This is a genomic window from Streptomyces sp. NPDC044061, assembly GCF_056434305.1.
This window is the reverse complement of record NZ_JBWKFL010000010.1, coordinates 267,319-312,782: the sequence shown is the minus strand read 5'-3', so window position 1 is coordinate 312,782 and position 45,464 is coordinate 267,319. Positions and strand designations below refer to the sequence as shown.

Sequence of the window (45,464 nt, the reverse complement as noted above, 5' to 3'; positions counted from 1 at the left end):
CGAACACCATGCCTGGCCCCAACCGACCCGCACCGGCGTGCAAGCCATCCTCATCACAAGACCTCAACTCGCGGGCCCGTAATGCAACGGCATTGGGCCTAGGACGTCTTCCCTGCCGCACAGCGTGCGCCCGCTTCCTGCTCGCGGGCGCACGCTGTGTCTTTGTGTGGTTGTCCGTCACAGCGTGGTCAGCCACTCCTTCATGACGGTCGCCGTGACGTGGGAGTCCCGCTGCGCCAACGAGAAGTGGTCGGCGTCGATGGTGCGGACCGTCTCCGCGGGGACGAGCAGCTCCTGCTGCCCGTGCTCCACCCGCGTGTCGGGATCACCGAGCAGGGGCACGCTGCACCGCACCAGCAGCGTCGGCGCGGTGGTCGGCGGAACTTCCAGAGCGGACATGCGGTTGAGGTAGTGTGCCATGGCCGACAGCCGGTTGCTGTCCACCGTCACGGTGGCCGAGTCCGTCTCGCCCATGAACCTCCTGGCCAGCTGCCGGTAGTCAACGCTGTCCCCGTGCTCGTGCCGCAGGCTGAGCGTGTCGAGCATGATCACGCCGTCGGCGCGCACCCCCCACATGCTCTCCAGCAGCCCGGCCACCGCCAGGGCCAGCGCACCGCCCGACGAGTGGCCGACCAGCACGAACGGGGCCCCGTCGCTGGCGTGCAGCACACTTTCCGCGGCGGCCCGTGTGATGGCCCGGGCCGAGCGGGGCAGGCTCTCTCCGGCCGCGAACCCGACCAGCGGCAATGCCTGCACACCACGGTCGCCGCGGAAGTGGGCGGCGAGACGGGCGTACTGGTGCGCGCCGCCGACGGACACGGGTGAGCTGATGCAGATCAGCCGTGGCTCGGTCGGGCCGTCCGCGAGGGTGACGGGCTGGGGCAGCTCCTCCAGTTCGGCCGGCGCCTCGAACAGCGGGCGGGTGAGGGCGATGGCCTTGAGCAACTCCCAGCCCTCGTCGACCTTGCCCGCCCGGACCGCGTCGAAGTACAGCGTGCCGACGGTGTCGCCGGACCGCCCCGACGCGGCCGTCGGGACCGGCTCGATGTGATCGGCGAGCCGGCCACGCAGCCACCGGGCCAGTTCGGCGGGTGTCTTGTGGTCGAGTACGACCGTGCTGGGCAGCCGGAGACCGACCGTGCCGGCGAGCCGGTTGCGCAGCTCCACCGACATCAGCGAGTCGAAGCCGGCCTCCAGGAAGTCACGCTCCGGGTCCATGTCGCTCGCGTCGACGTGGCCGAGCACGGCCGCCGCGTAGTCGACGATCAGCTCACACAGCACCGTGTGCTGGTCGGCGGCGGAGAGGCCGCTCAGCCGCTCGCGCAGCGTCGCCGTGGACACCTCGGACGCGTCCGCGGCAGCCCGGCGGCGCGGTGCCCTCAGCAGGCCGCGCAGGATCGGGTGCGTGGCCGGTCCGCCCCGCACACCCGGCTTCACGGCCAGCGGCACGAGGAGCGCCTCGTCGGTGGCGGACGCGGCGTCGAACAGGGCCATGCCCTGTGCCACGGTGAGCGGCATCGAACCCGAGTTCGCCATCCGCCGCATCTCGGCCTGCGACAGCGCTCCCGTCATGCCGGCGTCCTGCGCCCACGCGCCCCACGCCAACGACAGCGCGGGACGCCCGGCGGCTCGGCGCCGGGCCGCGACGGCGTCCAAAGCGGCGTTGGCGGCCGCGTAGTTGCCCTGGCCGGCGCCACCCATCACGCCCGAGAGGGAGGAGTACAACACGAACACGTCAACGTCACCGACGAGTTCGTCGAGGTGCTGCGCCGCGTCCACCTTCGGCCGCAGCACGGCCGCCAGCCGGTCCGGCGTCAGCGTGCCGATCACGCCGTCGTCCAGCACGCCCGCCGTGTGCACGACCGCCCGGACCGGGTGCTCGGCCAGGAGGGCGGCCACCGCGTCACGGTCGGTCATGTCACACGCCACCAGCGTGACGTCAGCGCCCTGTTCGGTGAGCTCGGCCGCCAACTCCCGTGCACCCGGGGCCTCCGGGCCGCGCCGACTGACCAACAGCAGCTTGCGCACGTCCCGTTCCGCGACGAGGTGCCGGGCCAGCGCGCTCCCGAGGCCGCCGGTGCCGCCGGTGATGAGGACCGTGCCGTCCGGGTCCCACGTCCGGGGCTCCGGCGCGCTGCCGAACCTCGCCAGCCGGGCGACGGCGGCCACCCCGTCCGTGAGGACGGCCTGTGTCTCCTCCTCGTCCAGCAGGCCGGGCGCCGCGGCGACGAGCAGCCGGGACGCTTCCGTGTCGTCGACGTCGAGCAGCAGGAACCGACCCGGGTTCTCCGCCTGGGCCGCCCGCACGAGACCCCACACCCCGGCCGCGGGCACGTCCGCACCGGTCACCGCACCGGAGGTGACCAGCACGAGCGGCACATCGTCGGCACGCTCGTCGGCCAGCCAGGACGTGAGCAGGTCGAGCGCCGAGGCGGTGGCGTCCTGCACCGAATCGCCCCTGACGGGCGCGACCACGAGGTCGGGCCGCGTGGCCAGCACCGCGTCGGCGGTGTCGCCGCGGCCGAGGACGTCGCAGCCCGCGCGCGCCAGCGCGGCACCGAGGCCGCGGGTGTCGGCGCCGAGCACCGCCCATCGCCTGCCCGGCACCGGGGCGACGTCGACCGGCGTCCAGTCGAGGCGGAACAGCCAGTCGGACTCCGGCCGCACCGGCCCGGCGGCGACGAGCTCACGCAGCGCCAGCGACGCCACCGACACCACGGGACGGCCGGTCGGGTCGACCGCCCTGATGGAGACGGCGTCGCCGCCGAGCGAGCTGATCGCCACGCGCAGCAGCGCCGGCCCGGAGGCGTGCAGCGAGGCGCCCTCCCACGAGAACGGCGCCAGCACACGGCCGGCGGCTTGCGGCAGGAACGCCACCGCCTGCACCACCGAGTCGAGCAGTGCCGGGTGCACGCCGAAGTCCGCGGCGTCCCCGATCGAATGCGGCAGCGCCACCTCGGCGTACACGGTGTCGCCGGCCCGCCGGACCTCGCGCAGGCACTGGAACGCCGGGCCGTAGCCGGAGCCGTCGTAGTGCGCGCCGATGTCGACGGATTCGGCGTCACGCGGCGGCCACGCCAGGGTCGCGCCGGTCACGCCGCGGGTCGTGAGGGTGCCGGTGGCATGGGGCAGCCAGGCGGCACCGATGGTGTCCTGGCGGGAGAAGACGCCTACGCGGTGGCGTCCCCGCTCGTCGGCGGCGGCGACCCGCACCTGCACCGCGACCGAGCCGGTCTCGGGCAGGCCGAGCGGGGCCGCGATGGTCAGTTCCTCGACGGTGTCGCAGCCGGCCTCGTCGGCCGCGCGGAACGCCAACTCCGCGAAAGCGGTGGCCGGGAGCGCGACGGCGCCGGCCACGACGTGGTCCGCGAGCCACGGATGCGTGCGCAGCGACAGCCGTCCGGTCAGCACGGTGTCGCCGTCGGCGAGTTCGACGGCCGCGCCGAGCAGCGGGTGGGTCACCGAGCCGAGACCGGCGCCGGTGACGTCGGCAGCGGCCGAGCGGGCCTGTGGCCAGTAGCGGACGTTCTGGAAGGGGTAGGTCGGCAGATCCACCGGCCGCGCCGACGGCAGCACCGTACGCAGATCGACGGCGACGCCGCGGGTGTGCAGGGTGGCGAGCGCGGTGACGGCCGACTCCTCCTCCGGACGGTCCGGCCGCAGCATCGGCACCGTGGCCGCGGTATCGACCGTCGCTGCGATCATCGCGGACAGTGTGCCGTCGGGCCCCAGTTCCATGAACGTGGTCACACCGCCCTCGGCCATGGTGGTGACGGTCTCCAGGAACCGGACCGGCTCGCGGACGTGCCGCACCCAGTAGCCGGGGTCGGTCGGGGCGTCGGAGACCAGGCCGACCGTCGGCCGCGCGAACGAGATGTCGGCGATGGCGGCGGCGAAGCCGTCGAGCATCGGGTCCATCAGCGCCGAGTGGAATGCATGCGACACCGACAGCCGCTTGTGCTTCCAGCCTCTCTCGGCCGCCACGGCGGCGACCCGCTCCACCGCTGCCGTCTCGCCCGCGACGACGGTCGCCGACGGCCCGTTCACCGCCGCGACGGCCGCCCCCTCGCCGAGCACGGCGACCACGTCGGCCTCCGCCGCCGAGACGGCGAGCATCGCACCGCCCTCCGGCAGCGCATCCATCAGTTCCGCCCGCGCGGTCACGAGGCGGCAGGCGTCGGACAGCGACAACACGCCCGCGACGTGCGCGGCGGTGATCTCCCCCAGCGAGTGCCCGCCCACGGCGTCCGGTCGCACGCCCCACGACTCCACCAGCCGGTAGAGCGCCACCTCCAGCGCGAACAAGGCCGGCTGCGACCAGCGGGTGCGGTCGATCGCCTCGGCGTCCGAGCCCCACATCACGTCGCGGACCTCGGTGCCCAGCTCCGTGACGACGGCGTCGAACGCCTCGGCGAAGACCGGGAAACGCTCGTACAACTCGCGGCCCATGCCCAGGCGCTGCGAGCCCTGGCCGGTGAAGACGATCCCGAGCCGCCCGCGCTGCACCGTGCCGGCCACGACGCTCTGCGCCGCGCCGCCGGCGGCCCACGCGGAGAGCGCGTCGGCCAGGTCGCGCCGCGTGCGGCCGGTCGCCACCACACGGTGCTCGAACCGAGTTCGGGCGGCAAGCGCCGCGGCGACGTCCGCGGCGCACCAGTCCGGCTCGCGCCGGGCGCGCTCCACCAACGCGGTCACCTGATCGCGGAGCGCCGCGGCGGTCTTCGCCGACAGCGCCCACGGAATCACCGAGGTCTCCGGCGCACTCTCCGCGGGGTCCGCGGGGTCCTGCGTGGGCGCCTGCTCCAGGATCGTGTGCGCGTTGGTGCCGCTCACGCCGAACGACGACACACCGGCCCGGCGCGGGCGTCCGGTCTCCGGCCACGGCATGGCGACCGTCGCCAGCCGGACCGCGCCCTGCGTCCAGTCCACGTGGGACGAGGGCGCGTCCACGTGCAGCGTCTGCGGGACGACGCCGTGCCGCATCGCCATGACCATCTTGATGACGCCGGCCGCGCCGGCCGCGGCCTGCGTGTGGCCGATGTTGGACTTCACGGAGCCGAGCAGCACCGGCCGCTCGCGGTCCTGGCCGTAGGTGGCGAGCAGGCTCTGCGCCTCGATCGGGTCGCCGAGCCTGGTACCGGTCCCGTGCGCCTCGACCACGTCGACATCGCCCGCGGTCAGGCCGGCGCCGGCCAGCGCCTGCTGGACGACCCGCTGCTGGGACGGCCCGTTGGGGGCGGTGAAGCCATTGGAAGCGCCGTCCTGGTTGACGGCGGAGCCGCGCACCACCGCCCAGACGGGGTGGCCCAGCCGCTGAGCGTCGGACAGCTTCTCCACCACGAACATGCCGACGCCCTCGGACCAGCCGGTGCCGTCCGCGGCGTCCGCGAACGCCTTGCACCGCCCGTCCGACGCGAGCGCTCCCTGGCGGGTGAAGCCGGCGAACCGGAGCGCGGTCGACATCACCGTGACGCCGCCGGCCAGTGCGAGGTCGCACTCCCCGGCCCGTAGCGCCTGCGCCGCCAGGTGCAGTGCCACCAGCGACGACGAGCAGGCGGTGTCCACGGTGACCGCGGGGCCCTCGAGGCCGAACGTGTAGGAGAGGCGGCCGGCGATCGCGCTCGCCGCGATGCCCGTGCCGGCGTGCCCCTCCGCGTCCTCGACGGAGTCCAGCACCAGCGAGGCGTAGTCCTGCCCGTCGGTGCCGGCGAACACCGCGGTGCGGCTGCCGCGCAGCGACGCCGGGTCGATGCCGGCCCGCTCGAACGCCTCCCACGACGTCTGCAGCAGCAGCCGCTGCTGCGGGTCGAGCACCACGGCCTCACGCGGCGAGATGCCGAAGAAGGCAGCGTCGAATCCGGCGACGTCGTGCAGGAAGCCGCCGCGCAGCGTGGCGCTGTGGCCGGGGCCCTCGCCCGAGAGCAGGTCCAGGTCCCAGCCGCGGTCGGTCGGGAAGGGCACGATCCCCTCGCGACCGTCGGCGACCAGCTCCCACAGCTGCTCGGGGGTGGTGACGCCGCCGGGTAACCGACAGGCCATGCCCACGATCGCGACGGGCTCGTGGTGGCCGGACTCGGCCTCTTCCAGTCGGCGCCGGGTCCGGTGCAGATCGGCCGTCACCCATTTCAGGTACTCGACCAGCTTGGTGTCGTCCGCCATCGCAAATGGCTACCTTTCGGTGCGGAATGTAGGGAGTTCAGCGGTCGTTGATCCGGCCGAGCTCGTGGTCGATGAAGGCGAGGATCTCGTCGGTGCTGGCCGAGGAGATCTGTTCCGTGACGGCCTCGGCGTCGGGCGTCGGGTCGACGCCGGCCCACTGCGCCGCGAGGCCTCGCAGCCGGGCCGTGATGCCGGCGCGTGTGATCGGGTCGGGGTCGGCGCCCGCGAGCGCGGACTCCAGCCGGTCCAGCTCCGCCAGTGGGTTCGGGGCCGGGGCCTTGGCGGTCGTCGCGCCGCTGAGCCGGGACAGCAGGTGGTCCGCGAGCGCGGCGGGCGTCGGGTAGTCGAACACCAGGGTCGCGGACATCCGCAGCCCGGTGGCCGTCGTGAGCCGGTTGCGCAGCTCCACGGCGGTCAGCGAGTCCATGCCGAGGTCGCGGAACTCGCGGTCATCGGCGACGCCGTCCGTGGAGTCGTGCGCCAGCACCGCCGCCACCTCGGCACGCACCAGGTCCAGGACGAACCGCGTGCGCGCCTGCTCGTCCAGGCCTGCGAGCCGGTCCGTGACCGGCGCCGTCGGGGCCGCATGGGCCGACGGGCGTCGGCGTCGCGTGCGCACGAGGCCGCGCAGCAGCGGATGGGGGGTGCCGCTGCGGGCGCCGGGGCGTACGGCCAGCGGCACCAGCACCGGCTCGTCGGTGGCGACGGCCGCGTCGAAGAGCGCCAGGCCCTGCGGCACCGTGAGCGGCGCGGAGCCGGAATCCGCCATGCGCTTGAGGTCGGCCTCGGTCAGCGCACCGGTCATGCCGGCGTCCTGCGTCCACGGGCCCCACGCCAGCGACAGCGCGGTCCGACCGTCCGCACGGCGCTCGCGGGCGAGCGCGTCGAGGGCGGCGTTCGCGGCGGAGTAGTTGCCCTGGCCGGGGCTGCCGAGCGTACCCGCGACGGAGGAGAACAGGACGAACGCGTCCAGGTCCTCCGTCAGCTCGTGCAGGTGCCGTGCGGCGTCCACCTTGGGCCGTAGCACCCCGTCGAGCCGCTCCGGGGTGAGCGTGGTGACGACGCCGTCGTCCAGCAGACCCGCGGCATGCACCACGGCGGTGACCCTGCGCCCCTCGAGCACGGCGGCCAGGGCGTCGCGGTCCGCGACATCGCAGGCGACGATGTCGACGTGCGCGCCGTGACCGGTGAGCTCGGCCGCCAGCTCGCTCGCGCCGGGCGCCCGGAGGCCGCGCCTGCTGAGGAGCAGCAGCTTGCGCACGCCGTGCTCCGCGACGAGGTGCCGGGCCAGCTGCGCGCCGAGGCCGCCGGTGCCGCCGGTGACGAGCACCGTGCCGTCGGGGTGCCACTCGGACGGCCGCTCCGCGCCCGCGAACCGGGCCAGCCGGCCGACCTTCACGGTGCCGCCCTCGATGACGGCTTGGGTCTCCCCCGCCGCCACCAGTTCCGGTGCCACCGCGAGCAGCGGCCACTCATCGGCAGCGGCGTCGAGCAGCAGGAAGCGTCCCAGGTGCTCGGCCTGTGCGGTCCGCACCAGACCCCCCACGGCGGCGGCCGGAACGTCCGCGCCGGACACCGCGCCGTCGGTCACGAACACCAGCGGCACGTCCTCGGCGCGCCGGTCGGCGAGCCACTCCTGGACCAGGCCGAGCGCCCGCGTCGTCGCATCGAGCACGTCGGCGCCCGTGACCGGCGCGAAGACCACGTCCGGTCCGGCGGCGAGCGCGGCGTCGACGGTGTCGTACCGCACCGCGCCGGCGAGTCCGCCCGGGTCCGCGCCGAGCACCACGAAAGCACCGGTCACCGGCCGTACGGCGAACGGTGTCCAGTCGACGCGGAACAGCCAGTCGGGGCGTCGCGCGGTGTCCTCCTCCGACGGCGCACGCAGCACCAGCCTGCCCACGGTCACCACCGGCCGGCCCGCGCCGTCCACGGCCTCGATGCCGACGGCCCCCTGGCCGCCGCGGGTGAGCCGAACGCGCAGCGTGGTCGCGCCCGTGCGATGCAGGGCCACGTCCTCCCACGAGAACGGCAGTACGCCACGGCCGCCGTCCGGGGACTCGACCCAGCCGACGGCATGCAGCACGGCGTCCAGCAGCGCCGGGTGCATGCCCATCCGGTCCGCACCACGGCCCGTGGCCGGCAGTGCCACCTCCGCGAACGCCTCGCCGTCCCGCCGCCACACCGCGCGCAGGCCCTGGAAGGCCGGCCCGTAGTCACCACGGTCGTAGAAGCCGGCCAGGTCGACCTGATCGGTGCCCGGCGGCGGCCACGCCGACGCGAAGTCGGTGCCGGCGTCAGGGCTTCCGGTCCCGAGCGTGCCCGCGGCGTGCTGGAGCCATTCGCCGGCGTGTTCGGCGTCGCGGGAGTAGATGCCCACCGACCGGCGGCCGTCCTCGTCACCCGCGCCCACCCGCACCTGGACGGCGACGGCGCCGTGCCGGGACAGCTCCAACGGCACCGACAGCGTCAGCTCTTCGACGAGATCCGCGCCGACCTCGTCGGCGGCGCGCAGCGCCAGCTCCGCGAAGCCTGTGCCGGGGAACAGGATCCGGCCCAGGATGACGTGGTCCGCGAGCCACGGCTGGGTGGCCGGCGAGAGCCGGCCGGTGAGCACCACACCGCCGTCGCCGGCCAGTTCCACGGACGAACCGAGCAGCGCGTGGCCGAGCGCCGACTGGCCGACAGACGCGACGTCGCCGCCCACACCGCCGTCCGGCCAGAACCGGGAGCGCTGGAACGCATACGTGGGCAGCTCCACCGGACGTGTCCCGAGCGGCGCGAAGAACGCGTCCCACGCGACGTGCTCGCCGCGTGCGGACAGTCTCGCGAGCGCGCTCACCACGGTGGTCTCCTCGTCGCGGCCCGCACGCAGCACGGGGATGGCGGTGACGGGATCCGGCGCGGTGTCCTGCACCATCGCGCACAGCGTTGCGTCGGGTCCCAGCTCCAGGAAGGTCGTCGCCCCGGCGGCGAGCAACGCGCGCACGCCGTCGGCGAACCGGACCGGTCGTCGCACGTGCGCCACCCAGTAGGCGGCGTCCCGGATCTGCGCCGCCTCCGCGACGCCGCCGGTCACGGACGACACCAGCGGGATCCGCGCGTCGCCGAACTCGATGTCCGCGATGGCGTCGGCGAAGTCGCTCAGCATCGGGTCCATGAGTGCCGAGTGGAAGGCATGCGACACCGTGAGCCGCTTGTGCTTCCAGCCGCGCTCGTCGGCCGCGCCGGCGACCCGCTCGACCGCGTCCTCGGCGCCGGCGACGATCACCGCCGTCGGGCCGTTGACCGCCGCCACCGACACCGCTGCGTCCAGCAGCGACGCGACCTCCTCCTCGGTCGCCGCCACGGCGAGCATCGCGCCGCCGTCCGGCAGCGCACCCATCAGCACGGCGCGGGCGGCGACCAGTCGGCACGCGTCGGCGAGGCTCAGCACCCCGGACACGTGCGCGGCGGTGATCTCACCGAGCGAGTGGCCGGCGACGAGGTCGGCCTGCACGCCCCAGGACTCGACGAGCCGGTGGAGCGCCACCTCTACGGCGAACAGGGCGGGCTGCGACCAGTTCGTGCTGTTCAGGGTGTCGGCGTCGGTACCCCAGAGGACGTCACGGACCGAGCCGGGCAGATGGTGGTCCAGCTCGGCGGCGACCTCGTCGAAGGCCCTGGCGAACGCCGGGAACCGGGCGTGCAGTTCGCGGCCCATGCCGAGCCGCTGCGCGCCCTGGCCGGTGAACAGCACGGCCAGCTTCCCCGTCCGCGCGGCTGTGTCCGACACCACGCCCGGCGCGGGGTCGCCCGACGCCCACGCCGACAGCGCCGCCGCGAGGTCCGTGGTGTCCCGGCCGACGGCGGCGACACGGTGTTCGTGGGCGGTACGGCCGGTGGCCAGCACTGCGGCCACGTCGGCGGCGCTCGTCGTCACCGCGACGTTCGCGACCAGCCGCGCGACCTGGTCCCGCAGTGCGGGCAGTGTCCGACCGGACACGACCCACGGCACCACCGCGTCGCGCACCGGGCCCTGCTCGGCCGGCGCCGGCTCGGGCGCCTGCTCCAGGACGGTGTGCGCGTTGGTGCCGGAGATGCCGAACGACGACACGGCGGCATGGCGGGGCCGTCCCGTATCCGGCCAGGGCACTTCCTCGGTCAGCAGCTCGACCGAGCCCGCCGACCAGTCCACGTGCGATGACGGATTGCGCGCGTGCAGGGTGCGCGGGAGCACGCCGTGCCGCATCGCCTGAACCATCTTGATCACGCCTGCGACGCCCGCGGCGGCCTGTGTGTGCCCGATGTTCGACTTCACGGAACCCAGCAGCAGCGGGCGTTCCCGGTCGCGGCCGTACGTCGCCAGCAGCGCCTGCGCCTCGATCGGGTCGCCGAGCGCGGTGCCCGTGCCGTGCGCCTCCACGGCGTCGACGTCGTTCTCGGTGAGCCGGGCGTCGGCCAGCGCCGCGCGGATCACTCGCTGCTGCGACGGCCCGCTCGGCGCGGTGAAGCCGTTGGACGCGCCGTCCTGGTTGACGGCCGAGCCGCGCACCACCGCGAGCACCGGGTGGTTGTTGCGGCGGGCGTCGGACAGCCGCTCCAGCAGAAGCATGCCGGCGCCCTCGGCCCAGCCGGTGCCGTCGGCCTCGTCGGCGAACGCCTTGCAGCGCCCGTCCGGGGCGAGGCCGCCCTGCTTGGAGAACTCCACCAGCGCGCCCGGCGTGCTCATCACGTTCACACCGCCGGCCAGCGCCAGCGTGCACTCGCCGGCGCGCAGCGCCCGCGCCGCCCAGTGCAGTGCCACCAGCGACGACGAACACGCCGTGTCCACCGTGATCGCCGGCCCCTCGAGGCCCAGCGTGTAGGAGAGCCGGCCGGACATCGCGCTCGCCGCTATGCCGGTGCCCACCTCACCCGTGCTCTGCGCGGCAGAGCGCACCATCAGGTAGGCGTAGTCCTGGCCGTTGGTGCCGACGAACACGCCGGTCCGGCTGCCGCGCAGCGACGCCGGGTCGACGCCGGCTCGTTCCAGCGCCTCCCACGAGGTCTCCAGCAGCAGCCGCTGCTGCGGATCCATCGCCAGCGCCTCGCGCGGCGATATGCCGAAGAAGGCGGCGTCGAAGTCGGCGGCATCCGGCAGGAACCCGCCGAGCAGCGTGGTGTCGCCGACCGCCAGTTCCCCGATGTCCCAGCCACGGTCGGCGGGGATCGGCGTGATGGCGTCGTCGCCGGCGGCGACGAGCCGCCACAGGTCCTCGGGCGAGGTGACGCCGCCCGGGAACCGGCACGCCATACCGACGATCGCGATCGGCTCGGTGGTGGCGGAGACCAGCCGCTGGTTCTGCCTGCGCAGCCGCTCGGTCTCCTTCACGGCCGCCCGCAACGCCTCGACGACCTTGTCGGTGCTGTCCTTGGGTGTAGACACCGGATCTTCCCTCCCTCAGTCGACCGTCAGATCGGACGAGCCGTCCAGCGCGGCTCGGACCAGGTCGTCCACGGTCATCTCGTCGACGTCCACCTGCTCGGCGGCGTCGTCCGGTTCGCCGCTGTCAGCCGGCTGGGTGCCGCGGCCGGTCAGTTGCAGCAGGGGTTCCAGCACGCCGATCTCGCGGAGCCGGGCGAGCGACACGGAGGCGAGCAGCGAACGGACGGCCACCTCGTCGCCGTCGGCCACGGCGCCGTCGGTCTCCTCGTCCAGCCCGAGTTCGTCGAGCAGGTACACGGTCATCGCCGAGGGCGTCGGCTGGTCGAACACCAGCGTGGACGGCAGGGTCAGCCCGGTCGCGGCGGTGAGCCGGTTGCGCAACTCGACGCCGCTCAGCGAGTCGAAGCCCATGTCACGGAACGCCCTGTCGGGTCCGACCAGCTCGGCGTCGGCGTGGCCGAGCACCGCGGACGCGCTGTCCTGCACCAGCCGCAGCACCTGCTCACGGCGCCGCACCGGCGTCAGGCCGGCGAGCCGCGTCAGCAGCCGCGGCGCCTCCTCCTGCCGCCGCGCCGGGGTGCCGTGGCCCTCGCCGCCGGGCAGTTCCTGGAGCAACGTCCGCAGGCGGGACCCCGTGGCGCCGCGCAGGAACGCCGCGGCGCTCACTCGGGCCACCACCGCGGCCGCCACCGGCTCCGCGACGAGTTGCCGCAGCGCCGTCACGGCCAGCGCCGGGTCCATCGCGCCGACGCCGGTGCGCTGCGCGCCCTCCTCGGCACGTGCGGTGGCGGCCATGCCGCCGCCGTCCCAGGCGCCCCACGCGATCGACGTGGCCGGGAGTCCCTTCGACCGGCGCTGCTCGGCCAGCGCGTCCAGCACGGCGTTCGCGGCGGCGTAGTTGGCCTGGCCGGGGTTGCCCACCGCGCCCGATGCCGACGAGAACAGCACGAATCCGGTCAGGTCGAGATCACGCGTCAGCTCGTCGAGCAGTAGCGCCGAGGTCACCTTGGCGCGGAACACGTCCTGGAAGCGGTCCGGCGTCAGGGCGTCGACGACGCCGTCGTCCAGCACGCCCGCCGTGTGCACGACCGCGGTCAGCGGGTGTTCGGCCGGGATACCGTCCAGCAGCGCGGCCAGGCCGGCCCGGTCGGCCACATCGCACGCCGCGACGGTGACCTGCGTGCCGAGGCCCTCCAGTTCCGCCCGCAGTTCGGCGGCACCCGGCGCGGCCTCGCCGCGACGGCCGGCGAGCAGCACGTGCGGCACGCCCGCCGCGGCGAGCGACCTGGCGACGTGCGCGGCCAGCGCTCCGGTGCCGCCGGTCACCAGGACCGTGCCGTCCGGCGTCCACAGGCGGCCCGGGTCGGCCGCCGCCGCCGGCACGAGCCGGCGGCCGAACACCGCGCCCGGCCGCACCGCGACCTGGTTTTCACCGCCCTCACCGGACAGCGCACCCGGCAGCCGGGTCGCCGTGGCCCCGTCCAGAAGGGACGGCAGGTCCACGAGACCGCCCCAGCGATCGGGGTGTTCGAGAGCCACGACGCGCCCGAGGCCCCACACCGCCGCCTGCACCGGGTGCGTCAACGGCTCGTCGGCGTCCACCGACACCGCGCCACGGGTCGCGCACCACAGCGGCGCGGTGATGCCGGCGTCGCCGAGGGCCTGCACGAGCGCGGTGGTCAGCAGCGCGCCGTTCGGTACGGCGCCGACGATCGTCTCGTCCAGCGCCAGCAGCGACAGGACGCCCGCGACCCGCGTGCCGTCCACGGCCTCACGCAGCCGTACGGCCACCCGCTCGCGATCGGTGTCGCCGATCTCGACCCGGACCGTGTCCGGGCCGAGCGCGCCGACCACGGTGTCCGCCCAGGCGTCGCCGACCCGGTCGGCCGGCAGCACCGCGAGCCACGTGCCCGTGACGGCGGTACGGCGTCCGGCGACGGGGCGCCAGGCGATCCGGTGCCGCCAGCTGTCCACCGTGGACTGCTCGTCCCTCGCGCGCCGCCAGTCGAGCAGCTTCGGCATGACCTTCGCCAGCGCCTCGCCGTCGACGTCGAGCATGGACTCCAGCGCTTCGAGGTCGGTGTCCTGAACGGCAGCCCAGAACCCGTCGTCGTCCGGTCGGCCGACTGGCGACGTCGTGGTCGGCGTGGTCTCCGGCCAGAACCTCTCGTGCTGGAAGGGGTAGGTGGGCAGCCCGATCCTCCGGGCGCCGGCGTGCACGGCGGCCCAGTCGACGCGCACGCCCCGCGTGAACAGCGTGCCGACTGCCGCGGCCAGCGCCGCGTCCTCGTCCCGGTCGCGGCGCAGCGAGGCCACCGCGACCGGTCCCGCGCCGTTCATCGCGATGGTGTCCTGCGCCATCGCGGTGAGCACACCGTCGGGGCCGATCTCCAGGAACGTCGTGACGCCGCGGGCCAGCAAGGTCCGCACGCCGTCGGCGAACCGGACCGCGTCGCGGACGTGCCGTACCCAGTACGCCGGGTCGGTGACGAGGTTCCCCGGCTCGACGACCACGCCGGTGAGCGTGGAGACCAGCCGGATCGTCGGAACGTGGTAGGTCACCTGGTGGGCGAGGCGCTCGAAGTCGGCGAGCATCGCGTCCATGTGCGGGGAGTGGAACGCGTGGCTGACGTTGAGCCGCCTGGTCCTGCGTCCCCGGCGCGCGAAGTGCGCGGCGACCGCGTCGGCCGCGTCGGCGTCACCGGCGATCACCACCGCCTCGGGGCCGTTCACGGCCGCGATGGACACGGCATCGGTGAGCAGCGGGATCACCTCGTCCTCGGACGCCTGCACGGAGACCATCGCGCCGCCGGTCGGCAGCGCCTCCATCAGCCGCCCGCGGGCAGCGACCAGCGCCGCCGCATCGGCCAGCGAGAACACACCGGCCACGTGGGCCGCAGCCAGCTCGCCGACGGAGTGCCCGGCCAGGAAGTCGGGCTTGATGCCCCACGACTCCACCAGCCGGTACAGGGCCACCTCCAGCGCGAACAGCGCGGTCTGGGTGAACTCCGTGCGGTCGAGCGCGCCGTCCGTGCCGTCCCACATCACCTGCCGCAGCGGCTGTGCCAGATGCGGGTCCAGCTCCGCGACGACCGCGTCGAACGCTTCGGCGAACACCGGGTACAGCTCGTACAGGCGACGGCCCATGCCGGCGCGCTGCGCGCCCTGTCCGGTGAACAGGAACGCCACTGCGCCGCTGCCGGCGCGATCCGTGAGCACGGCCGCCGACGGCGTGCCCTCGGCGAGGGCGGTGAGCCCGGCCCGCAGGGTGTCGACGTCTGCCGCGAGCACGGCGGCGCGCCGGTCGAACATGCTGCGGGTGGTACCGAGGGAGAGCCCCAGGTCCGGCAGCGAAGTGACGTCCGTGTCGAGCAGCCGGCGGGCCTGATCGCGCAGTGCCGCACCGGTCACCGCGGAGAGGGGCAACGCCAGTACCCCGTGCGGTCGTTCGGAGACGGTCTCGGTCGCCGCCGGCGGCGCCTGTTCCAGGATCAGGTGCGCGTTGGTGCCGCTGGCGCCGAAGGACGACACCGCCGCGCGGCGAGCCCGATCGGTCTCCGGCCAGGCCGCCGCCTCGGTGACGAGCCGCACCGCACCGGACGACCAGTCCACGTGCGAGGACGGCTCGCCGACGTGCAGGGTCCGTGGCAGCATGCCGTGCCGCATGGCCAGCACCATCTTGATGACACCGGCGACACCGGACGCGGCCTGGGTGTGGCCGATGTTCGACTTCACGGAACCGAGCAGCAGCGGGCGTTCCCGGTCGCGGCCGTACGTCGCCAGCAGCGCCTGCGCCTCGATCGGGTCACCCAGCTTGGTGCCGGTGCCGTGCGCCTCCACGGCGTCCACGTCGGACGGTGCCAGGCCGGCAGCGGCCAGCGCCCGGCGGACGACCCGTTGCTGCGCGGGGCCGCTCGGCGCGGTCAGGCCGTTGGAAGCGCCGTCCTGGTTGATGGCGGAGCCGCGCAGGATCGCCAGCACCTCGTGGCCGCTGCGCCGCGCGTCGGACAGCCGCTCGAGAACGACCATGCCCACGCCCTCGGCCCAGCCGGTGCCGTCCGCCGCGTCGGAGAACGCCTTGCAGCGGCCGTCCGGCGACAGCGCGCCGAGGTCGGTGAACTCCACGAAGTTGACCGGCGTGGACATCACCGCCACGCCACCGGCCAGTGCCAGGTCCGTCTCGCCGGACCGCAGCGCCTGGGCCGCCAGGTGCATCGCGACCAGGGACGACGAGCACGCCGTGTCCACCGAGACGGTCGGTCCCTCGAGGCCGAAGGTGTAGGCGAGGCGGCCGGACAGCAGGCTCGCCGACTGCGCGGTCTGCCAGTCACGCCCCTCCGCGACGGGCCGGTAGTCGCCGCTGATGCCGCCGACGTACACGCCGGTGTCCGAGCCCCGCAGCCCGGCCGGGTCGACGCCGGCTCGCTCCAGCGCTTCCCACGCCGACTCCAGCACCAACCGCTGCTGCGGGTCCATGATGACCGCCTCGCGCGGTGAGATACCGAAGACCGCCGGGTCGAAGTCGGCCGCTTCGGCGAGGAATCCGCCGGCGCGTGCCACCGTGCGCGGGCGGCCCTCCGCTCCCGGTTCGAACAGCCCGGCCAGGTCCCAGCCGCGGTCCGTGGGCATGGGGCCGATGGCGTCGGTGCCCGCGACGATCAGTTCCCACAGCTCTTCCGGCGACCCCACACCACCCGGGTAGCGGCAGGCCATGCCGACGATGACCACCGGGTCGTCGTCGGCGGCCACGGCGCGCACCGGCGCGAGGTCCTCGGTCCGCTCGCCGAGCAGTTCGGCGAGCAGGTGGTCGGCCAGCACGGCCGGCGTCGGGTGGTCGAAGGCCAGGGTGGCCGGCAGCGGCAGCCCGCTCAGCTCGCTGAGCTGGTCGCGGAGGTCCACCGCGGTCAGCGAGTCGATGCCGAGGTCCTTGAACGGCAGGTCCGGGTCGATCGCCGTGCCGCCCGCATGGCCGAGCACCGCGGCCACCCGGTCGCGGACCAGGGTGCGCACCTCAGGGGCGCGATCCTGTTCGGGCAGGGTGAGCAGGCGGTCGCGCAGACCGTGCCCCGCCGGTTCGGCGACGGCGGCCTCCGGCAGCTCGGTGAACAGCCTGCTGGGCCGGGTTCGCGCGAAGGCGGGGGCGAAGGTCTCCCATGCCACGTCGGCGACCGTCACGTCGACGGCGCCGCCGAGCACGCCGTCCAGGGCGGCGAGCGCCCGGCCGGGCTCCATGGCCGGCAGGCCGTTGAGGTGCAGGTGCCGGGCCATCCCGTCGCCCTCGCTGCCGGCCCAGGCGCCCCACGCCACCGCGACTCCGGCCAGTCCACGGGCCCGTCGCGCGGCGGCGACGGCCTCGCGCCGCGCGTCGGCGGCGGCCTGCCCGGCCCGGTCCCGCACGCCCCAGGTACCGGCGACCGACCCGAACAGCACGAACGCGTCGAGCGGGGTGTCGTCCAGCAGTGCGGCCAGGTTGTCGGCTCCGGCGTCGCCGGTGACGAAAACCGTCGAGACCGTGTGCTCGGCGAGCAGCGCGGCCAGCGCGTCCCGGTCCTCGGGGTCCACATCGGACGCCGTGACCGGCACGCCCAGGTCGCCGGGGTCGCTGCCGAGCAGCAGCAGGCCCGGCACCCGACGGTCGGCCAACCAGCGCGCCGTGCGCGCACCTTCGGGGGTGTCCGCGCCGGTGACGAGCACCGTGCCGGTGGCGATCCATTCCGCGGCGAGACCCGCGGCACGGACCAGCCGGCGGCCCAGCACGCCGTGCTCGCGCACGGCGACGTTGTCCTCCGCTCCGCCGAGCGCCGACCTGACGTGCTCGACGGTGGTCGTCGTCACCGGGCCGGACAAGTCGAGCAGGCCACCCCAGCGGTCGGCGTGGTCGAGGGCCGCGACCCGGCCGGCGCCCCACAGCGCGGCGCGAGCGGGCACCGGTTGCTCACCGTCGACGACGGCGACGGCCCCGCGCGTCACGAGCCAGACCGGGAGCCCGGTTCCCTCGAACGCTGCCAGCAGCGCCTCGGGCCACGCCTCGTCGGGGACGTCGTCGCTGTCGGTGGCGGCGAGCAGGGAAAGGATCCCGGCGAAACCGTCGGTGTCGGGGAGGTCCGCGCCCGGCACCACGGGCACCACGTCCAGCGCCGCCACGACGGAGGCCACGGTCTCGTCCGCCTGCCAGCCGGCCGGCACAAGTGCCAGCCACCGCCCGTCGCCGGGTTCGTGCCGGACGGGACGCCATGCGACGCGGTAGCGCAGGCCGGCCGTGGCCGCACGGTCGCGGCGACGGCGACGCCACTGCGACAGCGCCGGCACCACCGCGGAGAGCTCGGTGCCTTGGAGTTCCAGGGCCGATGCCAGGGTGTCGAGGTCGGCACGCTCGACCGCCGCCCAGAACTCCGCGTCCACGGGATCGGCCGCGGTGACGGGCGCCGCCGTCGGCCAGAACCGCTCGCGTTGGAACGCGTAGGTGGGCAGGTCGATGGTGCGTGCGCCGCTGCCGGCGAAGTACGCCGTCCAGTCGATGTCGACACCCTGCGCGTACAGGCGCGCCAGCGCCGTGACGACAGCGCGTTCCTCGCCCCGGTCGCGACGCAGCGCCGCCACAAGGGTGGCCTCGGCGCCACGCTCCAGCACGGTCTCGGCCGCCATCGCGGAGAGCACGCCGTCCGGGCCGAGTTCGAGCAGGGCCGTCACGCCCGCGTCGAGCAGCGTCGCCACGCCGTCGCCGAACCGCACCGCCTCGCGGACGTGCCGGACCCAGTACTCCGGCGTGGCCAGCTCGTCGCCGGCGATACCGCCGGACACGTTGGACACCACCGGAATCTGCGCCGGGGCGAAGGACAAGCCTTCGACCACGGAGCGGAACTCGGCCAGCATCGGGTCCATGAGCGGTGAGTGGAACGCGTGCGACACCCGCAGTTCACGGGACCGCGTGAACCGCGCCGCCACCGTGGCGACCGCCTCGGTCTCACCGGCGACCACAACGGCCCGCGGGCCGTTGACGGCCGCGACCACCGCACCGTCGACGAGCTCGGCGCGGACCTCGTCCTCGCCGGCCTCGATCGCCGTCATACCGCCGCCGGCCGGCAGCGCGGCCATCAGCCGTGCCCGTGCCGAGACCAGTGCCGCCGCGTCGGCCAGCGTCAGCACGCCGGCCACATGTGCCGCCGTGATCTCACCGACGGAGTGACCGGCGACGAAGCCGGGCTCGACGCCCCACGACTCCATCAGGCGGTACAGCGCCACTTCCACCGCGAACAGCGCCGGCTGCGTCCACCCGGTGCCGTTCAGGGCGTCGGCGTCCGAGCCCCACATCACGGCACGGACGTCGGCCTCCAGCTCCGTGACCACCGCGTCGAACGCCTCCCGGAACACCGGGAACCGTGCGTACAGCTCACGCCCCATGCCCAGCCGCTGCGAACCCTGACCGGAGAACACGACCGCCAGTGCGCCGCCGCGTGCCGTGCCGGTGACCGTCTCCACGACACCGTCGGGTGCGGACAGCAGCACCGCGCGGTGGGCGAGGTGGGCGCGGGTGCTGACCAGCGACCACGCCACGTCGACCCGCTCGTGGTCGGTGACGAAGGCTTCCAGCCGCCCGCGCTGCGCGTCCAGCGCCTCGCGGGTGCGCGCCGACACCGGCCACGGCAGGATCTCCGGGCTGACGGAGCGGGCGGCCGGCTCCGCCTCCGGTGCCTGCTCGACGACCACGTGCGCGTTGGTGCCGGAGATGCCGAACGCCGACACTCCGGCCCGGCGCGGGCAGCCGGTCTCCGGCCACGCGGTCGAGTCGGTGACGAGTTCGACCGCGCCGGCCGACCAGTCGACGTGTGAGGACGGCGGGTCCGCGTGCAGGGTCGGCGGCACGATGCCGTGCTGCATCGCCATGACCATCTTGATGACGGCGGCCGCACCCGCAGCGGCCTGGGTGTGACCGATGTTCGACTTCACGGAGCCGAGCAGCAGCGGCGTCTCGCGGTCCCGGCCGTAGGTGGCCTGCAGTGCGTGCGCCTCGATCGGGTCGCCGAGCGAGGTGCCGGTGCCGTGCGCCTCGACCGCGTCCACGTCCCTCATGGACAGACCGGCGTCGGCGAGCGCGGCGCGGATGACCCGCTGCTGCGACGGGCCGCTGGGCGCGGTCAGACCGTTGGACGCGCCGTCCTGGTTGATGGCGGTGCCGCGCACCAGGCCCAGCACGTGGTGGCCGTTGGCCCGCGCGTCGGACAGCCGCTCCAGCACCAGGACGCCGACGCCCTCGGCCCAGGCGGTGCCGTCCGCGTCGTCGGCGAACGACCGGCACCGACCGGTCGGCGACAGGCCGCCCTGTGTGGTGAACTCCATGATCGAGTCCGGTGTGGACATCACGGACACGCCACCCGCCAGCACGAGCGAGCATTCGCCGGAGCGCAGCGCGCGCGTGCCCCAGTGCATCGACACCAGCGACGAGGAGCACGCCGTGTCGACGGTCACGGCCGGGCCCTGAAGACCCAGCGTGTACGACAGCCGGCCGGACAGGATGCTCGCCGTGTTGCCGGTGGCGGCGTGACCGCGCACGTCCTCGGTGGCGGTCCGCAGGACGGTCAGGTAGTCCTGCCCGTTGGTGCCGACGAACACCCCGGTCTGCGAGCCGCGCAGTGCGGTGGGGTCGATGCCGGCGCGCTCCACCGCCTCCCACGCCGCCTCCAGCAGCAGCCGCTGCTGCGGGTCCATCGCCAGGGCTTCGCGCGGCGAGATGCCGAAGAACGCCGCGTCGAAGTCGGCGGCGCCATCGAGGAAACCACCCTCCATGCTGGCCGCCGCACCCGCCGCGAGGGCGGCCAGGTCCCAGCCGCGGTCCGTGGGGAACGCCCCGATGCCGTCCTGGCCGCCGGCGACGAGCTCCCACAGCTCCTCGGGCGAGTTGACGCCGCCCGGGAAGCGGCAGGCCATGCCGACGATGGCGATCGGTTCGTCGTCCGCGGGGCGCGTCGTGGCCACGGCCGCCGGCACCTCCGCGTTCCCGAGGATCTCGGCGAGCAGGAAGTCCACCAGGTCCGTCGGCGTCGGATGGTCGTAGACGATTGAGGCGGGCAGTGTGGTGCCGGTCGCCGCGGCCAGACCGTTGCGCAACTCCAGCGTCGTCACCGAGTCGAAGCCCAGGTCCCGGAACGCGCGGTCGTGCTCGATCCGGCCGGTGCCGGAGTGCCCGAGCACGGCGGCGATCTGCGCCCGCACCAGCTCCAGCAGCACCTTCCTGCGGTCGCTCTCCTTGCGGCCCGACAGGTCCGCGCGCAGGCCGGACGCCGACGGCCGCTCGACGGCCGGGCCCGTACGCAGCGCCCTGACCGCCGGCAGGTCCTCGACCAGCCGGGTGGGCCGCATCAGCGCGAACGCGGGCACGAACGTCGCCCAGTCGACATCGGCGACGACCACCGCCACGTCGTCCAGCTCGACGGCCCGGCGCAGGGCGTCGACACCCGTCCGCGGACGCAGCGGCTCGAACCCGCCGCGCCGTACCCGCGCGGCCAGCCCGCCGTCGGCGACCATGCCCGCGTCGGCCCACGGGCCCCACGCGATCGAGGTCGCGACCCGGCCCTGCGCCCGCCGCCACGCGGCGAAGGCGTCCAGCCAGGCGTTCGCGGCGGCGTAGTTCGCCTGCCCCGGCGCGCCGATCGTGCCGGCGGTGGACGAGAACAGCACGAACGCGTCGAGTTCCAGTCCCGCGGTGAGCTCGTCCAGGTTCCGGGCCGCCGTCGCCTTGGCGTGCAGCACGGTCGCGAACGACTCCGGCGTGAGCGCGTCCAGCACGCCGTCGGCCAGCACCCCTGCAGCGTGGAAGACAGCCGTGGGCGTCACGTCGGCGAGCAGCGCGGCCAGCGCCTCGCGGTCACCGGCGTCGCACGCGGCGACGGTGACCCGCGCGCCGAGCGCCTCCAGCTCCGTGGCGAGCTCCACGGCGCCGGGTGCGTCCGGACCGCGTCGGCTCGTCAGCACGAGGTGCTCGGCTCCGGCCCCGGCCAGCCAGCGCGCCAGGTGCCCGGCGATGCCGCCGGTACCGCCCGTGATGAGCACGGTGCCGCGGGGGCGGTACGGCCGGCCGGTGCCGGAGGCTGCGTGGGCGAGCCTGCGGGCGAACGCACCCGCCGCGCGCACGGCGGCCTGGTCCTCTCCGGCCCCGGCGAGGACTCCGCCGAGCCTCTGTGCGGTGACAGCGTCCAGTCGTGCCGGCAGGTCGACGAGACCGCCCCAGGTCGCGGGCTGCTCCAGCGCCGCCACCCGGCCGAGGCCCCACACCGCGGCCTGGGCGGGGTCGGGGATCTCCGTGCTGTCGACGGCGACGGCGTGCCGCGTGACGCACCACAAGGGCGCGGTGATCCCGGCGTCGCCGAGCGCCTGCACGGCGACGGTGGTCAGCGCCAGGCCCGCGGGCACCTCGCCGTCGCCGGACGCGGCAGCCGACAGCAGCGACACCACGCCCGCGAAGCCGCCCCCGGCGGCCTGGTCGCGCAGCGCGTCGGCGAGCGCGGCCCGGTCGGGCTCCGTGACGTCGAGCCGGACGGTGTCCGCCCCGGCGGCGACGAGACCGCCGATGGCGGCGGTGACCCACTCCGAGTCGCCGGGCGCGAGCACCAGCCAGGTGCCGCCGAGCGACGGGGAGCCGCTGGGCATCGGCGCCCACACGACGCGGTAGCGCAGGGAGTCCACGGCGGACTCCTCGTCGCGGCGGCGACGCCAGGTCGACAGCGCCGGCACCATCGCCGAGACGGTGTCGGCGGGCAGACCGAGGGCGGTGGTGAGGGAGTCGACGTCGGCCTCCTCCACGGCCGCCCAGAACGTGGCGTCGACGGTGTCGCCGGGCCGCGGCGCCGCGTTGACGTCCTGCTCCGGCCAGAAGCGCTCGTGCTGGAACGCGTAGGTCGGCAGGTCGATCCGGCGGGCGCCGGTGTCCGCGAAGAACGCCGTCCAGTCGACGGGGACGCCGTGCGCGTGGAGGGCCGCGACGGCCGTGGCGACGGCGGAGGTCTCGGAGCGGTCGCGCCGCTGCGACGCGACGACCGCCACTCCGTCCTCGGGCAGGCTCTCCTGCGCCATGCCGGTCAGCACCGCGTCCGGGCCGAGCTCCAGGAAGGCGCGCACGCCGTGCCCGGCCAGCCATGTGACGCCGTCGGCGAACCGCACCGCCGCGCGCACGTGCCGCACCCAGTACTCGGGGTCGCAGACCTGCCCCGCGGTGACCGGCTCGCCGGTCACGTTGGACAGGACGGGGATGCGCGGCGGCTGGTACGTCAGGGTCCCCGCGACCCGGCGGAAGTCGTCGAGCACCGCGTCCATGCGCGGGGAGTGGAAGGCATGGCTCACCCGCAGCCGCCGCGTACGGTACCCGTCGGCCTCGAAGCCCTCGGCCAGCGCAAGCACCACGTCCTCGTCGCCGGCGATCACCACGGACTCCGGACCGTTGATCGCGGCGATGGACACGCGCCGCTCGTCGAGGCGCGGCGCGACGATCGCCTCGGACGCCCGGACGGAGACCATCGCACCGCCCTCGGGCAGCGCCTGCATCAGCCGGCCGCGCGCGGCGACGAGCTTGGTGGCGTCGGCCAGCGACAGCACTCCGGCGACGTGCGCGGCGACGAGCTCGCCGACCGAGTGGCCGGCGACGTGGTCCGGCCGCACGCCCCAGGACTCCACGAGCCGGTACAGGGCCACCTCCACCGCGAAGAGCGCCGGCTGGGTGTAGCCGGTGCGGTCCAGCTCGGTGGCGTCGTCCGCCCACATGACATCCCGCAGCGGACGGTCCAGCTCGTTGTCGAGGTGGAGCAGCACCTCGTCGAGGGCGTCGGCGAACGCAGGGAAGCGCTCGTACAGTTCGCGGCCCATGCCGCTGCGCTGCGCGCCTTGGCCCGTGAACAGCACGGCCAGGCCGCCCCGCTCCACCGAGCCACGCAGCACCCCCGCGCCCGGCGTTCCGTCCCGCACGGCCGTCAGGCCGCTGCCCAGCTCCGCCAGGTCCGTCGCGACGACGGCGGCGCGCCGTTCGAACGCCGCGCGGCCGGTCGCCAGCGAGTACGCGAGGTCGGTCGGGTGCGTGTCGGGCCGCGTGCGCAGGAGATCGAGCAGACGCCCGGCCTGCGCCCGCAGCGCGGCGTCGGTCCGGCCGGACAGGACGAACGGCAGCACGCCGTCGACGCGGGGCGCGCCGGGCTCCTGCGCGACCGGCGCCTGTTCCAGGATCGCGTGCGCGTTCGTGCCGCTGAGCCCGAACGACGACACGGCGGCGCGGCGGGGCCGGCCCGTCTCGGGCCACGGCACCTGCTCGGTCAGCAGGCCGATGGCGTCGCTGGACCAGTCGACGTGCGTGGACGGCGTCTCCGCGTGCAGGGTCCGCGGCAGTACGCCCCGCTGCATGGCGAGCACGAGCTTGATCACACTGGCCACGCCGGAGGCCATCTGGGTGTGGCCGATGTTGGACTTCACGGAGCCGAGAAGCAGCGGCCGCTCCGGGTCGCGCTCGCGGCCGTAGGTCCCGAACAGTGCCTGCGCCTCGATCGGGTCACCGAGCGCGGTGCCGGTGCCGTGACCCTCGATCGCGTCCACCTCGGACGCCGTCAGCCGGGCGTTGGCCAGCGCCGCGCGGATGACCCGCTGCTGCGCGGGTCCGTTCGGCGCGGTCAGGCCGTTGGACGCGCCGTCCTGGTTCACCGCCGAGCCCTTGAGCACGGCGAGCACCTGGTGGCCGTTGGCCTGCGCGTCGGACAGCTTCTCCAGCAGGACCACGCCGACGCCCTCGGCGAGGGTCATGCCGTCGGCGTCGTCGGAGTACGCCTTGCAGCGCCCGTCCACGGCGAGCGCCCGCTGCCGGGAGAACCCGATGAACGCGCCCGGATTGGACATGATGCTCACGCCGCCGGCCAGCGCCAGTGTGCTCTCCCCGGTGCGCAGCGACTGCGCGGCGAGGTGGATCGCCACCAGCGACGACGAGCAGGCGGTGTCCAGCGTGACGGCCGGACCCTCCAGGCCGAGCAGGTACGCCAGGCGGCCGGACAGGACGCTGCCCAGTGAGCCGGTGACCATGTGGCCCTCGGAGCTGTCCGCGGTGCGCGACACCGACGCGGTGTAGTCCTGGTAGCTGGCTCCGATGAACGTGCCGGTGAGGCTGCCGTGCAGACCGTGCGGGTCGAGACCGGCGCGTTCGAAGGCCTCCCACGCCGTCTCCAGCAGCAGCCGCTGCTGCGGGTCCATGGCCAGCGCCTCACGCGGTGAGATGCCGAAGAAGTCCGCGTCGAACTCCGCGGCGTCCCTCAGGAAGCCGCCCTGCACCGAGTAGGTCTTGCCGGCGCGGTCGGGGTCCGGGTCGTAAAGCTCGTCCGCGGGCCAACCGCGGTCCGCGGGGAAACCGCCGATCGCGTCGACGCCCTCGGTGACCAGCCGCCACAGGTCCTCGGGCGAGTCGGCCCCGCCCGGGTAGCGGCAGCTCATGCCGATGATGGCGATGGGCTCGTCCGGCGCGGCCGCGGCGGCGGCGCTCGTGGCCGCGGGCGCGTCGCCGGCGATCTCCGCCAGCAGGAACTCGGTCAGCGCGACCGGGTTCGGGTAGTCGAAGACGATGGTGGTGGGCAGCGTGAGGCCGGTGGCGTCGGCGATCCGGGTCCGCAGGTCGATCGCGGTCACGGAATCGAAGCCGGCGTCGCGGAACGCCCGCTGCTCGCCGAGCGCGTCGCCGGAGGTGTGGCCGAGCACGGTGGCGGCCTGGCCGCGCACCAGGTCCAGCAGCGTACGCTCCCGCTCGGCGGCGGGCAGCGCCCGCAGCGTCGCGGCGAAACCGCCTCTGGCACCACCGGTCACGGTGTTCTGCTCCCGGACCTCGGTGAGTGCCTTGACCTCGGGGATCTCGTCGAACAGCGTCGTCGGCCGGGTCGAGGTGAACACCTCGTGGTAGCGGTCCCAGTCGATGTCGGCGATCGCGAGTGCGGTGTCGTCCCCCTCGAGGGCGTTGCGCAGGGCCGTCAGCGCGAGCGGCGGCTCCATGAACACGAGGCCGCTGCGCACGATCTGTTCCGGGTCGACCCGGCCGAGCTTCCTGTCGTCCGCCCAGATGCCCCACGACAGGGACATCGCCGGCAGCCCGCGGGCACGGCGGCGCGCGGACAGGGCGTGCAGGTACGCGTTGCCCGCGACGTATGCGGCGTGCGCGCCGGAGGCCCACATGCCCGCGGTGGACGAGTAGAGCACGAAGTTGTCCAGCTCGTCCTCGGCGAGCAGCTCGTCCAGGATGCTGGCGCCGGTCACCTTCGCGTCCAGCACCCGCTCGAACTGGTCGAGGGTGGTGTCGGCGATGGTGCACAGCTCGATCACGGCGGCCGTGTGCACCACGGTCCGCAGCGGCGGCCCGTCCGCACGCAGCCGGTCCAGCAGTGCGGCTACGGCATCGCGGTCGGTGATGTCGCAGGCCACTACCTCGGCGGCGGCACCGCGCTCGGTCAGCTCCGCGACCAGCTCGGCCGCGCCGGGGGCGGCCGGGCCGCGGCGGCTGGTGAGCACGATCCGCTCCGCGCCCCGGCCGGCGAGCCAGCGGGCCAGATGCGGGGCCAGGGTGCCGGTACCGCCGGTGACCAGGACGGTGCCGCGGGCGGTCCAGCCCGAGCCGTCGGCGGTCTTCGGCGCACGCACGATCCGCCGCGCCAGTGTGCCGGCGGCACGCACGACGAGCTGGTCCTCGCCCGTCGCGCCGGACAGCACGGCGGCGAGCCGGCCCGCCTCGCGAGTGTCCAGTTCGACCGGCAGGTCCACCGTGCCGCCGATCCGCCGCGGGTGCTCGAGCGCGGCGGTCCAGCCGACGCCGAGCACCTGCGCCTGGCCGGGGTTGAGCACCTCGTCGGCGCGGCCCGTCGACACGGCGGCACGGGTGAGGAACCACAGCGGGGCGTCGATTCCGGCGTCGCCGAGGGCCTGCACGAGCGCCACGGTCAGCGCGAGACCCTCGTTCGTCGCGGAACGGCCCGCGAGCGGGCGCTCGGCACCCGCCACCAGCGACACCACACCCGTGACCGCGTCGATGCCGTCGAGGCCGTCGAGGCGTGCGGCGAGCACGGCCCGGTCGGCACAGGCGGCGTCGAGGACCAGCCGCTCCGGCGTGGCACCGTGCGCGCTCAGCGCGGAGAGCACGTCCTCGTCGGCGACGCCGTCGGCGGTGACCACGAGCCAGCGTCCGGTCAGCGCGGCGGTGCCCGTGCTGACCGGCGTCCACGCCACGCGGTAGCGCCAGGCGTCCACGAGGGTCTCCTCGCGGCGGCGGCCACGCCATGCCGACAGGCCGGGCAGCACGGCCGCGAGGGCCTCCTCGTCCACGGCGAGTTCGGTGGTGAGCGAGGCCAGGTCGCCGCTCTCGACGGCCTGCCAGAAGTCCGCCTCGACCGGGTCCGTACCGCCGGGCACCACGGGTGACGGCACCGGGATCCACAGGCGTTCGTGCTGGAACGCGTAGGTGGGCAGGTCGGTCCGGCGACCGCCCTGGTACAGGGCGGCCCAGTCCACGTCGACGCCGCGGACGAACGCCTCGGCGAAGGACGTGAGGACGCGGTCCAGGCCGCCCCTTTCGCGGCGCAGTGTGCCGGTCACCACGGCTCGCACGCCGGCCGCGTCGACCGCCTCGGCGATGCCCATCCGCAGCACCGGGTGCGCGCTGCACTCGATGAACGCGCGGTGGCCCTCGCCGAGCAGAGTGGTGACGGCCGGCCCGAAGTGCACGGTGCCACGCAGGTTTCGGTACCAGTAGCCGGCGTCCATGACCGTGGTGTCGAGCCACTCGCTCGTCACGGTGGAGTAGAACGGGACCTCGGCGGTCCGCGGCCGGATCGGGGCGAGGAGTTCGAGCAGCTCCTCCCGGATGTCCTCGACCTGGGCGGAGTGCGAGGCGTAGTCCACGGCGATCTTCCGCACCCGGACGCCGTCCGCGGCCAGGGTGTCGAACAGCGTGTCCAGCGCGGCGGGAGCACCGGCCACGACCACGGAACCCGGCCCGTTGACGGCCGCGATCTGCACCGTACCGTCGGAAGGCAGCAGCGGCTCGACGCGGTCCGCGGGCAGCGGCACCGACATCATGCCGCCCCTGCCCGCCAGCCGCCGGGCGATGGCCTGACTGCGCAGGGCGACCACGCGGGCACCGTCTCCGAGGGACAGCGCACCGGCGACCACGGACGCGGCGATCTCGCCCTGGGAGTGTCCGACCACGGCGTCCGGGTGCACGCCCTGCGAGCGCCACAGCGCCGCCAGTGCCACCATCACCGCGAACGACGCGGGCTGTACGACGTCGACGCGCTCCAGGCCCGGCGCACCCTCCGCCTGGCGCAGCACGTCCAGCAGGGACCAGTCCGTGAACTCCGACAGCGCGGCGGCGCACGCGTGGATGTGCTCCGCGAACACGGGCGACTCGTCGAGCAGCCGCGCTCCCATGCCGGCCCACTGCGAGCCCTGGCCCGGGAACACGAACACGGTCCGGCCCTCGACGTCCGCGACGCCCTCGACCACCTCGGTCGTGGCCCCGCCGCGGGCGTAGCCTTCCAGGGCGTCGCGGTCGAGGACCACGGCCCGGTGCTCGAACAGCGACCGCGACGTCACCAGCGAGTAGCCGACGTCGACCGGGTCCGCGTTCCAGCCGACCAGGCGGGCGGCCTGCTCACGCAGCGCGGGCGCGGACCGCGCCGACAGCACGAGCGGCAGCAAGGCCGGAACCGGCACGGGCGCACGCTCGTCCGGTGCCGGCACGGCCGGCGATTCCTCCAGCACGAGGTGGACGTTGGTGCCGCTGATGCCGAACGACGACACGGCGGCGCGGCGCACCCGCTCCCCCGTCTCCCACGGCCGGGCCTCGTGCAGCAGCTGCACGGTGCCCGCGCTCCAGTCGATGTGCGAGGACGGTGTCCCGGCGTGCAGCGTGGGCGGCAGCACGCGGTTTCGCAGGGCCAGCACCATCTTCATGACGCCGGCGACGCCCGCGGCGGACTGCGTGTGGCCGATGTTGGACTTCACGGAGCCGAGCAGCAGCGGCCGCTCCGGGTCCCGGTCCACGCCGTAGGTGGCCTGCAGCGCCTGGGCCTCGATCGGGTCGCCCAGCGCGGTGCCGGTGCCGTGCGCCTCCACGGCGTCCACGTCGGACGGCGCCAGCCGAGCGTTGGCCAGGGCCTGCCTGATGACCCGCTGCTGCGCGGGCCCGTTCGGCGCGCTCAGACCGTTGGACGCACCGTCCTGGTTGACGGCGGAGCCGCGGATCACCGCGAGCACCGGGTGGCCGTTGGCCTGCGCGTCGGACAGCTTCTCCAGGAGCAGCATGCCGACGCCCTCGCCGAGCGCCATGCCGTCGGCGCCCTCCGCGAACGCCTTGGACCGGCCGTCGTGGGCGAGCGCCCGCTGCCGGCTGAACGCCGTGAACGGCCCGGGGTTCGGCATGACCGTCGCGCCGCCGGCGAGCGCCAGCGTGGTCTCGCCGTTGCGCAGCGACTGCGCGGCGAGGTGGATCGCCACCAGCGACGACGAGCAGGCGGTGTCCACGGTGACCGCCGGACCCTCCAGCCCGAACACGTAGGCGAGGCGGCCTGACAGCACACTGGGGATGGTGCTGGTGACGACGTGCGCCTCGAGGTCCTCGACGTGCTGGGCGCCGTACTCCTGGAAGCTGGAGCCGACGAACGTGCCGGTCGTGCTGGAGCGCAGTGCGGCCGGGTCGATGCCGGCCCGCTCCAGTGCCTCCCACGAGGTTTCCAGCAGCAGGCGCTGCTGCGGGTCCATGGACAGGGCCTCACGCGGTGAGATGCCGAAGAACGCCGGGTCGAAGTCGCCGGCGTCGTGCAGGAAGCCACCCCGCGTGGTGTAGGTGGTGTGCGGCTTGTCCGGGTCGGCGTCGTACAGCGCGGCCGCGTCCCAGCCGCGGTCCACGGGCCATTCGCTGCCGGCGTCGACGCCGTCCTCGATGAGGGCCCAGAACTCCTCGGGCGTGGCGGCGCCGCCCGGGAACCGGCATGCCATGCCGACGACCGCGATGGGCTCGTCGGGGACGCCGGCCGCGGCGGTCACCCGCGCGGCGGTGCTGTCGGCGTCGAGCAGTTCCCCGGCCAGGTAGCGCGCCAGCGCCGACGGCGTCGGGTAGTCGAACACCATGGTGCTGGGCAGGGCGCGTCCGGTGATACCGCTGAGGCGCTTGCGCAGTTCGACGGCGGTCAGCGAGTCGAACCCGCCGTCGCGGAAGGCCCGTTGCTCCGGCACGCCGTCCACGGAGTCGTGGCCGAGCACACCGGCCGCCTCGGTGCGGATCAGGTCGACGAGCTGCCGTTCCCGCTCCTCGGCGGGCAGTGCGGCCAGGCGGGCGGCGAACTCCGTGCGGCTGTTCGGTTCATCGGGCGCCGCCGCCTCCGGCAGCGCCGCGAGCAGCGGGCTCGGCCGGGAGGCGGTGAAGACCGGCGCGTAGCGCGTCCAGTCCACGTCGGCGATGGTGACGGTGGTGTCGCCGCGCACGATGGCGTCGCGGAGTTCGGCGATGCCGGCGGCCGGCGCGATGAACCGCAGGCCCTGCCGCAGCAGGCTCGCGGTCATGGCGTCGTCGGTCGCCATGCCGGTCTCGGCCCACGGTCCCCACGCCACGGACGTGGCGGTGAGGCCGCGTGCGGCACGGGTCTCGGAGATGGCGTCCAGGCAGGCGTTGGCAGCGCTGTAGGGCGCCTGGCCGCCGCTGCCGATCGTGCCGGCGACGGAGCCGAACAGCACGAAGAAGTCCACGTCCCCGACCAGGGCGTCGAGGTTGACCGCGCCGGCCACCTTCGCGGACAGCACGGAGTCGAACTCGGCGAGGGTGGTGTCCGCGAGCGCCTTCATGTCGCTGACACCCGCCGTGTGCACCACACCGGTCACCGGGTGCTCGGCGAGCACCGCGGCCAGCGCGGCCCGGTCGGCCACGTCGCAGGCGGTGACCTCGACGCGCGCGCCCAGTTCCTCCAGTTCGGCGCGGAGCTCGATGGCTCCGGGCGCGTCCGGGCCACGTCTGCTGGTCAGCACGAGGTGGGTGGCACCGGAACGGGCGAGCCAGCGCGCGACCTCGCTGCCGAGGCCGCCGGTGCCCCCGGTGACGAGCACGGTCCCACGAGCGGTGAACTCGCCGGCGGGCGAGGGAGCGGTGTACCGGACGAGACGTCGACCGCTGCGCCCGGCCGGCCGGACCGCGACCTGGTCCTCGCCGTCGGTCCCGGCCAGGGTGGCGGCGAGATGGGAGGCGGCTCGGTCGTTCCACACCGCGGGCAGATCGATCAGGCCGCCCCAGCGGTCGGGATGCTCCAGCGCGACGCTGCGGCCGAGACCCCACACCGCGGCCTGCGAGGGGCGGGGCGCCGGGTCGCCGGGGGCCGCCGACACCGCTCCGCGCGTGAGAACCCACAGCGGAGCGGTGCTGCCGGCGTCGCCGAGCGCCTGTCCGAGCGTGACGGTCAGGGCCAGTCCGAGCGGGAACGCCGTCGGCTCCTCCTCGGACGGCGGCACCCACACCACCCCCGTCTGATCGCCGGCCTCGGTGAGCCGAGCGGCGAGCGCGGCACGGTCGGGTTCGGTCACCACCAGGGTGCGGACCTCGGCGCCGTGCGCCCGCAGCGCCTCGGCGAGATCGGGATGCTCGGTCGTGCCGATGAGCAGCCAGGCACCCGGCAGCGTCGCCGCGCGCTCCGCCAAGGCGGCCCATTCGACGCGGTAGCGCCACGTGTCGCGCATGGCACGCTCGTGACGGTCCCGGTGCCACGACGACAGCGCGGGCAGCAGCGCGTCCAGCGAGCCGCGCTGGTCCTCGCCGAGGCCGAGGAGTTCGGCGAGCCCGGCGGCGTCGCCCTCGTCGACGGCCGCCCACAGCCGGTCGCCCGCCGGGTCGCCGGGCGGCCGCGTGCGGGCCTCGGGCCAGTAGAACTCACGGGAGAACGCATAGGTCGGCAGGTCGACGCGGCGTGCGCCGGTGCCGGCGAAGAAGGCGGCCCAGTCGACGGGCACGCCCCAGGTGTCGAGCCGGGCCAGGGCGGTGACGGCGGCGCGCTCCTCGTCCCGCTCGCCGCGCAGCGTGGCGACGGCGGCGACATCGGCGGCGTTGTCCTCGACCATCGCGGAGAGGGTGCCGTCCGGACCCAGTTCGACGAACGCGCGCACCCCACGGTCCACGAGGGTCCGTACGCCGTCGGCGAACCGCACGGCCTCCCGGACGTGCCTGACCCAGTAGTCCGGCGTGGCCAGCTCGTCCCCGGCGACCACGCCGGTCACGGTGGACACCAGCGGGATCCGCGCCTCGCCGAAGGACAGGCCCTCGACCACGGACCGGAACGCGTCCAGCATCGGATCCATCAACGGCGAGTGGAACGCGTGCGAGACCCGCAGCGCCTTCGTACGGCAACCCCGCTCGCGGAACACCGTCTCGATCCGGGCGAGCGCGTCGGTCCCACCGGCCACGACGACGGACTGCGGACCGTTGACGGCGGCGATGGACACGCCCTCGACCAGCTCGGCGGCGACATCGTCCGCGCCGGCCTCGATGGCCGTCATGCCCCCGCCGGCCGGCAGTGCCTGCATGAGCCGGCCGCGCGCCGAGACCAACGCCGCCGCGTCGCTCAACGACAGGACGCCGGCGACGTGCGCCGCCGCGATCTCACCGACCGAGTGCCCGGCCAGGAAGTCGGGTCGCACGCCCCACGACTCGACCAGCCGGTACAGCGCCACCTCCAGCGCGAACAACGCCGGCTGCGCCCGGCCCGTCTCGCTCAGCGCCTCCGCGTCCTCGCCCCACATCACCTCGCGAACGCCCTCGCCGAGCTCCGCTGTCACCGCGTCGAACGCCTCGGCGAAGACCGGGAACCTGGCGTACAGCTCACGGCCCATGCCCAGCCGCTGGGCACCCTGACCCGCGAACACGAAGGCCGTGCGGCCGTGGACCGGCTCCCCCTCCGACAGGGCCGGGTCGGGCCGGCCGGCTGCCAGCGCGGCAAGGGCCCGACGCAGCGTCCCGGCGTCCGGTGCGATCACCGCCGCCCGCTGTTCGAACCGCGAACGAGTGGTCGCCAGCGAGTGGGCCAGGTCCAGCGGATCGGCCGAGTCGACGTACGCCAGCAGCCGCTCCGCCTGCGCCCTCAGCGTGTCCCGGCTGCGCCCGGACACCAGCACCGGTACGACACCGGCGGCGGTCCCCGGCTCCGGGACGGACTCCGCCACCGCGGGCGGGGCTTCCAGGACCGTGTGCACATTGGTGCCGCTGAAGCCGAACGACGACACCGCCGCACGCCTCGGCCGGCCGGAGGCCGGCCACGGGGTCTCCTCGGTGACCAGCTCCACCGCGCCGGCTGCCCAGTCGACCTGCGTCGACGGCGCGTCCACGTGCAGGGTGCGGGGCACGACACCATGCCGCATCGCCAGCACCATCTTGATGATCCCGGCGACACCCGCCGCCGCCTGCGTGTGACCGATGTTGGACTTCACCGAGCCCAGCAGCAACGGCGCCTTCCGGTCACGGCCGTACGTGGCCAGCAACGCCTGCGCCTCGATGGGATCGCCCAACGCCGTGCCGGTGCCGTGCCCCTCGACGACGTCCACGTCGGAGGCCGACAGCCCGGCGTTCGCCAGCGCGGCCCGGACCACCCGCTGCTGGGACGGACCGTTCGGCGCAGTCAGGCCGTTCGACGCGCCGTCCTGGTTCACCGCGGAACCGCGGACCACGGCGAGGATCTCGTGCCCGTTGCGGCGGGCGTCGGACATGCGTTCCAGCACGATGACGCCGACGCCCTCGGACCAGGCGACGCCGTCGGCGGCGTCCGCGAAGGCCTTGCACCGGCCGTCGGCGGCGAGGCCACGCTGTCGGGAGAACTCGAGGAACGACGTCGGGGTCGACATGACCGTCACGCCGCCGGCGAGGGCGAGGGAGCATTCCCCCGCACGCAGCGACTGCGCGGCCAGGTGCAACGCCACCAGCGAGGACGAGCAGGCCGTGTCGACACTGACCGCCGGTCCCTCCAGGCCGAGCGTGTACGACACACGGCCGGAGGCCACGCTCGGGGACGTGCCGGTGCCCTGGTGGCCCTCGAACTCGCCGCCGCCGAGCGCGTGGACGTAGTCGCTGTACATGACGCCGGTGAACACACCCGTGCGGCTGCCGCGCAGCGCGGCGGGAGGGATCCCAGCCCGCTCGACGGCCTCCCAGGACGCCTCCAGGAGCAGGCGCTGCTGGGCGTCGGTGGCGAGCGCCTCACGGGGGCTCATGCCGAAGAAGGCCGGGTCGAACTCGCCCGCGTCGTGCAGGAAGCCGCCGGAACGCGCGTACGACGTGCCGATGTGGTCGGGATCCGGATCGAACAGGGTGTCCAGGTCCCAGCCGCGATTGGTCGGGAAGCCCGATATCGCGTCGGCGCCCTCACTGACCAGCCGCCAGAGGTCCTCCGGTGAGGAGACGCCGCCCGGGTAGCGGCAGGACATACCGACGATGACGATCGGGTCGTCGGTGACGGCCTTCGAACCGGTGACCGACTCGACCGGCTCCTCGGCGCCGAGCAGTTCATCCAGCACGTACGCGGACAGCGCGCCGACGGTCGGGTGGTCGAAGACGAGCGTGGCCGGCATCCGCAGGCCGGTGGCGGCCGCGAGCCGACCGCGCAGTTCGACAGCAGTCAGGGAGTCGAAGCCGAGGTCGGCGAAGGTCCGGTCGGGGTCGATGCGATCGGTGCCGGTGTGGCCGAGCACCGAGGTCACCTCGGCCCGCACCAGCCCCAGCACGGTATCGGCACGCTCGACGGCGCTCAGCCGCGCGAGCCGCTGCGCCAGGCCGCTCGCGGCGACGCTCTCCGCGGTGGCCCGGCGGACCCGGGGCCGGACCAGGGCGCGCAGCAACGGCGGCACCTCGTCGCGGGCGCGCAGCGCGGGCAGGTCGAGCCGTACCGGGACCGCCACGGCGTCGGGACCGGGAACCGCCGTGTCGAACAGCGCGAGACCGTCCTCGACGGACAGCGGCAACGTGCCGGCACGAGCCAGGCGGCGCATACCGGACGCGCCGAGGGAGCGGGTCATGCCCGTCTCCTGCGTCCATGGCCCCCATGCCAGCGACACTCCCGGCAGGCCCTCGGAGCGCCGCTTGGTGACCAGTGCGTCGAGGAAGGCGTTGCCGGCCGCGTAAGCCGTCTGCGCCGCCGCGCCCACCACACCGGCGACCGAGGAGAACACCACGAACACCGATACGTCCCCGGCCAGTTCGTGCAGGTTCCAGGCCGCGTCGGCCTTCGGCCGCAGCACGGCGTCGATCCGGTCGGCCGTCAGCGAGGGCAGGACGCCGTCGTCGAGGACGCCGGCAGCGTGCACGACGCCCGTGACAGGCCCCTCGGCGGCGAACACGGCGGCCAGCGCGTCCCGGTCGGCCGCGTCCACGGCGGCGAACTTCACCTGCGCGCCCAGCCCGGCGATCTCGGCCGCCACCTCCGCAGCGCCCTCGGCGGCAGCACCGCGACGGCCGGCCAGGACCAGCCGCCGCACACCGTGGTGTTCGGCGAGGTGCCGCGCCACCAGGGCGCCGAGACCGCTCGTACCACCGGTGACCAGGACGGCACCGTCGCCCCAGTCCACGGCACCGTGGTCGGTGGACCGCACGCGGGCGAGGCGGGCGGCGAGCACCTCGCCGTCCCGCACCGCCGTCTGCGGCTCGCCGGCGCCGAGGGCCGGCACCGAGACGCCGTCGATCGCACCGAACCGTCCGGGATTCTCCGCCTCGGCCGCCCTCGCGAAACCCCACACGGCCGCCTGAGCCGGGTCGACCGTGTCATTTGGCCGCACGGCCACGCCGTTGTGCGTGAGGAACAGCAGACGGGAGCCGGCGCAGCGCTCGTCCGCGAGCCAGTCCTGTGCGATGCCCATGGCCCAGACGGCGTTCGCGTGCGCATCGGCCACCGGGTCACCCGTGCCCGTCGGCACCGGTGCCAGCACCACCGGCGGCACCGCGCCGGGCAGGTCGGCGACACCGGCGGCGACCAGCACCTCCACTCCGGGCAGCATGGGGGCGTCCGGCCCGAGGACCGCGACGGTCTCGGGCGCCGTTCCACCGGACACCGGAGCCCAGTCCAGACGGAAGAGCGCGTCCCTGCCCGGCTCGACGGCCAGGCGTTCGTCCCCGAGAGGCCGTAGCGCCAGGGACGCCACCGTCAGCAGCGGCGCGCCGGCGGCGTCCGTCACCTCGATCGACACCGCGGAATCGCCGACCGGCACCAGCAGCACGCGGGCCGCCGTCGCACCCGTGGCGTGCAGGCGCACGCCTTCCCACGAGAACGGCAGCATGGCGCCGCCGTCGCCGAGACCGGTGAGGGCGACCGCGTGCAGGGCGGCGTCCAGCAGTGCTGGGTGCATGCCGAAGGACGGCGCCTCGGCCGCGACGCTCTCGGGCAGCTCGACCTCGGCGGCGACCGTGCCGTCCGGGCCGACCCGCCAGGCCGCGGCGAGGCCGCGGAACGCCGGTCCGTACTCCAGCCCCGCCTCGGCCGCGCGCTCGTAGAAGCCGTCGAGGCCGACCGCCTCCGCCCCGGCCGGCGGCCACACGGTGGCATCGACGGAACCGGCCTGCTCGCCGGAGGCCAGGACGCCGTCGGCATGACGGGTCCAGGGGCGGTCCTCGCCCGAGTCGGTGGCGTCGCCCGCGTCGGACCGCGAGTACACCGTGAGGGTGCGGTGGCCGCGGGCGTCCGGGCTGCCGATCCACAGCTGTACCTGTACGCCGCCCTGGTCGGGCAGCACCAGCGGCGCGGCGAGCGTCAGCTCCTCGATCCTGCCGCAGCCGACCTCGTCTCCGGCTCGCACCGCGAGTTCGAGCAGCGCGGTGCCGGGTAGCACGGCCGTGCCGCGGACGGCGTGGTCGGCGAGCCATGCGTGCGACGCCACCGAGAGCCGGCCTGTGAGCAGCACGCCGTCCGAGTCCGCCAGGGACGCGGCAGCGGCGAGGAGGGGGTGGTTCGCCGAGCCGAGTCCGGCGGCGCGCATGTCTCCCGGCGCAGCGTGAGCGTCACGCGGCCAGTAGCGGCGGCGCTGGAAGGCGTACGTCGGCAGGTCGGCGCGGCGGGCGCCGGTGCCTGCGAAGTAGTCGGCCCAGCGCAGCGGGACACCGAGCGTGTGCAGACCCGCGGCCGCGGCCGCGAGGGCGGCGTCCTCGGGCTGCGCCCCGCGCAACGTCGCGACCACGCCGGCGTCCGGGAAGTCCTCCCGCACCATCGCGGTGAGCACCCCGTCCGGGCCCAGCTCCAGGAACGCGCCGACTCCGTGCTCGCGCAGCCAGCCGACACTGTCGTGGAACCTGACCGGACGGCGCACGTGGTCGGTCCAGTAGTCCGCGCCGGTCAGCTGCTCGACGGTGGCCTGCTCACCGGTCACCGTCGACACGACCGGCAGTAACGGCTCGCGGAACGTCAGATCCTCGGCGACCGCGTGGAATTCGTCCAGCATCGGGTTCATCAGCGGCGAGTGGAACGCGTGCGACACCCGCAGCCGCTTCGGCCTGTGCCCCGACTCGACCAGTGCCGCCTCGATCTCGGCGACCGCGTCGGCCTCGCCCGCGACGACCACCGACCGCACGCCGTTCACGGCCGCGATCGACACGGTGCCGGCATGCCCGGAGACCAGCGGCGCGACCTCGGCCTCGGACGCCCGCACGGACGTCATCACGCCGCCGGCGGGCAGCGCCTGCATCAGTCGCCCGCGTGCCGCCACGAGAGCCGCCGCCGCGGTCAGGTCGAGGACACCGGCCACGTGCGCGGCGGCCAGCTCGCCTATGGAGTGGCCGGCCAGGTAGTCCGGCTTGACGCCCCACGACTCCACCAGCCGGTAGAGCGCGACCTCGACGGCGAACAGCGCCGGCTGGGCGTATTCCGTGCGGTTGAGCGTACGTGCCGTCCTGGCCCACATGACCTCGCGCAGCGGGCGGTCGAGGTGGGCGTCCAGCGCCGCACACGCCTCGTCCAGGGCCGCGGCGAACACCGGGAAGCGGTCGTACAGTTCGCGGCCCATGCCGGCGCGCTGCGCGCCCTGGCCGGTGAACACCACGGCCAGCTTGGGTTTGCCGCGCGTGACACCCGAGACGAGCCCGGCCGGCGTCCCGCCGGCGGCCAGCGCCGTCAGCGCGGCCCGGACCTGCTCGTGATCGGTCGCCACGACGGCGGCGCGGTGCTCGAACGCGGCGCGCGTGGTCGCGAGCGAGAAGGCGGTGTCGGCCAGGGTGCCGTCGGCCAGGGTGCCGGAGTCGACCGCGGACAGCAGGCGCGCCGCCTGTTCCCCGAGCGCCTCACGGGTACGCGCGGACAGCAGCAGCGGCACCGCCCCGGCCGCGACGTCACCGACGGACGGCTGGTCCTCGTCCGACGGCTCGTCCTCGTCCGACGGCTGGCCCTCGTCGGCAGGTGCCTGCTCGATGATGGCGTGCGCGTTGGTGCCGCTCAGCCCGAACGAGGAGACGGCGGCACGGCGCGGACGGTCCGCCTCCCCGGGCCACGGCGTGTTCTCGGTCGCGAGCGCCAGCGACCCGCTGGACCAGTCCACATGGGATGTCGGTGCGTCGACGTGCAGCGTCTTCGGCAGCATTCCGTGGCGCATCGCCAGTACCAGCTTGATGACGCCTGCCACACCCGCGGCGGCCTGCGTGTGGCTGATGTTGGACTTCACCGAGCCGAGCAGCAGCGGACGGCCGGCGGGGCGGTTGCGGCCGTAGGTGGCGAGCAGCGCCTCCGCCTCGACCGGATCCCCCAGCGTCGTGCCGGTGCCATGCGCCTCCACCACGTCGACCTGGTCGGCGGACAGCCGCGCGTTGAGCAGCGCCTGCTCGATGACGCGGATCTGCGAGGGCCCGTTGGGGGCGGTCAGGCCGTTGGACGCACCGTCCTGGTTGACGGCCGAGCCGCGTACGACGGCGAGGATCGTGTGCCCGCGTCGGCGTGCGTCGGACAGCTTCTCCAGCACGAGCACGCCGACCCCCTCGGCCCAGCCGGTGCCGGACGCGGACTCGGCGAAGGAACGGCAGTGTCCGTCGGCGGCGAGACCGCCCTGCTTGGAGAACTCGACGAAGGTGAGCGGGCTCGACATGACGGTGACGCCGCCGGCCAGCGCGAGGTCGCACTCCCCCGCCCGGAGCGACTGGGCCGCCAGGTGGAGCGCGACCAGCGAGGAGGAGCACGCGGTGTCCACGGTGACGGCGGGGCCGACCAGTCCGAAGGAGTACGACAGACGGCCCGAGATCACGCTGGACGTGTTGCCGGTCAGCCGGTACCCATCGATGTCGTCGGCCGGACCGACCCGGTACTCCTGGGGCATGGCGCCCACGAACACGCCGGTCTGAGTGCCTTTCAGGCTCGTCGGGTCGATGCCCGCGCGCTCCAGCGCGTCCCACGTCGTCTCCAGCAGCACCCGCTGCTGGGGGTCCATGGACAGCGCCTCACGCGGTGAGATGCCGAAGAAGTCGGCGTCGAACGTGGTGGCGTCGTGCAGGAATCCACCCGACAGCGTCGAGGACGTGCCCAGCGCCTCCGGGTCCCAGCCCCGGTCGGCCGGGAAGTCGGTCACGCCGTGGCCACCCTGCTCCAGCATCGCCCACAGGTCCTCGGGGCCGCGCACGTCTCCGGGGTAACGGCAGCCCATGCCGACGATGGCAATGGGCTCGGCCGCCGCCTCCTCCAGTTCCTGCACCTTCTGCCGGGTGCGCCGAAGGTCGACGGTGGCACGCTTCAGGTAGTCCCGAAGGCGCTGCTCGTTGCCCATCGCACGATCCATGTCGCTTCCATTCACTCGCGGACACCCTCGTGCAGTCTCGATCTCCGGCCAGCCGGAATTTCCTAGTGTCGGGAGCGAAAGACGTGCGGGGACACTAGGGAATCACCGACGCGGTCCGGGTGACGCTGCCCGCGCCGGACGCACGCGCCCGGCGGCCAACCGCCCTCGACTTCCGGAGTACCGCGTGCCCTTGCGATTGCTCAGGACGTACCTGCGCCCCTACCGGACCTGGGTCGCGCTGACCATCACCCTCCAGATCGCGCAGACGCTGGCGCTCCTCATGCTCCCCACGTTGAGCGCACAGGTCATCGACCGGGGACTGCTGGTGGGGTCGCTGCCGGGGATCATCTGGCTGGGCACGGAGATGCTGCTCGTCGTCGTGGCCCAGCTCGCCGCGCGGCTGGGAGCCGAGTACTTCGCCGCGCGTGCCGCCACCGCGGTCGGCCGCGATCTGAGGTCGGCGATGTTCCGCCACGTGCAGCGGTTCTCCGCACACGACGTGGGGCGCTTCGGCACGTCCTCCCTGGCCACCAGGACACTCAACGACGTGCAGCAGGTCCAGACCCTCGCGGCCGACGGGCTGAGCAGCATCATCACCGCGCCGATCATGTGTGTGGTGAGCGTGGTGCTCGCGCTGCGCCAGGACGTGCCGTTGGCGCTGGTCGTGATCGTGCTGATCCCGGTGACGACGGTCGTGGTGGCGGTGGTCCTGACCCGGATGGGCCGGCTCTACGACCGCATCCAGGGCGGCATGGACACCATCAGCCGGCTGTTCCGTGAGCAGATCACCGGCGTGCGGGTGGTGCGTGCCTTCGTCCGGGACACGCACGAACAGGAGCGGTTCGGCGCGGCGAACACCGAGATGTTCGTGCTGACCCGCAGGGTGCGTCGGCTCGCGGCCGGCATGTTCCCGCTGGTGTGGCTGCTGGGCAACGGGTTCACCGTGGCGGTGGCGTGGATCGGCGCGAAGCGGATCGCCTCGGGCGCACTGCAGGTCGGAGCGCTGAGCGCGTTCCTCGGCTACATCGTGCTGGTGCTGACCTCGATGGTCATCGCCATGTACGTCATGCTCACGGTTCCGCGGGCCGCCGCCGCCGCGCGCCGCATCCGTGAGGTACTCGACACCGACCCGGGGATGGCCACGTCCTCCCAGCCGGTCGTGTCCGGGCCGCGGCCGGGGCACCTGGAACTGCGCGGCGTCGGGTTCCGTTATCCCGGCGCGGAGGAGCCGTTCCTGCACGACATCGACCTGAGCGCCGGGCCCGGCCGGACCGTGGCGGTGATCGGCGGCACCGGGAGCGGCAAGACCACCCTGTTGAACCTGGTGGCGCGGCTGTTCGACGCCACGTCCGGATCGGTGCTGGTGGACGGGGTCGACGTACGTGATCTGGACGCCGCCACCCGCAGTCGCGCCGTGGGTCTGGTCCCGCAGCAGCCTTACCTCTTCGCGGGAACCGTCGCGTCCAACCTGCGCTGGGGCAACGAGAACGCCACCGACGCGGATCTCTGGCACGCGCTCGAGACCGCCCAGGCGCGCGAGTTCGTGGCGGCGATGCCGGGTGGGCTGCAAGCGGAGATCACCCAGGGCGGCACGAACGTCTCGGGCGGGCAGCGGCAGCGGCTCGCCCTCGCGAGAACCCTGCTGCGACGGCCCGGGATCTACCTGTTCGACGACTGTTTCTCCGGCCTGGACGCCGCGACGGACCTGGCCGTGCGCAACGCACTGGCCCCGGAACTCGCCGACGCGACGGTGGTGATCGTCGCGCAGCGGGTGGGCGCCATCAAGAACGCCGACCTGGTCCTCGTGCTGGAGGACGGCCGCGTGGTGGGCCGGGGCTCTCACGAGCAACTGCTGACGGAGAACGGGACGTACAGGGAGATCGTGCGGTCCCAGCTCGACGACGTGGAGGAAGCGGCGTGACCGAGAAGAAGCAGGCCGCCGACCCGGGGGGAACCCTGCGGGCGATCGCGCGGCTGATGCGCCCGCACCGGACGGTCCTCGCCGTCACCGTTCTGGTGAGCCTCGCCGGTGTCGTGGTGAACATCATCGCCCCGCTCCGCCTCGGGCACGCCACCAATCTGATCGTCGCCGGCGTGGCCGGTGAGGCGCTGCCTGCCGGGCTCACGAAAGGCCAGGCACTGGCCCGGCTCCGCGCGGAGGGGCACGGCACCCTCGCATCCGTGTACGACACGGTCGACTTCACACCCGGTCACGGCATCGACTTCGCGGCGGTGGCGTCGGTGTTGTCGACGGCGCTGGCCCTGTTCGCGGCCGGGTCGGCCGCCAACTTCGTGCAGGAGCGCATGGCGGCGAACGTCGTGCAGGCGATCGCCCGGGACGTCAGGACCCGGGCGGAGGCCAAGCTGGCCCGGCTGCCCCTCGGCTACTTCGACGGGCAGCCGCGCGGCGAGCTGCTGAACCGCGTCACCAACGACGTCGACAATCTGCAACAGGTGCTCCAGCAGACGCTCAGTCAGCTGGGCACCGCCGTGATGTACGCGAGCGGCCTCACCGCGGTGATGTTCGTGATCTCGCCGCTGCTGGCGGCTCTGCTGCTGGCGAGCCTCCCGGTGTGCGCCGTGATCGCGGCGAAGCTGAGTGCCCGGGCACGGCCGCGGTTCGCCGAGCAGTGGGCCGCGACCGGCGCCCTGGCCACACACGTCGAGGACATGTACACCGGACACGCGCTTGTACGGGTGTTCGGACGACAGGCCCACAGCGAGGCGGAGTTCGACGAGCACAACGAGAAGGCGTACCGGGCGGGCTCGGCCGCGCAGTTCCTCGCGGCGACCGTCGAACCCGCGCTGGGCTTCGTGTCGAACCTGAACTACGTCGCCGTGTCCGTCATCGGTGTGCTGCGGGTCGCCTCGGGCGCGCTGTCGCTGGGCGAGGTGCAGGCCTTCCTCCAGTACACCAACCAGTTCAGCAACCAGGCCGGCCAGATCGGCGCGGTGGTCGGCAAGCTCCAGTCCGGCCTGGCCTCGGCCGAACGCGTCTTCGCCTTCCTCGACGCCGACGAGCAATCGGCCGAACCCGCAGAACCGGTCTCGCTCGCCACCGTGTCCGGTCACGTCGAGTTCCAGGACGTCAGCTTCCGCTACAGACGGGACCGTCCGCTGATCGAGGACTTTTCCCTGTCGGTGCCGCCGGGGACCACGGTCGCGATCGTGGGACCGACCGGCGCGGGCAAGACGACACTCGGCAACCTGCTGATGCGCTTCTACGAACCCGATGCCGGGCGGATCCTGCTCGACGGCGTGGACATCGCGACGATGAGCCGCGAGGCTCTCCGCTCGCGCATGGGGCTGGTGCTCCAGGACACGTGGCTGTTCGAGGGGACGGTGGCGGAGAACATCGCGTACGGGCGTCCGGGGGCGACGCGCGAGGAGATCGTCACCGCGGCCAGGGCCATGCGGGTGGACCACTTATTGAGGACGCTCCCGAAGGGTTACGACACGGTGCTCGACGAGGCAGCGGGCATCAGCGCCGGCGAGAGACAGCTCATCACGGTGGCGCGGGCGTTCCTCGCCTCGCCGTCCGTGCTGATCCTCGACGAAGCGACCAGCTCGGTGGACACACGCAGCGAACTGCTGGTGCAGCAGGCCATGGCAAGGCTGCGCCGGGGCCGCACCAGTTTCGTGATAGCGCACCGGCTGTCCACCATCCGCGACGCGGACCTGATCCTCGTCATGGACCGGGGCCGGATCGTCGAACAGGGCACGCACGACGAACTCCTCGCCGTCGACGGCGCCTACGCCCGCCTGTACACGGCACAGTTCGAAGGGGTGTCGGGAGACACACCGGGGGGTGCCTCCCGACAGAGCGGTCTCACCAGGTGATGCTCAGCTCGGGCATGGTCGAGAACAGCCGGTCCGTCTCGCGGTTCAGCTCGTCGAGCGGCACCGCGAGACGGAGGGAGGGCGCCCGCTCGAACAGGGTCGTGTAGACGGTCCGCAGCTCCATCCGGGCCAGGGGCGCACCGAGGCAGTGCCAGATTCCGTGCGCGAACGCCAGGTGCTGGTTGGGGCTGCGCGTGAGGTCGACGACCTCCGGGTTCTCGAAGGCCCGTGCGTCGAAGTTGGCCAGCGCGAAGTCCGGCAGCACGAGGTCTCCGGCCCGGATGGTCACCCCTGCGATCTCGATGTCCGCGTTGGCGTAATGGGGTTGCGCCCCGCCACCGTGACTCGCGGTGCGCAGCATCTCCTCGACCACCGGCTCGACCAGCGCGGGGTCGTGGCGCAACGCCTCGCGCAGCGCGTCATCGGTGGCCAGCCGGGCCACACCGAACCCGATGTGCGTGGCGACGCTCTCGCCGCCGGCGAACAGCAGCATCGCGACCAGCGTCGCCACCCGCTCGTCGGTCTGTCCCGCGGCGACCAGTCCGGAAATCATGTCCTGGCGCGGTTCGGCCCGTCTCTGCGCCGCGATCCCGGCCAGGTAGGCGTCGAGGGTGGCGTCGCCGCCGCCCGCGCCGAGGCCGGCCATCCGGTGCAGAAGTCGGCCGACCAGTTCCTGGTCGGCCACGGGGATGCCGACGAGTTCGCACAGCACGCGCATGGCCAACGGCCGCGCCAGCACCTTCTGCAGTTCCGCCGGGGGTTCGCCGGCCAGCATCGTCTCGACCAGCTCCGCCACGGTCGCTTCGACCTTGGGCTGCATCTCCCGCATGGACGTGCGGGAGAAGTACGGCGTGAGCAACGCCCGGATCTCGGCATGATGTTCGAACTCGGCCATGATCTGCTCGAAGACCGGACTCGGCGCGTATTTCGGTGCGCTGGCCGGGTCGGGATGCGAGCGGCCCAGCCTCCTGTCGACAAGCAGCCGCTTGATCTCCGAAGCGCCCATGACCAGCCAGGCCTCGTCACCGGTGTAGGTCCTGACCTTCCAGATGGGCCGTTCCGCCTGCATCGCCCGCAGTTCCTCGTTGATGCCGAGGAGTGGCGCGGTCAGGGACGCCATCGAGGGAATGTTGTTTTCGGCCATGGTCATGGCTCGCGTCCTCTCCGCATGAAGGCCGGTAGCACCGGACAGTCTCACGAGGCCGTCGGCCGGAAATCCCTAGACAGCCGACACCCGACGCGATGACACCGGGCGGGAACCGTGACGCTAATCACGTCGAGTTGCGTCGTGGATAAACGTGCAACTAGCCTTCGATACAAGAAGTATTCGGACTGGAACCGGTTTTCCGACGACTTCCGTCCGACACTGACGCTTCGTCTGACACCTCGCGCATCGGGGCTCTGGGTGATGTTGACCAGCCCAGCAGAAGCCACTGGCGCAGTCGCCTGACAACTTCCGACGAGGAACTTCATGCCAGATGCATTAGATTGTCCGACGGAACACCCCCGGGCTGACATCAATCACTCTGTGCACCAACGCACACCGTCCCGGTCGGCGGCCATGTTCCGTTCCTTCTTCGAGCGTTCCGGAGTCGGAATGGCGGCGCTGGACTCGCACAGCCGGATCCGGCGGGCCAACGATGCCATGCTCGCCCTGCTGGACCGCAACACCTCCGAGGTCCGTGACATCGCGTTCGCCGACCTTCTCCACCCTGACAGCCGCTCCCGGCTACGGGCGGGTTTCGATCAGCTCCGTCTCGGCCGCACCGGCCGTCTCACCGAGTACGTCATGGTGCCGCGTCCGGAGAACGCGGTGGGAGGCAATCTCACGGCGTTGCGGATGCGGTCCGATGCCCGCGCCGACAGCCCGCTCCTCGTGCTGGTCCAGGTCGACCCTCCGACCCCCGAATGCCCGCCGGGCGGCGCCCGGTCGACCCTGTTGAGCGAGATGGAGGCCAGAATCCTCGAGAAGGTCGCCGCCGGTGCCTCCACCGTGCAGTTGGCCGGTCAGCTGCACCTGAGCTGTAAGGGCATCGAGTACCACGTCAGCGCCATGTTGCGGAAGCTGGACGTACCCAACCGGCCGGCGCTTGTCTCCCGCGCCTACACGCTGGGCATCCTGAGCAGCGGCAGTTGGCCACCCCGGGTGCAGCAGGAGTACGTCAAGAGCCCCTGACGAGTCCGGCTGACACTCTGGTACGACAGGAAGCGGGGGGGGGGGGGCAGGAAGGGGGGGGGGGGGGTTGTGTTTGTTGGTTTGGGCTTCCTTTCAGGTGGGTTGACGAGTGGGGGGGCACGC

Annotated in this window: 6 protein-coding genes and 1 pseudogene; 3 read left to right on the top strand and 4 right to left on the bottom strand. The window is 73.9% G+C overall.

What is annotated here, in order from left to right:
• Window positions 1-177: 177 nt before the first annotated feature.
• The 3 genes and pseudogenes from AC07CM_RS18790 to AC07CM_RS18780 all read right to left on the bottom strand — a co-directional run bounded on the left by AC07CM_RS18790 (window position 178) and on the right by AC07CM_RS18780 (window position 39,325).
• Window positions 178-6,159 carry an SDR family NAD(P)-dependent oxidoreductase gene (locus tag AC07CM_RS18790; protein WP_478877507.1) on the bottom strand — a complete coding sequence of 1,994 codons (5,982 nt, stop codon included), beginning with the start codon at window positions 6,157-6,159 and terminating at the stop codon, window positions 178-180.
• Between the two features lie 37 nt (window positions 6,160-6,196).
• Window positions 6,197-11,515, bottom strand: a pseudogene (locus tag AC07CM_RS18785) (type I polyketide synthase); the annotation flags it as partial.
• 66 nt (window positions 11,516-11,581) lie between these two features.
• A complete protein-coding gene (locus tag AC07CM_RS18780; RefSeq protein WP_478877506.1) occupies window positions 11,582-39,325 on the bottom strand; it encodes a type I polyketide synthase in 27,744 nt (9,247 codons plus the stop codon).
• A gap of 184 nt (window positions 39,326-39,509) precedes the next feature.
• Here AC07CM_RS18780 and AC07CM_RS18775 point away from each other — a divergent pair, with 184 nt between their 5' ends.
• The gene (locus tag AC07CM_RS18775; protein WP_478877505.1) at window positions 39,510-41,246 is read left to right on the top strand and encodes an ABC transporter ATP-binding protein; all 1,737 of its coding nucleotides are present in this window, start codon (window positions 39,510-39,512) and stop codon (window positions 41,244-41,246) included.
• Window positions 41,243-43,165: an ABC transporter ATP-binding protein gene (locus AC07CM_RS18770; protein WP_478877504.1), complete on the top strand. Its 1,923-nt coding sequence runs from the start codon at window positions 41,243-41,245 to the stop codon at window positions 43,163-43,165. Before AC07CM_RS18775 ends, AC07CM_RS18770 begins: the two co-directional genes overlap by 4 nt.
• Here AC07CM_RS18770 and AC07CM_RS18765 read toward each other — a convergent pair.
• On the bottom strand, window positions 43,155-44,315 hold the full coding sequence (locus tag AC07CM_RS18765) for a cytochrome P450 (RefSeq protein WP_478877503.1): 1,161 nt from the start codon (window positions 44,313-44,315) through the stop codon (window positions 43,155-43,157). The two genes, AC07CM_RS18770 and AC07CM_RS18765, sit on opposite strands and share 11 nt — an antisense overlap.
• A 411-nt stretch (window positions 44,316-44,726) precedes the next feature.
• Between AC07CM_RS18765 and AC07CM_RS18760 the strand changes: the two genes are divergently transcribed.
• A complete protein-coding gene (locus tag AC07CM_RS18760; RefSeq protein ID WP_478877502.1) occupies window positions 44,727-45,341 on the top strand; it encodes a LuxR C-terminal-related transcriptional regulator in 615 nt (204 codons plus the stop codon).
• The last annotated feature ends 123 nt before the right edge of the window (window positions 45,342-45,464 follow it).

What these genes read in the sequence shown, in the direction of transcription:
- AC07CM_RS18790 (WP_478877507.1), bottom strand. Translation starts at nt 6,159, where the DNA reads ATGGCGGACGACACCAAGCTGGTCGAGTACCTGAAATGGGTGACGGCC.
- AC07CM_RS18780 (WP_478877506.1), bottom strand. Translation starts at nt 39,325, where the DNA reads ATGGATCGTGCGATGGGCAACGAGCAGCGCCTTCGGGACTACCTGAAG.
- AC07CM_RS18765 (WP_478877503.1), bottom strand. Translation starts at nt 44,315, where the DNA reads ATGACCATGGCCGAAAACAACATTCCCTCGATGGCGTCCCTGACCGCG.
- AC07CM_RS18760 (WP_478877502.1), top strand. Translation starts at nt 44,727, where the DNA reads ATGTTCCGTTCCTTCTTCGAGCGTTCCGGAGTCGGAATGGCGGCGCTG.